53 protein-coding genes and 18 tRNA genes (1 of these 71 running past the window's edge) are annotated in these 57671 nt (G+C 34.5%); 6 read left to right on the forward strand and 65 right to left on the reverse strand.

Features of this window, described 5'->3' with window-relative positions; all coding sequences use genetic code 11:
• Window positions 1-140 precede the first annotated feature (140 nt).
• The 4 genes from DD829_RS19365 to DD829_RS19380 form a co-directional block, all read right to left on the reverse strand.
• Window positions 141-791: an NAD(P)-dependent oxidoreductase gene (locus DD829_RS19365; RefSeq protein WP_108411734.1), complete on the reverse strand. Its 651-nt coding sequence runs from the start codon at window positions 789-791 to the stop codon at window positions 141-143.
• 59 nt (window positions 792-850) lie between these two features.
• Window positions 851-1261, reverse strand: coding sequence for an Rrf2 family transcriptional regulator (locus DD829_RS19370; RefSeq protein ID WP_108411735.1), 411 nt, complete (start codon window positions 1259-1261; stop codon window positions 851-853).
• A gap of 64 nt (window positions 1262-1325) precedes the next feature.
• Window positions 1326-2276: a hypothetical protein gene (locus tag DD829_RS19375; RefSeq protein WP_108411736.1), complete on the reverse strand. Its 951-nt coding sequence runs from the start codon at window positions 2274-2276 to the stop codon at window positions 1326-1328.
• Window positions 2277-2466: 190 nt separating this feature from the next.
• Entirely contained in the window at window positions 2467-2904 is a 438-nt protein-coding gene (locus tag DD829_RS19380; RefSeq protein ID WP_087708965.1) for an FKBP-type peptidyl-prolyl cis-trans isomerase, read from the reverse strand.
• 225 nt (window positions 2905-3129) lie between these two features.
• On the opposite strand from DD829_RS19380, the gene DD829_RS19385 reads away from it, so the two are divergent.
• On the forward strand, window positions 3130-4131 hold the full coding sequence (locus DD829_RS19385) for a catalase (RefSeq protein ID WP_108411737.1): 1002 nt from the start codon (window positions 3130-3132) through the stop codon (window positions 4129-4131).
• A gap of 106 nt (window positions 4132-4237) precedes the next feature.
• Here DD829_RS19385 and DD829_RS19390 read toward each other — a convergent pair whose 3' ends face one another.
• The 8 genes from DD829_RS19390 to DD829_RS19425 form a co-directional block, all read right to left on the reverse strand.
• The gene (locus tag DD829_RS19390) at window positions 4238-4465 is read right to left on the reverse strand and encodes a hypothetical protein (protein ID WP_108411738.1); all 228 of its coding nucleotides are present in this window, start codon (window positions 4463-4465) and stop codon (window positions 4238-4240) included.
• A gap of 182 nt (window positions 4466-4647) precedes the next feature.
• Window positions 4648-5694, reverse strand: coding sequence for a TerC/Alx family metal homeostasis membrane protein (locus DD829_RS19395; RefSeq protein ID WP_076392785.1), 1047 nt, complete (start codon window positions 5692-5694; stop codon window positions 4648-4650).
• Window positions 5695-5882: 188 nt separating this feature from the next.
• On the reverse strand, window positions 5883-6494 hold the full coding sequence (locus DD829_RS19400) for a TerD family protein (RefSeq protein WP_076392787.1): 612 nt from the start codon (window positions 6492-6494) through the stop codon (window positions 5883-5885).
• 63 nt (window positions 6495-6557) lie between these two features.
• A complete protein-coding gene (locus DD829_RS19405; protein WP_123906940.1) occupies window positions 6558-7484 on the reverse strand; it encodes a hypothetical protein in 927 nt (308 codons plus the stop codon).
• A gap of 40 nt (window positions 7485-7524) precedes the next feature.
• Window positions 7525-8697, reverse strand: a complete 1173-nt coding sequence (locus DD829_RS19410; protein ID WP_108411740.1) for a toxic anion resistance protein — start codon at window positions 8695-8697, stop codon at window positions 7525-7527.
• A 6-nt stretch (window positions 8698-8703) separates the two neighbouring features.
• Entirely contained in the window at window positions 8704-9258 is a 555-nt protein-coding gene (locus DD829_RS19415) for a TerD family protein (protein ID WP_087708961.1), read from the reverse strand.
• The gene (locus DD829_RS19420) at window positions 9248-10072 is read right to left on the reverse strand and encodes a phosphoribosyltransferase family protein (protein ID WP_108411741.1); all 825 of its coding nucleotides are present in this window, start codon (window positions 10070-10072) and stop codon (window positions 9248-9250) included. The genes DD829_RS19415 and DD829_RS19420 overlap by 11 nt, the downstream gene beginning before the upstream one ends.
• Window positions 10073-10074: 2 nt before the next feature.
• On the reverse strand, window positions 10075-10749 hold the full coding sequence (locus DD829_RS19425) for an HAD family hydrolase (protein WP_116548075.1): 675 nt from the start codon (window positions 10747-10749) through the stop codon (window positions 10075-10077).
• 876 nt (window positions 10750-11625) lie between these two features.
• Here DD829_RS19425 and fusA point away from each other — a divergent pair.
• Window positions 11626-13692 (forward strand): elongation factor G, encoded by a 2067-nt coding sequence (gene fusA / locus DD829_RS19435; RefSeq protein ID WP_108410443.1) that lies wholly within the window; start codon window positions 11626-11628, stop codon window positions 13690-13692.
• Window positions 13693-14033: 341 nt separating this feature from the next.
• Here fusA and DD829_RS19440 read toward each other — a convergent pair whose 3' ends face one another.
• Window positions 14034-15572, reverse strand: coding sequence for a SulP family inorganic anion transporter (locus tag DD829_RS19440; protein ID WP_108410442.1), 1539 nt, complete (start codon window positions 15570-15572; stop codon window positions 14034-14036).
• Window positions 15573-16349: 777 nt separating this feature from the next.
• On the opposite strand from DD829_RS19440, the gene DD829_RS19445 reads away from it, so the two are divergent.
• A complete protein-coding gene (locus DD829_RS19445) occupies window positions 16350-16766 on the forward strand; it encodes a transposase (protein ID WP_076392800.1) in 417 nt (138 codons plus the stop codon).
• Between the two features lie 11 nt (window positions 16767-16777).
• Window positions 16778-17122, forward strand: coding sequence for a hypothetical protein (locus tag DD829_RS19450; protein WP_076393123.1), 345 nt, complete (start codon window positions 16778-16780; stop codon window positions 17120-17122).
• Window positions 17123-18925: 1803 nt separating this feature from the next.
• Here the strand turns inward: DD829_RS19450 and DD829_RS19455 are convergent.
• From DD829_RS19455 to DD829_RS19465, 3 genes are all read right to left on the reverse strand, one after another.
• On the reverse strand, window positions 18926-19153 hold the full coding sequence (locus DD829_RS19455; protein ID WP_108410745.1) for a phosphate ABC transporter substrate-binding protein: 228 nt from the start codon (window positions 19151-19153) through the stop codon (window positions 18926-18928).
• Between the two features lie 125 nt (window positions 19154-19278).
• Entirely contained in the window at window positions 19279-19806 is a 528-nt protein-coding gene (locus tag DD829_RS19460) for a DUF6584 family protein (RefSeq protein ID WP_108410746.1), read from the reverse strand.
• Window positions 19807-20300: 494 nt separating this feature from the next.
• The gene (locus DD829_RS19465) at window positions 20301-21818 is read right to left on the reverse strand and encodes a TROVE domain-containing protein (RefSeq protein ID WP_108410752.1); all 1518 of its coding nucleotides are present in this window, start codon (window positions 21816-21818) and stop codon (window positions 20301-20303) included.
• A gap of 305 nt (window positions 21819-22123) precedes the next feature.
• Between DD829_RS19465 and DD829_RS19470 the strand changes: the two genes are divergently transcribed.
• Window positions 22124-22570: a VOC family protein gene (locus DD829_RS19470; protein WP_108410747.1), complete on the forward strand. Its 447-nt coding sequence runs from the start codon at window positions 22124-22126 to the stop codon at window positions 22568-22570.
• Window positions 22571-22633: 63 nt separating this feature from the next.
• Here DD829_RS19470 and DD829_RS19475 read toward each other — a convergent pair whose 3' ends face one another.
• The 38 genes from DD829_RS19475 to DD829_RS19645 all read right to left on the reverse strand — a co-directional run bounded on the left by DD829_RS19475 (window position 22634) and on the right by DD829_RS19645 (window position 45795).
• On the reverse strand, window positions 22634-23185 hold the full coding sequence (locus DD829_RS19475; protein ID WP_108410748.1) for a 3'-5' exonuclease: 552 nt from the start codon (window positions 23183-23185) through the stop codon (window positions 22634-22636).
• A gap of 103 nt (window positions 23186-23288) precedes the next feature.
• Window positions 23289-23852, reverse strand: a complete 564-nt coding sequence (locus DD829_RS19480; protein WP_050379213.1) for a metallophosphoesterase — start codon at window positions 23850-23852, stop codon at window positions 23289-23291.
• Window positions 23853-24048: 196 nt separating this feature from the next.
• Window positions 24049-24918 carry a nucleoside hydrolase gene (locus tag DD829_RS19485; protein WP_108410749.1) on the reverse strand — a complete coding sequence of 290 codons (870 nt, stop codon included), beginning with the start codon at window positions 24916-24918 and terminating at the stop codon, window positions 24049-24051.
• 45 nt (window positions 24919-24963) lie between these two features.
• A complete protein-coding gene (locus DD829_RS19490) occupies window positions 24964-25908 on the reverse strand; it encodes an MBL fold metallo-hydrolase (RefSeq protein ID WP_108410750.1) in 945 nt (314 codons plus the stop codon).
• A gap of 199 nt (window positions 25909-26107) precedes the next feature.
• The gene (locus DD829_RS19495) at window positions 26108-27124 is read right to left on the reverse strand and encodes an RNA ligase, Rnl2 family (protein WP_116548077.1); all 1017 of its coding nucleotides are present in this window, start codon (window positions 27122-27124) and stop codon (window positions 26108-26110) included.
• A 137-nt stretch (window positions 27125-27261) separates the two neighbouring features.
• Window positions 27262-27825, reverse strand: a complete 564-nt coding sequence (locus tag DD829_RS19500) for a DinB family protein (protein ID WP_116548078.1) — start codon at window positions 27823-27825, stop codon at window positions 27262-27264.
• Window positions 27819-28190 (reverse strand): cyclic-phosphate processing receiver domain-containing protein, encoded by a 372-nt coding sequence (locus tag DD829_RS19505; RefSeq protein WP_116548079.1) that lies wholly within the window; start codon window positions 28188-28190, stop codon window positions 27819-27821. Before DD829_RS19505 ends, DD829_RS19500 begins: the two co-directional genes overlap by 7 nt.
• 10 nt (window positions 28191-28200) lie before the next feature.
• Window positions 28201-28977 (reverse strand): ATP-grasp domain-containing protein, encoded by a 777-nt coding sequence (locus DD829_RS19510; RefSeq protein WP_108409705.1) that lies wholly within the window; start codon window positions 28975-28977, stop codon window positions 28201-28203.
• A 23-nt stretch (window positions 28978-29000) separates the two neighbouring features.
• Window positions 29001-29813, reverse strand: coding sequence for a RimK family alpha-L-glutamate ligase (locus tag DD829_RS19515; RefSeq protein ID WP_108409707.1), 813 nt, complete (start codon window positions 29811-29813; stop codon window positions 29001-29003).
• Window positions 29814-29913: 100 nt separating this feature from the next.
• Window positions 29914-30399 (reverse strand): ribonuclease H-like YkuK family protein, encoded by a 486-nt coding sequence (locus DD829_RS19520; RefSeq protein ID WP_108409706.1) that lies wholly within the window; start codon window positions 30397-30399, stop codon window positions 29914-29916.
• Window positions 30400-30572: 173 nt separating this feature from the next.
• Window positions 30573-30645: transfer RNA gene (locus DD829_RS19525), tRNA-Gln, on the reverse strand.
• Window positions 30646-30733: 88 nt separating this feature from the next.
• Window positions 30734-30806: transfer RNA gene (locus DD829_RS19530), tRNA-Phe, on the reverse strand.
• Between the two features lie 90 nt (window positions 30807-30896).
• A tRNA-Leu gene (locus DD829_RS19535) sits at window positions 30897-30970 on the reverse strand.
• A gap of 312 nt (window positions 30971-31282) precedes the next feature.
• Window positions 31283-31355, reverse strand: a tRNA-Glu gene (locus DD829_RS19540).
• A gap of 160 nt (window positions 31356-31515) precedes the next feature.
• Window positions 31516-31602 (reverse strand) — tRNA-Tyr (locus DD829_RS19545).
• A gap of 174 nt (window positions 31603-31776) precedes the next feature.
• Window positions 31777-31858, reverse strand: a tRNA-Cys gene (locus DD829_RS23825).
• A 388-nt stretch (window positions 31859-32246) separates the two neighbouring features.
• A tRNA-Met gene (locus tag DD829_RS19550) sits at window positions 32247-32320 on the reverse strand.
• Between the two features lie 100 nt (window positions 32321-32420).
• Window positions 32421-32494: transfer RNA gene (locus DD829_RS19555), tRNA-Met, on the reverse strand.
• 99 nt (window positions 32495-32593) lie between these two features.
• Window positions 32594-32667, reverse strand: a tRNA-Met gene (locus DD829_RS19560).
• Window positions 32668-32766: 99 nt separating this feature from the next.
• Window positions 32767-32838: transfer RNA gene (locus DD829_RS19565), tRNA-Glu, on the reverse strand.
• 6 nt (window positions 32839-32844) lie between these two features.
• Window positions 32845-32916 (reverse strand) — tRNA-Pro (locus DD829_RS19570).
• Between the two features lie 68 nt (window positions 32917-32984).
• A tRNA-Asp gene (locus DD829_RS23830) sits at window positions 32985-33056 on the reverse strand.
• A gap of 5 nt (window positions 33057-33061) precedes the next feature.
• Window positions 33062-33146 (reverse strand) — tRNA-Asn (locus DD829_RS23835).
• 5 nt (window positions 33147-33151) lie between these two features.
• Window positions 33152-33225 (reverse strand) — tRNA-Arg (locus tag DD829_RS19575).
• Between the two features lie 91 nt (window positions 33226-33316).
• Window positions 33317-33390: transfer RNA gene (locus DD829_RS19580), tRNA-Ile, on the reverse strand.
• A gap of 104 nt (window positions 33391-33494) precedes the next feature.
• Window positions 33495-33568: transfer RNA gene (locus tag DD829_RS19585), tRNA-Arg, on the reverse strand.
• Window positions 33569-33676: 108 nt separating this feature from the next.
• Window positions 33677-33735 (reverse strand) — tRNA-His (locus tag DD829_RS19590).
• A gap of 109 nt (window positions 33736-33844) precedes the next feature.
• Window positions 33845-33917: transfer RNA gene (locus DD829_RS23840), tRNA-His, on the reverse strand.
• 854 nt (window positions 33918-34771) lie between these two features.
• Window positions 34772-35791: a tetratricopeptide repeat protein gene (locus DD829_RS19600; RefSeq protein WP_108411230.1), complete on the reverse strand. Its 1020-nt coding sequence runs from the start codon at window positions 35789-35791 to the stop codon at window positions 34772-34774.
• Complete coding sequence (locus DD829_RS19605; RefSeq protein ID WP_116548080.1) at window positions 35784-37481, reverse strand: APC family permease; 1698 nt, start codon at window positions 37479-37481, stop codon at window positions 35784-35786. Before DD829_RS19605 ends, DD829_RS19600 begins: the two co-directional genes overlap by 8 nt.
• Entirely contained in the window at window positions 37471-39864 is a 2394-nt protein-coding gene (locus DD829_RS19610; RefSeq protein ID WP_116548081.1) for a hypothetical protein, read from the reverse strand. Before DD829_RS19610 ends, DD829_RS19605 begins: the two co-directional genes overlap by 11 nt.
• Window positions 39855-40598, reverse strand: a complete 744-nt coding sequence (locus DD829_RS19615; RefSeq protein WP_108410676.1) for a hypothetical protein — start codon at window positions 40596-40598, stop codon at window positions 39855-39857. Before DD829_RS19615 ends, DD829_RS19610 begins: the two co-directional genes overlap by 10 nt.
• Window positions 40571-41704 carry an AAA family ATPase gene (locus DD829_RS19620; protein WP_108410677.1) on the reverse strand — a complete coding sequence of 378 codons (1134 nt, stop codon included), beginning with the start codon at window positions 41702-41704 and terminating at the stop codon, window positions 40571-40573. The genes DD829_RS19615 and DD829_RS19620 overlap by 28 nt, the downstream gene beginning before the upstream one ends.
• 447 nt (window positions 41705-42151) lie before the next feature.
• Complete coding sequence (locus DD829_RS19625) at window positions 42152-42850, reverse strand: hypothetical protein (RefSeq protein ID WP_116548082.1); 699 nt, start codon at window positions 42848-42850, stop codon at window positions 42152-42154.
• Between the two features lie 2 nt (window positions 42851-42852).
• Complete coding sequence (locus DD829_RS19630) at window positions 42853-43452, reverse strand: DUF4919 domain-containing protein (protein ID WP_116548083.1); 600 nt, start codon at window positions 43450-43452, stop codon at window positions 42853-42855.
• Between the two features lie 322 nt (window positions 43453-43774).
• Complete coding sequence (locus DD829_RS19635; protein ID WP_108411480.1) at window positions 43775-44488, reverse strand: hypothetical protein; 714 nt, start codon at window positions 44486-44488, stop codon at window positions 43775-43777.
• A 2-nt stretch (window positions 44489-44490) separates the two neighbouring features.
• On the reverse strand, window positions 44491-45075 hold the full coding sequence (locus DD829_RS19640; protein WP_116548084.1) for a DUF4919 domain-containing protein: 585 nt from the start codon (window positions 45073-45075) through the stop codon (window positions 44491-44493).
• An 81-nt stretch (window positions 45076-45156) separates the two neighbouring features.
• Window positions 45157-45795, reverse strand: coding sequence for a hypothetical protein (locus tag DD829_RS19645; RefSeq protein WP_108411325.1), 639 nt, complete (start codon window positions 45793-45795; stop codon window positions 45157-45159).
• A gap of 139 nt (window positions 45796-45934) precedes the next feature.
• Between DD829_RS19645 and deoD the strand changes: the two genes are divergently transcribed.
• On the forward strand, window positions 45935-46645 hold the full coding sequence (gene deoD / locus DD829_RS19650; RefSeq protein WP_087708910.1) for a purine-nucleoside phosphorylase: 711 nt from the start codon (window positions 45935-45937) through the stop codon (window positions 46643-46645).
• A gap of 41 nt (window positions 46646-46686) precedes the next feature.
• Here the strand turns inward: deoD and DD829_RS19655 are convergent, their stop codons facing one another.
• The 11 genes in view from DD829_RS19655 to DD829_RS19705 are tightly spaced (at most 17 nt apart) and all read right to left on the reverse strand, a layout consistent with a single transcriptional unit that may run on beyond the window.
• Entirely contained in the window at window positions 46687-48006 is a 1320-nt protein-coding gene (locus DD829_RS19655) for a condensation domain-containing protein (protein ID WP_108409785.1), read from the reverse strand.
• Window positions 48007-48018: 12 nt separating this feature from the next.
• Window positions 48019-48543 carry a hypothetical protein gene (locus DD829_RS19660; protein WP_108409786.1) on the reverse strand — a complete coding sequence of 175 codons (525 nt, stop codon included), beginning with the start codon at window positions 48541-48543 and terminating at the stop codon, window positions 48019-48021.
• Complete coding sequence (locus tag DD829_RS19665; protein WP_108409787.1) at window positions 48527-49423, reverse strand: DUF6734 family protein; 897 nt, start codon at window positions 49421-49423, stop codon at window positions 48527-48529. The genes DD829_RS19660 and DD829_RS19665 overlap by 17 nt, the downstream gene beginning before the upstream one ends.
• On the reverse strand, window positions 49389-51038 hold the full coding sequence (locus DD829_RS19670; protein WP_108409788.1) for an ABC transporter ATP-binding protein: 1650 nt from the start codon (window positions 51036-51038) through the stop codon (window positions 49389-49391). Before DD829_RS19670 ends, DD829_RS19665 begins: the two co-directional genes overlap by 35 nt.
• Entirely contained in the window at window positions 51039-52601 is a 1563-nt protein-coding gene (locus DD829_RS19675) for a hypothetical protein (protein WP_116548085.1), read from the reverse strand.
• Between the two features lie 17 nt (window positions 52602-52618).
• Window positions 52619-52987, reverse strand: a complete 369-nt coding sequence (locus DD829_RS19680) for a hypothetical protein (RefSeq protein WP_123906941.1) — start codon at window positions 52985-52987, stop codon at window positions 52619-52621.
• Window positions 52984-55341, reverse strand: a complete 2358-nt coding sequence (locus DD829_RS19685; RefSeq protein WP_116548086.1) for an outer membrane beta-barrel protein — start codon at window positions 55339-55341, stop codon at window positions 52984-52986. Before DD829_RS19685 ends, DD829_RS19680 begins: the two co-directional genes overlap by 4 nt.
• Window positions 55325-55582 carry a hypothetical protein gene (locus tag DD829_RS19690; RefSeq protein ID WP_108410325.1) on the reverse strand — a complete coding sequence of 86 codons (258 nt, stop codon included), beginning with the start codon at window positions 55580-55582 and terminating at the stop codon, window positions 55325-55327. The genes DD829_RS19685 and DD829_RS19690 overlap by 17 nt, the downstream gene beginning before the upstream one ends.
• On the reverse strand, window positions 55579-56142 hold the full coding sequence (locus DD829_RS19695; RefSeq protein ID WP_108410326.1) for a 2OG-Fe(II) oxygenase: 564 nt from the start codon (window positions 56140-56142) through the stop codon (window positions 55579-55581). The genes DD829_RS19690 and DD829_RS19695 overlap by 4 nt, the downstream gene beginning before the upstream one ends.
• Window positions 56139-56954, reverse strand: a complete 816-nt coding sequence (locus DD829_RS19700) for a JmjC domain-containing protein (RefSeq protein WP_108410327.1) — start codon at window positions 56952-56954, stop codon at window positions 56139-56141. Before DD829_RS19700 ends, DD829_RS19695 begins: the two co-directional genes overlap by 4 nt.
• 5 nt (window positions 56955-56959) lie before the next feature.
• Window positions 56960-57671 carry the end of a S8 family peptidase gene (locus DD829_RS19705; RefSeq protein ID WP_165814888.1) on the reverse strand. The gene runs 1163 nt beyond the window's last position, so 712 of the gene's 1875 nt are visible here — the last part of the coding sequence; its start codon lies off the right edge, out of view; it ends in the stop codon at window positions 56960-56962.

Genomic DNA, 57671 nt, shown 5'->3' on the forward strand with positions numbered 1-57671 from the left:
ATATGATTACAGCTGTATTAATCATTTTTGCAGGAGGAAATCCAGACAAAGTTTTCAAAACATAAAAGAGGTCGGATTTCTTCCGACCATGACTAGCACCTTCGGTGCCGCCGAAACTTTTAAAACATATCTTAAAAAAATTAGTAGGCTGCTGTAAAACGCTCTCTGATGTGGTTATTCTGTTCCAGTTCATCCACTAAAACCACCGCTACATCTTCTACGGAAAGAACACATCTTCCGTTTTCATCGAAAACAGGATTTTCCAGAGCGGTTCTGTATTTTCCGGTTCTTACGCCTGCCGTTCCCTGATGCATTTCTATTGCCGGACTGAAAAATGTCCAGTCTAAGGTTTCATTTTCTTTAATTTTGTTTAAATAATCTCTTGCCGCAGTTGCCCCAGGTTTTATTTCTGCAGGAAAATCTGATCCGTCTACCAGCTGTTTTCCATCAATGTAAAGACTTCCTGCTCCTCCAACAGTAATAAATCTTTTTACACCGGATTGTTCAACTGCTTTTTCAATATTAACGGAACCATTCAGAAAGTCATCATAAAGATTAGGATTAGTCCATCCTGCGTTGAAAGCACTGATTACGGCATCATTTCCTTTTAAAGCTTCTGATAATTCATCTACATTATTTACATCTACACTTTTAGCCGTTACTTTTTCGTTTTGCTCCACTTTTGAAGCATCTCTTACAATGGCTTCTACCTGATATCCTCTATTGGATAATTCATTTACAACCTGAGTTCCTACAAAACCTGTTGCCCCTATTACTGCTACTTTTTTCATACTGTTTATTTTTTATATTTAATTGTAATAACTTTTGTTACATTTTTAAGCAAAAAATTTTATTTAAACTGTTCGCTGAACTGTTTTAAGGATTTATTTCCTAAAAAATCCAAAACCAACTGATCGGTTTCTGAAAACAAATTTTTAAGATGATTATTAATTTCTTTTCCGACCGGGCAAACCGGATTGGGATTATTGTTTTTCTTTCCTAAAACTTCGGTGTTCTTCACAGCCAGATAGATTTCAGAAATTCGTATGGAATCTGCACTTTTTGCCAGCTGACTCCCTCCTTCTTTTCCCTGTCTGCTTGTAATTAAACCTGCTTCTCTTAACACACCAAGCTCTTTACGAACAATCACAGGATTGATATTGATGCTTCCTGCAATCCATTCTGAGGTAAGCCAGTCCTGCGGACTTTCCGTCAATAAAGTCATGATATGTATTGCCGTGGCAAATCTTGTGTTGTTCATTATAATTACTCAGCAAAGATATACAATTTTTTAATGTAACAAAAAATATTACAATTAAAATTTGTTAAAGAATCAGACGATCCAGATCCAAAAGCAGATAATTGATATTCTGATTGATGGTTCTGGTTGCCGACTGCATCTGGTTGAGCATTGCGGCACGGTTATGAAGATCATCTGAACGGTAAAATCCTCCGTCACTGAAAATAACAGATTCGTCTGCACGCTTTTTATCATCATCAAACTGATAATGAAGCCAGCGTTCTTTCATACTCGAAATAATAGACTGCTGCTCTCTATTGGAAAATTTTTTCTCGGTGTACATATACCAGATAAACGGCGGAAAGTTAGGTGACTGTAATTTGCCTTTCCATACATCTCTTAGCAGATTTCTCTGATGGATAAATTCTACTTTTTTACCTTTCGGATTTAAAGTTGCCAAACCAAATCCTGCTCCCAAAACTCCTCCTCCGATATCGATGGTATTACTCCATGAATTATCCTTTACAATTCCTCCCGCTACCGAAGCCGCGGCTCCGGTTACAATCGAAAGCAGAATAAGTTTATTGTTTCTGGAATCGTTTAAATTATCCACATAATTTCCGATCTGCGCTACTCTTTCCCCTTCACAGTCGAATTCTGCCGCAACCGCATCCAGCTCGGTTAAAGCAATGGTTATTTTGCTGTTGATTTTGGATTTTAGCTGTAAAACTTTTACCTGAGATTCCAGCGAGGTATCTTTTTTAAGCTCCATGATCTCATGAACTTCGTCCAGATTATCTAAAGCATTCAGAATCAAAATACTCTGATCCGAAAATTTATCTTTTAATTCTTTGTTGGCATTAATGATGGAATCTGAGTTATAAGAAGGCAGTTTATTACCGTAATTGTATTTGAAAGGCGCTTTACAATAGCTATCCCGAAGCGTTAGAATATTTTGTCTGATTGCCTGATTTTTCCTTGATACACAGGAAGTAAGCAACATACTGAATGCTGCAAAGTAAATTATCTTCTTCATTGATCGATGTTTTCTGTGATTCGGGATTCTTATACATCTGTAAGCTACAAACCTGCAGAAAATTTTATAAGAATTACATTATTTCAAATTCAAACCAAATATTTGTTTTAAGTTATTTGAAAGGTAAAATTACGCAAATAAAAAAATTTACCCGAATAACAGGTAAATTTTTAAGCTATTTTTAATAAAACTATTTCTTGATATCCAGCAATTCCACTTCAAAAATAAGCGTAGAATTCGGACCGATCTCTTTGCTGATCTGCTGATCTCCATAAGCCAGATGCGGAGGAAGAATTAATCTCCATTTGCTTCCTACAGGCATCAGTTGAAGTGCTTCCGTCCATCCTTTAATAACTTTATTCAGTGGAAATGAAGCCGGAGTTCCTCTTTTTACAGAACTGTCGAAAACTTTTCCGGTGATGGTAGTTCCGTGGTAATGGCATTTTACGGTAGATCTAGGACCTGGTTTTTCGCCATCGCCTTCCGTAATGATTTCATACTGCAATCCGCTCGGCAATTCTACAACGCTTTCTCTCTTGCCATATTCTGCCATATATTCCTGACCGTCTTTCAGGTTTTTTTCTGCCAATTCTTTTTTACGTTTAAATAACATATCTGCTACTCCCATAATTGATAATTTTTGCAAAGATAGTTCTTTGTGCCGGAAGATGATAGCCGGAAGATGGAAGTTTTTTAATCATAGAAAATTTTCAAAACATATAAATCATTAGTTTTCAATTTATTAAATTTTATTTTTTTGCATCTTTAACTCAGCTTAAAAAATTCAAGTATCATTAATATTCTGTTAATAGGATTTCCGAAACTTGGCGTTATAATTGGACTTAAAAACTAAATGCCCAATCCATTACCCTATAAAAAGGAATACGACAGACTGACTGATGAAGAGAAGCAGCTTCTGGAAATCAATAAAAAAAGCATTACTGATTTTGTTGAGCAGTCTCCTTCCGTGAGTGATGTTCATTACGCAACGAGAAATGCTCATGCTAAAACATACGCTGTTACGAAAGGAACTTTTCTTATTGATAAAAACATTCCCGAAGAACTGAAACCGTATTTCGATAAAGAAAAATATGATCTGATCATCCGTCTCTCCAACGCTCATTTAAAAGTAATGAAGGGGAAAAGAGATTTTCCTGCATATGGTTTTGCCGTGAAAATTAATGATGAGAAAGGAAACGTGATTGCCAATTTTCCTTTGGTGAATTTTCCGTTGTTTCCGATTAATTCGGTGAGTACATTTCTAAAATTATTTACATCCGTTAATCGTTTTTTTGTAAAAAAATGGAGTTCTTTTTCTTTACTGATGCAGATTTTAAAAGTCATTCCCTCAACTGTTACGGCATCATTCGTTAAAAATATATTCAGACTCTGGAGGAAGAGAAATGATTTTTTTCTTTCATTTGATTTTCATTCTGTCGGTGTGTACAGACTGGGAGATTATATGATGAAAATTAAAATCAAACCGCAATCTGTCAACAAACATTTTGGGAAGAAATTAAAGGTAAAAAATGCTGTGGAACGTTATCTTAAAGAAGAAAATTTCACGGCAGATGTTCTTATTCAGCTTTGCTATGACCTGAAAGATCAGCCTGTGAATAAACTTAATGTTGAATGGAAAAATTCGCCCTATATTAAAATCGGGGAAGTGAAAATTGAAAAAAACAATCTTCTGAACTCAAATTCCTGCGACAGCGAATTGCTTTCTTTTAATCCTTTTGAAAGTAAGATTTTCTTTCAGCCCGTCGGAAAAATTCAAAAGCTCCGCGATGAAGCGTATAAGGTTTCTGTACAAACGAGGCGGAAAATCAATAAGCTGTTGAAATATAACAAATAATGAAAAGTGAATGGTGAATTTTGCTTAGCAAGTGAATAGTTATTTTTTTAGTTTAGTGTTTAATGTTCAAAGTTTACTGCCAGTAGTTGTTTGACGTAGGAGAAATCTATTTAGTTTTTAACGCAATGTTCACCAGGTTTTGCTTTACATTGTAGTGGGTATTTTTTTTCGCAACGACGTCTGACTTCGTAGAATCTTTGATTTCACTCATTGAATGATAATTATGAAGACTAAAATCGTGTTTGCCACGCAATTTTTTTAATTCTGTTGAGATTTCTAAAGGATGAGAAACTTTATTGGCTAATTCAAATATTGAAAAACAGACTAATTCCATAGCCGCGATTGAAGCAATTGTTTGAGCTCATTTTTAAGCTTTTTGGCGGCGCAGCTTTGCCGCGCCGCCAAAAAGCTTAAAAATAGCGAGTGCGGAAAGCGCGAAACAGCTCCTAAAAATAAAATAATAAAAAAGGCTCTACAAATTGTGTAAAGCCTTTCTATTTTTAATAAGAACTGATCTTATTCTTCAATTTTCTCTTTGTCTTCGTCATCCTTTTTATCGGGGAAAATCAGGGATAAAATCACTGAAATTACCAAAACTCCTCCAACGATTCCTAAAGAAACCGGAGACGGAATATGAATCCACGGTGCAATCAGCATTTTTACTCCGATAAACGATAAAATAACAGCCAAACCGTAAGGCAATTTGCTGAACATATGAATGAAATTCGCCAACAGGAAATACAATGATCTTAATCCTAAGATTGCGAAAATATTCGATGTGTAAAGGATAAACGGATCATTGGAAATCGCGAAGATTGCCGGAATGGAATCTACTGCAAAAAGTACATCCGTAAACTCAATTACGGCTACAACAACCAAAAGCGGGGTTGCCATTTTTATTCCGTTCTGTACCGTAAAGAATTTGTCGCCCACGTAATTGTCTGAAACCTTCCAGAATCTCTTAATCAGTCGTGCTCCTGCGGTATTGCTGTAATCTTCTTCGTCATCATCGTCTCCGTCGCCCCACGATTTTATTCCTGCATACACAAGGAACAACCCGAATAAAGTCATTACAATATTGATTTTTACCGGATGTCCGAAAATATTCATTTCAGGAAGGTAAGTAAGGTTGATTAATCCAACACCCGCAAAAATGAAAATTGCCCTGAAAATCAATGCTCCGATAATTCCCCAGAAAAGAACTTTGTGGTGGAGGTATTTCGGAACTTTAAAGAACCCGAAAACCAGAATGAATACAAATAAGTTATCCACCGAAAGTGCTTTCTCAATCCAGTAAGCCGCCTGATACTGCGTGAATTTCTCTACTGCCAAAGCATGACTTTCGGGACTTCCGTCTGTATTGAAAACCCAATAAACCACACCGGAGAATACCATAGACAGTGAGATCCATACGATTGACCAGATTGTAGCTTCTTTGGAAGAAACTTCATGACTTTTTTTGTTGAAAACTCCTAAATCCAGAAGCAACATGATAACTACTGTTATCGCAAATCCCCAAACCAGACCGGGATGAAGATCTAAAATACCTTGATGTTTGTCCACTTTTAAATGTGCTTATTATACGATAAAAGCAATATTTGTACGGGTACAAGTATTGCTAAATTTTATTTTTATTTTAAAATTTCATTCAACAGTTAATAAGTTTTGGCTAAAGCCGGATTGGAAACTTATTTTTAATGCAAATGGGCTAAAGCTCGTTCCTATTGATGATCATTTTAAATGCTTATATTTTACAAATATTTCTGCTTTACAGTTTCTATTGTTTCCTGTAATTTTCTGTCTGCTGTAGGATCTCCGATCGCGTTGAATTTCCATTCTCCGTTTCTTTTGTAGAAAACGCCCATTACCATGGCAACATGACCTTTGAAAGATGCATCATTCGCAATATCATATTTTGCAAAAACTTCTCTTACGTTGGTTGGCGTTCCTTCATAAATTCTGATGGATGCGAAAGGAATAGTACCGAAATCCTGACCTTTATAACTGTTCAGAACCAAAGCAACGTGCTCTACATTGGAATCCAGATTGCTGAAATCCACAGTAATCACCTCATTGTCAAGACCGTCATCTCCATTTACATCTCCCGTTAAATCGTCTCCGCTGTGTCTTACCGAACCGTTTTTAGATTTTAAGTTCCCGAAATAGATTACTTCTGTCGCGTTTTTATTGGAATCGTATAAAATACAGCTTCCATCCAAATCTACTGCTTCTTTTGTAACGCCTCCGAAGAATCCTTTCTTCTCGATTGCTCCCCAGTTGATTCCCACACAAGCCTGTGTAAGCGTGGTTCCGTTTTCCTTCGTTAGGTTTATTCTCTGACCCTTTTGTAAGTTAATAGCCATTTTTTTAAGTTTTTGTTTTATTTTGTGATTGTAAATAGGCTGCTTTTTAGCCCATTTACCATTTTAATTATTATTTAAATTTAAATTCAGCATTGCACGAAGAATATTGGTTTCTTCATTGATGTCGAACATTTTACTCATAACGTCGGTATTTTCAAGATTTTTAAGATAATCTTTCAATACTGAAATCACCTGCTCCGGTAATGTTTTTTTCCTTTCGTTCATTGTCTCTTCCAATTGTTCATTTTTTCTTTTTAACTGATAAACAATTGTTCCCTGATTCGATTCATTGGGCATTGTATCTAGTTTTTCCAGTTTTTTAGGATCAATTAAATACATTTTTCTGCCTTCGATATCAAAAATGAAGTGATCATCGGACTGGAAGATTTTAAATAATTCATATTCGTTTCCCGTGATGACATATCCGCATACAAAACGAACCTTAAAGTTCTGAATATTAAGCCTTCCCAGTAATTTCCTTTCAATCTGATAATCCTGATACTGATAGGCAGGAAAAGAACCGGATTTCAGCAATTCTTCATCAACATTCGAACGGTAGAATTCTGCCGCATATTTTTTGTAGAAATACAGAACATTATCCCAGTTTGCCCGAAATTTATCTTCCGTAAGATCATTATACAGACTTTTCAGTTGATTGGAAAAGATCCCGCTGTACATTTTACGGTCTGTTTCGAAACCGTCTACACGCTTTTCCTCAAAACCGGAAATGTATTTGCTGTTAACATCAATTTCATTAAGCACAGCCAACATCTCATTTTCCTTCTGCCTTTTAATTTTGGTTAAAAGCTCAATAAGACTGTCGGTATACTGAAGATGAAAAAGTTCCAGTTTGCTGTAATCGAGTCCTTTATTTTCCTGAAAAAGATTATGGATAATATCCGTCTTAATGTAGATCGAAATTATATCAACATTTTCAAAAAAATTTGCAAGAAGTTTAAGTTTGGTTAATCTTCTTTTGCTTTGTGACAATATGTTTACAGCATCATCATTCACTTTTCATCTCTCATTCTTATCCTCTTACGTTTGCTTTTAATTCGTGTTCCAGAGTCATTAAATCCTGATCCAGCTTTCTTCTTCCTTCCGCACCCTGTTTTTGGATCTGCTTCACTTCGTTTAATGTATTGATTAGTTTTGCTGTTGTTTCTCTTAACACATCAACGGAAACAATCGTCTGTTCGTTAGCTCTTGCAACATTCACAGAGTTCTGCCCCAAACGTTCTGCATTTTTTCTTAAAATTTCTTCCGTCGTAGCCGAAACTTTCTGCTGAATTTCAATGCTTTGCTGCTGTCTGTACATCGCTACTGCCAGTGAAAGCTGATTTTTCCAGAGCGGTAAAGTCGTCGTTAAAATCGTCTGTGCTTTTTCTGCAATCGAAACGTTGTTGTTCTGAACGAGTCTGATCTGCGGAAGCGACTGCATCATGATTAATCGAACCACTTTCAGATCGGCTAATCTTCTGTCTAATCTTGCAATAAAATCTCTCTTATCAGCAATCTGATAATCCTGAAATTCCTGAGTATTGGCTTCCATGTGCGCTAATTCCGCTCCGGCTTTTTCCATTCTCAGGTTTCCGACAATCACCAGTTCTTCAATTTGTTTGATCGCGTTGACATTACTTTCGAAAATCGTCTGCAAAACCGCATTATCTTTCGTTGAAGTAATGATTCCTGCATTTACTTTATAAGCAATCTGATCGATATTGTTGATGATTTTATCGTATTTGGCAAATAAATTCTCGATCTGCGTCATGACACTTTTCATGAAAGGCAATTTGCTTAAAAAACTTTTGAATTTATTCTGATTTAATTCTTCAACATCTACATAATTCAGCTCGACTAATAAATTATTAATCAATTCACCTACTTCTCCGGAATTTGATCTTCTTACATTTCCAAGGAAACTGTCACTCTGGTTGGATAATGTTCTCTGAAGATCTGCCCCGAAATTAACGATCGATCCCGGGTTAGTTTCGTCGATAGAATCTGCAAGAGCTTCATATTTCTGGCGTTCTTCTGCCTGTAACTGCGTAAGATTTACATTTCCATCCCTGTCTACTAATGGTGCAGGAGGCGTACTTGGCGTTGCCATACTCGGCGGCGGCGCCATCGGAGTAGGTTCGAATGTCTTTAAAGGTTCGATTGATCCAAGCGGATCTATAGGTTGATTTTCCTGATTGTCCATAATAGATTATTGATAGATTGATACAAATTTTTCTAGACCTTCTCTCTGTCCGCTTCCTACCGCTTCGAATTTCCATTCGCCGTTTCTGTTGTAGATTCTTCCGAATTCCACTGCCGTTTCAATAGAGAAATCTTCGTCTAATTCATATTTTAAAATTTCTTCGTTGGTATCTGTATTGAAAATTCTGATGAAAGAATTTCTTACCTGTCCGAAGTTTTGTCTTCTTGAATCCGCATCGTGAATGGTTACCACAACAGTAATTTCTTTCACGGCAGGATCTATTTTAGTAAGATCGATTTTAATCTGCTCATCATCTCCTGCTCCGTCTCCCGTAAGATTATCACCAGAGTGAATTACTGCTTTGTCCGGAGACTCCAGATTGTTGTAAAAGATGAAGTGATTATCTGAAATTAACTTTTTATTTTCACCTAATAAAAATAAAGAAGCATCCAAATCGAAAGCGGTTCCGGTAGACGTATTATTGATGTCCCATCCAAGACCAACCGTAAATTTCGGTGCGTTTATATTTTCTCTCTGTCCTTTCTGTAAGTTAATAGCCATAATATAATTCGGTTTGTGTTAAAGTGTTTATATTGTTTTCGTATTCTTTTATTAAATGATAATTATTGCTGATTGCCAGTTCCAGCAGATTATCCATCAGTTCCTTTTTTACTTTAGACGAAAGATACTCAAAATTACCTGAATCTAAGCCTAAAATATATTTTACAATTCGTGTATTAAACTGAAAACTAGGCTTCCCCATTACGTCTGCGATATCTTGTACATTTTTTACCGCGTAATAATTAAAGTAATTTTCAATCTTAGGATCGAGATCAAAATTCATCAGTTCAGCATAATACATGAATAAAAAGTCTGCTTCTACATTGTACTGATCCAGAATTTTATTCACCGTAAATTCATGGCTTCCTGTTATTTTAATATCATCTATAAAAATACAAAGTTTTCCTCTAAGAAAATCTTTATCCAGATAATAGGTGTCGTTAGCAATAAGATTTTTACGGTCTTCAAAACTTAAATTTCCATAATCCGTCGTGTAGGTATGATTTCTGTTAATTTTCGATAAAATGCTTGATTTTTTTCCTTTCTGAAACAAATAAAAATCCAGATGCTTCTTAAAGTAAAAACATAAAAAATTAGACGCTGTAGGAATTGCCATGTAAGGACTTGGCAATACCACAATTTCTTTATCTGTATTTAAAATATCTTCATGTGAAGAAACAAATCCTTCGAACAGTTCTTTTGCAAATTTTTCAGCATACGACTTATCGCCATATTTGAAATAGCTGTATTCTTCGGGTGAAAATGTAAATTCATCCGCCGAATGAATGTGGTGTAAGCTGTACCTCTTGTTCATAATTATATTTTGGGTGTAAGTAAGTGTGCATTGAAACCAAAATCCTTTGCGCCTTTATAATCCGCGACAGGATTATCCCCGATATGTAAAACCTGTTTTACATCTAAATCCTGATTGGGAAGTAAATTTTTCACTTCCTGAAAGATTTTGGGATCGGGTTTTGAGCAGTTCATTTCATCAGAATAGATGTGGAAATCAATATACTGATCGAGGTTTTCACTGATCAGGAATTTTCTCATGGTTTTTCCTTTAATAAAACCTGTATTGCTTAGAATATTGATTGTTTTTCCCTGATTTTTAATTTCATCAAAAAACTGATGTAAATTTTCAAAAATCACAATAGGTTTATATTCCAGAAACAGATCTTCGCTTTTCTGATAAAACTGATTTAACTGATCTTTATTCAATTGTTTTACATCTACTTCCAGTGCATTTAAAATTAATAAATAAATTTCAAAAGTGTCAACATTTCCTCCAATTACCTCATTGATAGAATTGCAAAGATCATCATAATATTTTACGACTTTCGCAACTTCATCAATTGTTTTTTTTACGTCAAAAAATGAGGAGAACAGCTCAACTCTTTTTGCTTTAAATTCAGGATGAGATTTTATTAAAGTAAGCCACAAATCAAAGGAAAAATGTGAGTGATTGTGGATGTCTATATCTGTTTTCAAAATGGTTCAGTTAAAAGTTTTATTTAGCTTTTTTCTTGAAAAAGATGTTTTAAATGGTTATTATTTTCTTTCATCTGTTCGTGTTCAAAATACAATTCCTTTCAAAGATAGAATTTTTAAATTAATGTGTAAATGTAGTTGGCTGTTTTAAGAAATTTTTATGATTTTCCGTAATATTTGTTATTGGAAAATTCTTTTTTAAACGCAAAGTCCTCAAAGATTTTTTTAAAATTATTGTGGGTATTTTTCTTTCGCAAGGGCGTTTCACTCAGCCAAGACTTGATGCTATCATTTGCTGAACGAAGTGCCTTAGCGAACGAAAATGTTTTCAAAGGATTGAACAAAACCTGGAGATCATCGCGTTAAAAATAATTTAGCAAATAATGTCTTTAAATTTTCATTTTTTTTGTCGGTTTAAAAAAATGAAAAAAAAATTTTTGCTGTTAAAATATTTTTTCTAGTTTTGCAACCGGTTAACAATCAACAATGTCAACAAAAATGATAAATATAATTACTTTAAGCAATCCTATCAGAGCTGTGTACTTTGGTAGCACTAAATATTTATCTGAATAACGATCGACCTTATAAAACTAAAATATAACGAAGGCCTGTCTGTTTCAGATAGGTCTTTTTTGCTACCCTACTTTTCAGCTTTTACATTCGGAAAGGTTGTCTAATTTTTTAACGCAAAGAAAAATTTTCTTACTGAATAAGAAAGTGAGCAAAGATTTTAATCAATAAATTGATTTTAAGAAGCTAGCTTCATCAGCGACTTTGTCGCAACTCTTTGCTCTCTTAAATAAAAAACAGTTTTCAAAGAACTTTGCGTTTTAAAACATTTTACAACCTTAAAATCAACAATTTAAATTTAACAAAATGAAATACAACACACGAAATATAGGGATTATAGCACACGTTGATGCAGGAAAAACAACACTTACGGAAAGACTTCTTTATTACACGGGAATGATTCATAAAATCGGAAATGTGGACGAAGGAAATACCACAATGGATAAAGACATCCAAGAGAAAAACAGGGGAATTACGATTTCTTCGGCTGCAATTTCTACCCAGTGGAAAAAAGATGAAAATGTCTTCAATATCAACATTATCGATACTCCGGGACACATTGATTTTGCGGTGGAAGTTGAACGTTCTTTACGAGTTCTGGACAGCGTCGTAGCAGTTTTCTGTGCTTCTTCGGGAGTTCAGCCGCAAACGGAAAATGTCTGGTTTCAGGCTGAGAAACATGGAATTTCAAAGATTTGTTTCATCAATAAAATGGACAGAATCGGGGCTGATTTTTTTGCTGTTTTAAATGAAATTAAAACAAAACTGAATGCAATTCCTTTAGCTTTACAAATTCCGATGGGTTCTGAAGACCGTTTCGAAGGCGTTATCGATTTAATTAAGCAAAAAGCGCTGTACTGGATGGATGAAAACGGAGAAACTATTATTGAAAAGGAAATTTCGGAACTTTACAACGCTGAAGCTCATGAATGGAGAATGAAACTAATGGAAACTTTAGCGGAATCTGACGAACAGTTTTTTGAATATTTTCTGGATTCTGAAACAGAAATTTCTGAGGAAATGATCACTGAAGCCATAAAAAGAGCTTGTCAGTCAAGAAATTCAGTTCCTGTTTTATGTGGTTCCGCATTCAAAAACAAGGGAGTACAACCTTTGCTTGATGCGATTGTAAGTTATCTTCCTTCACCGGATCAGTTGCCTTCCGTGAAAGGAAAAGATGCCAAAACGGAAGAAACGGTTGAGCTGGAAAGAAATGAAGAGGAAACTTTTTCAGGACTGGTTTTCAAAGTGGTGATTGATAAGCATATGGGTAAACTTTCGATGTTGAGAATTTATTCGGGAAGTATACAATCCGGTGATACGGTTCAGAATGTAAGAACGGGTGAAAGTTTCAGAATTTCAAGGATTTTGCAGATGCAGTCGGACAAAACGATAACGGTTGAAGAAGGAAAAGCGGGAGATATTGTGGCTTTAACCGGAATAAAAGATGCGAAAACCGGAGATTCTTTATCTTCTGTTGAACGGGCTGTTTTGCTTGAATCCATTACGATTCCGGCTCCGGTAATCAGGGTTTCTATTGAACCGAAAACAAATGCGGATGAAAAATCTTTCGGACTGGTTTTAGCGAAAATTCAGGAAGAAGATCCATCGTTGGTTGTTGAAAGAGACCGACAAACAGGAGAAACTTTACTGAGCGGTTTGGGAGAGTTACATCTTGAAGTTACTTTAGAAAAGATCAGGTTGAATCACGGAATTGAAATCAATCAGGGAAAACCTAAAGTTTCGTACAAAGAAATTTTAACGGAAGCCAGAACGCATCGTGAAAAACTTGTGAAACAGAATGGCGGAAGCGGACAGTTTGCGGACATCACGTTTGAAATCGGGCCGAGAAATGATGATGGAATTGGTTTGGAATTCATCAATCAGATCAAAGGCGGAGTGATTCCGAATGAATTTGTTCCGTCTGTTGAAAAAGGATTCAGAGAGGCAATGGAAACTGGAGCATTACAGGGCTATCCTCTGGAAAGTATGAAAGTTACGCTTCTTGACGGATCTACTCACAGTAATGATTCTCATGCTCAGGATTTTGAAATGGCTGCGAGAGACGGTTTCCGGGAAATAGGAAAATCCTGTAAGCCTAAATTAATGGAACCGATCATGAAAGTTGAGATTCAGACGATTGAGGATTATACCGGAGCGGTGACTGCGGATATCAACAAACGAAGAGGAATCATCATTTCGATTGATGAAAAATCCGGAAGAAAAGTTTTCACGGCGGAGGTTCCTCTGGCTTCGACTTTCGGATATATTTCTGATCTGAGAACGTTAACGAGCGGAAGAGCTTCGATCAGCATGAAGTTGTCGCACTATGCTTTGGTGCCCGATTTCATCGCGAATATATTAGTAACCTAAAAGACAAGGGCTGTAAATTTATTTTTGCAGTCCTTGTTTGGGTTATTGAGGTGAATTATCAATAATGAATTGTTTTTTTCTCCCACTGATTTTGCAGATTATGCAGATTTTTATTCTCCACAGATGTTTGCATGAATTTTAAATTTCCATCATCGCGTTTCCAGTTTATCCAAAATTTTATTTTCCACAGATTACACAGATTTTTTCAGATGTTTGCGGAGTATTTCTAAACTTCCATCATCGCACTTCCATCTTCCACCTCCATCTTCCATCTTCTGTTTTCCAGCCTCAAAACCTTCTCAAACACACAAACTCTACAACCCTCCTGCTCAAAAACCCTCCTACTTCTCCGGCATCACTTTATACGTCGGATCATCCTGAATATTCACTTCAATTACAGCTTCTGCGTTTTTCAGCATTTTGCGGCAGTCTTCACTTAGGTGTCTTAAATGAAGTTTTTTATTTTGTTGCGTATATTTTTTGGAGAGTTTATCTAAAGCGTCAATTGCACTCATATCTACAATACGGCTTTCTTTAAAATCGATGACTACCTGATCCGGATCATTTACAGGATCAAACTTATCAATAAATGTTGTAACCGAGCCAAAGAATAGCGGTCCTGAAATCTGATAATATTTAACCCCATTTTCATCCGTCAATTTTCTGGCACGGATTCTTTTCGCATTGTCCCATGCAAAAACGAGAGCAGAAATGATCACCCCTACCAAAACCGCCAAAGCCAGATTGTGAAGAATAATGGTAATTAAGGCTACTGTAATTCCGACAAAAATATCGGATTTCGGCATCTTGTTAATGATGCTTATGGAAACCCACTGAAAGGTACTGATCGCAACCATCATCATGACACCAACCAAAGCTGCCATCGGAATTTTTTCAATAAACGGGGCTCCGACTAAAATAATAATTAAGATCGTGAGGGAAGCAATGATTCCGGAAAGTCTGGCTCTGGAACCGGCATTCAGATTCACTAAAGTCTGGGCAACCATTGCACAGCCTCCCATTCCTCCGAAAAAACCGTTGGTAACGTTGGCTAAACCTTGCGCTACGGCTTCTTTATTGGTGTTTCCTTTTGAATTGGTAATTTCATCCACCATGGATAAAGTCAGCAAAGATTCAATTAAACCGACTCCTGCCATAATTAAAGCATAAGGAAAAATAATCTTTAAGGTTTCTAATGAAAAAGGTATTTCCGGAATATGGAAACTGGGCAAATTTCCGCTGATGCGGGCAATATCCGAAACAGTTTTTGTATGAATTCCGAAACCAACAACCACTCCGAAAACAATTAAAATAGCAATTAAAGAAGAAGGAACTACTTTGGTGATTTTAGGGAAAAAGTAAACGATGGCGATCGTCAAAGCCGTTAAACCCAACATAATATATAAGGAACAACCCTGCAGCCAAGTCACAACACCGTTTGCATCGGTAATTTTAAACTGTTCTACCTGTGCCATGAAAATGATAACAGCAAGACCGTTCAGGAAACCGTACATTACAGGTTGCGGAATCAATCTCACAAATTTTCCGAGTCTGAAAATTCCGACCAGCATCTGAAAAACTCCGGCTAAAGCTACAGTTGCAAATAAATATTCTACGCCGTGAGTTTTGATGAGTGCAATTAAAACAACGATGGTTGCTCCAGCTCCACCGGAAACCATTCCGGGACGGCCTCCGAAAATGGCGGTTACCAATCCCATCATAAAAGCGGCATATAATCCCGTTAAAGGAGAAAGTCCGGCAAGAATGGCAAATGAAAGAGATTCGGGAATCATGGTCATCGCCACCGTAAATCCGGCAAGAAGTTCGTTTTTGAAATTGATTTTTTGTGAAAAGTCAAAAAGTTTAAGAGAATTTTCCATTGGAAAAATAAGTGTAAGGATTTAATAATAATTTTAAAAATAAAGATTTCTGTTTTCTATTCTTTGAAAACAGCTTTATAAAATCCTTAAGGCGGTGTAACTTCCGATGAAGTTTTTCTTTTTACTTTCATAATGGCAACAAAGATATTGACTAGAAATTTCTCAGACAATTTTTGCAGCAGCTTCTTTAAATATTTCACAATATGTTTCCGTTTAAATTATGGTCTCTTCAAATATTACGGAATATATTATTTCACTACACCTACCACATATTTAATTAAATTTTAACTAAAAACAGTATTTCATAAAATTTTATCCCTCATTTTTTTGGACTAAATCCAAATTTTTCTATATTTGATTTCAGAGAAGTTAGTATTTTTTCTAAATATTTAATTCAATTATTGATGATTAATTAAATACAGAAAGAAAATTATCTTAAAATTATTAAAAAAGAGTATTTACATGACGATATTGTAATGGAAATGGTATTGGTGCTTACAGAAAAGTCCGGAATATTGAAGCTTACTGACTGAAGTAATGGGGATCTGAAATACATGATGGTGCTGCAACATAAAAAAGCATGAATTCTTTATTTACATTTCTATATCTGCTATTTACAGTAAATTCGATCTAAAGTCTTTTAGTGTAAATAAATATTCCGCCAATTATAAAAACAGGCATAACATAATAAATCGTGCTAAAGTTTTTATATTTTTTCATTATTTTATAATTTCGGACTGCAAATTGCTTATTAATCACTAAGGCTTAAAAACACCTATGCTATACAAAGACATACATATAGGACAATTTATTAAAGAAAGAGCTAACGAACTGGAAGTTAGCAAAGAAAGAATGTGCAGTTTTCTTAAAAAAGACGAGGAAGCTATTGATAAAATTTTCGAAAGTGCATCAGTAGAAACAGATCTTTTATTAAGATGCTCTAAACTTCTGGAATATGATTTTTTCAGAATTTACAGTTCACACCTTATTTTATACGCTCCTCCTTCTGCTGTTGATAAGGTGAAGAATCCGAAATCGGATAAGATTCCTTATTTCCGAAAAAACATTTATACTCAAGAGATCAAAGAATTTATAATCGGAAAGATACAATCCGGAGAGATGACTCACAACGAAATCATCCAGGAGTATTCTATTCCTAAAAGTACGCTTCACAGATGGCTGCAAAAAATTTAAAAAAACATCCTATGCGTCCAAATTACACGAAGATCTATCAGGATATGCTTAAAGAAAAAGATCCTGATAAACTGAACGACCCCAAAGTTCAGCGTCTGATAAAAAATTTAAAAACCACTGAAGATGTTTTGAATTTTAACGAACTGGTTTTCAAGCAATCAAAAGAAAGTCTTGAGAAAAATCAGAAACTGAAGACTTATGATAAAAAAACGATGCTGAAACTTTTGCAATATCAAAACAAGCATAATTTTTCTACAAATTATATGTCGAAAAAGTATAAAATCAGCAGAACTACCATTGCGAAATGGAAAAAAACGTTTGAAGAGGAGTACGAAAAAATTACTTCAAAAAACTGATTTAAAAATAAAAAATCCGAAAAGCATACTGTTTTTCGGATTTTTAATATAAAGATTACCAACGGGAAAAGAAAAGCGGGGCATCGTTCTGCCGGAGTCGAACCGGATAATCTTGCCGGAACAGCCGACTTCATTATTCCTCCCCTTCGATTGGTGACGAAGTATCTTTTCTCTACGACACTTTATATTTTAAAACAAGGCAACAACCAGAAAGTGCAATGTCGTGCTCTAACCAACTGAGCTACTTTTCCTATTTTAATTTTGTGTTTTTTTAAACTGTGGAAAAGGCGGGACTCGAACCCGCGACCCCGTCGTAATGAGCGAAGTAACACTATTCTACGGCACTTGTATATTATAAAAACAGATAAGGTAAAAGGCGAAAAAGGTATTTTTGCTCTTATGAGCGCCGCTCTTACCCGATTTGGGCAGGGAGCCGGCAATTCTACATCTGCGAGAGACTTGCGCTTTCTTTCGAAAACTTTTGCCCAGTTGGTTTTCAACCCAACCTCACCAGTTCGGTCGCCCGAATTACGCTACCTTAGGACCGTTATAGTTACGAAGTAACCTTTCTCTACGACACTTATCTGTAAGTTTTTAAAATTAAAAAAGAGGCAAAAGACGAGAAAACTCTTTATTATAAATCATTTTCAGATTTATTCTGGAGTCGAACCAACATCATTAAGATTAACCGAAGTAAGTTTTCTCTAACGGCACTCTTTATTTTATCAAGGTAAATTTCGTACAGATATTTCTCCGGCGTCCTTACTCAAATTAGACGACAGTTTTTTATTTACTGACAGGCATCGAACCTGTATTTCCGGTTTGGAACGAAGTATTTCTGTACTACGACACCCGATATTTTTAAATTTTCAATAAAAAAGGCAAAAGGCGAAAAGACAGACATGCACCTGATCCCTACTGTTATTCAGGAAATTGCACTTTGCTTAGATTTTGAAGTCTAAATTCTAACTCGAAGTAAGCCTTTTCTACGGCACTCTTTTGTTTTTTAAATCAAGGTAATAATGTGAGAATCTTTCAGTGCTTTTGCTCTACCGTCTGAGCTACATCTCGTTTACAACAGAGAAGGCAGGAATCGAACCTGCGACCCAAAGATTAAATATCGAAGTATGATTCTGAAACGACACTTGATTTTTTATGTTTTTAAATAGTTTTCTTAAAAATTACAAGGCAAACAGTGATAAAAGCTGTCTTAAAAACCGTCTAGCCACTCGACCACACCTTTCGGCGAAAGGATTGACTCCGTCGAATCTTCGATTTCGAACCTCTGTACAAATCGAAGTAACTTTTATCTACGGCACTTGTAAGTAATTTTAAAATCGAGCAAAATTTTGAAAGAGACTTTTTCAGTTTGGATTCGAAGGAACTCTTTCTTACGGCATCGATTATTTTTTAAGTTTTTATGGTTATTGTTTTTGTTACTGCAAAATTACTCAATTGGTACGCAATATTTTTACGCAGTTAAAATTATTTTAAAAAAAAACCAAGTAACAGGGTATAAGAGTTTTTGATATCAATTCAAATTTTAAGTAAGACGATGGAACTCTTATGATGACGACATTGGTTGTTTAAAACCGGGCAATGTAACGAAAAGACTCTTGTTCAAGTGAAAATCGAAGGATTTCTTTTCTTACGGCACCGGTAATTTTTTTTAAGTAAGGTGAAAAATCAAACAGAATTTTTTATTGTTGCGTGTTTCTTTTTACACCATTCCGAATTACGGAAACAGGATTTTTACCTGCAATACAACTCTGCTCAGTACGAAGTAATTCTGTTTTACGACACTTACTTTTTAGTTTTCCATTGGGTTTTTCTGTATTTTTTCCAATTTCTCTGAAACTTAATTTCTTTTGAATTAATGGTTTCATAACCATGTGGAAAACAATAAGAACACCCCATTTCATTTCCATATAAAATTCTGGAAATCTGCACATTTGAAATTTTCTTCGGAAAATCAATTAATTCACATTCGTTGATTCCGAAAGATTTTTTAAATGTTTTAAATTTTTTCATAAGTATTGAGTATTTAACCTCAATACAGTGTTCCTTTAAGCCATTTTTTATAGTAATTCATGGTTATCTGTTTTTGTTGATGCAAAGTTATTGTCTTAGTACGCATTCTTTTTACGCAGTTAAATTTATTTTGAAAATATTGACCCGATAATCTCTCCCAGCTTAACAAGTCCTAAAAATGGAAGTAAAATAATTCCTCCAATGAGCAAATAAAATCCTACATTACTAAAAAAGCTATCTTTAGATTCCGTATAATTTCCTTTTTCTCTTTGCTTTCTTTTAAAATCAGGAATATGCTTTGTTTTCTTAAAACTGTCAGTTTCCAGTTCCTTCAGAATATTTTTTGCGTATTCCGAAAGCTGAGTTTTATCTCCCCGAAAAACGATATCTTTTAAAATAGCATTTCCGGAATTGCTTAATGAATTCCTGTACATTTCAACTGCTTCTTTCATTTCGAAATTCTGAGGTTCAGATAAGATCCAAAACTTTCCGGCTTCATCTTTAAACCCTGAATCATAATAAATCTGAGCCAGTTTCTCTCTCAAAGAAAGATCATCGGGAAATTCATTGATCAGATTTCGAAGTCTGTCGCAGGCTTTTTTCTTTCTTCCCGCCTTAAGATCCTGTTCAATTCTGTAAAAAATAGTTCCCATTATTTATAATTATTCATTTGTTCGTTTTGCCTTGAAGCAAAAGAACCAAAAGGTTCAAGACTTGGAAATTCCGGCTAAAAATAATCTATACGCTCTAAAAATTCTAAAACTTGCGCGAATTTATTATTTGTTCTTCGGTTCTGAATTTGTGTCGCGCTTCAAACAGTAGAATTTTCTTAACGTTCGTATAGCTTATTTTCTTTACGCCTCCATTTCCTAAGTCGGTTTTTTACTATTACTCTTTTTTGTCATTGCGAGGAGCGTAGCGACGAAGCAATCTCTAAAAATATTGATTGAGATTCTTCACTTCACTACTGAATTACATTTGTATACCTGAATAAAAAACTGACTGCTAATTAAAGCATTATATTTTCCTAGCCCCGATTGCAACGACATCCTTTTGTGTAGCAAAGCGGAACAAAAGATATAGTGAAAAGCGGGATTAAGCTCCTGAAAACAATAATTATTAGTCTTATTTTTAAAAGCAGTGCCTTTTACAGCACTACTTTTTTAATCATTTCCACGGCAGATTTTTTGTCTTCCAAAGCATTCAGTACGTCGAAAATTTTGTCGGACCAACCTGCGATAAGGTATACATCGTTTTGTCTGATATCCAAAGGCTGTCTTCCGTAACCCGCCAAGTCAAAAATATACAATTTTGCAGTTGGGTGAAAACTTTTGTATTGATTCCATGAATCTTCGAAAGAATTTCGGGTTCCGTTGCTGTTCCACAATTGGGTATCGGTGAAAATCATTACTTTATCCACTTTTTCGCGTCTGTTCAGCAAATCTTCGATGACAAGATAACCGTTGGTAGAGTAACCTACTTCGCCTTCTCTTTTGTAGAATGCATCCACGTTTCTCAGAATACCGTTTTTAGGCATCGGAACTCTTTTCCAGGTGTCACCGAACATACCTGAAATTACATTTTTGCACTGTGACTGCAACATCATCGACATCAGCAAACCAATATCGTACAACAAAACTTTAGATTTCGGAGAAACCGGCTGTTGCATCGAACCTGAAACGTCTGCCGCGATCACCACCGAGGTATCAAAACCAAAACCTTTGATATTTTTGGCACTCACCAAAACCGCATCTTCCAATGCTTCGAGAATTGATGACAGATAAGGTGATTTCATACTTTTCAGTTCTCTGTACGCCGACAAGAATCTGAAAGGCAATTGTTTTGAATTTCTCACGGCTTTTTCATCCGAAAGATAGCTGCAAACTTTCTGCATCGCATCCGGAGAAACGTTGGCTTCCAGAATATTTCTGAGGTTTCGCAAAGTTGCCATATAGCCCAGTTTGTTGCTGAAAATCAGTTCTTCCCATTTGTTTTTGAAGGCGGCTTTTTTTTCGGCATCATCAGCAAATTTTGTCTGTCCCAAAACGGAAAGTTCTACTTCCCAAGTGTAAGGCGTTTCCAACGAATCGTTGACGATTTTGTTGAAAATTACCTGTTGGTTTTCATCTTTTGCTTTCGGGTGAACCAGGAACAAGGCATCTTTCAGGGTAACTTCCGCTTTTCTGTTGTATTTTGCGAACTGGTATTCATCAAATTTATTGAATGATTTTACCAGACCTTTTTGAATTTGCTTTGACAGTTTGTTGAGTTTTTTAAGATCTGTTCTTTCGTTTGCCAATTGGTAATATGCCAAAAGTTCAGTAATTTCATCCGCTCTCTGGATCACGCCGTCGATGGTTCTGCTTACCAGGTCTGTACCTGAAGTCTGCTTTGCCAATTCGGTCGTCAAAACCAACGGAATAGAACGCAGATACATATCTTTTCTTGCGTAAACCGCCAGTTTTGCCACGAATTCCGGATCATTTTTCTGAATCAGGGACTGAATTCTTGTGAGTCTTTCATTTCCTTTTTCATAGGTTGTATTGGATAATCCTGTTGTAACAACAGCACTGTACAATTCTTCTGCAGGTGTCATCGTGTAAGCTTTTGCACCTTCGTAGTTCGTTACTACTTTATTCTCTTTTCTTAAAAAATTAAATTTCATGGTTACTGTTTTTTTGTTAAACATTTCAGAGGATTATCACTTTCTCCCTGATTTCTGATGCAAAGTAAGGATGCTACTGCGCAGTGTTTTTGCGTAGTATAATTTTTTTGAAAAAAAATTTTATTTAAACACTAATTACACGGATTCTTGCACTAATAACAACAATCTTCCTTGTGAAATTTGTGAAAAAATTTGTGGTATTTGTGTTTAGAAAAAATCTATCATTAATTTTATATAAAGGAATTAATAATGGAGAGTTTTTGGAAATACGTTTTCTAGCTTTGTTTCATTAAAATTTTAAACTTATGATTAAAGGATTGTACGAGACTCATGTTCAGGTGAGTGATCTGGAAAATGCAATAAAATTCTATACTGAAGTTTTGGGATTGGAATTTGCCCATAAAGAAGAAAACCGAAGAATTGCATTTTTGTGGATCGGAAAAAACAAGGAATCCATGTTGGGATTATGGGAGCAGAAGGAAAATCTTCAAACAAGGCATTTTGCTTTTACCGCCAACAAAGAAGATATTCTGAATTATTCTGTAGAATTTCTGAAAAATAAAAACCTGAAACCTTATAATTTTCTGAAAGACGGCATTGAAAAGCCAATGGTTTTTGCATGGATGCCTGCTTTAGCCATTTATTTTAATGATCCGGATGGAAATCATCTGGAATTTATCTCGGTTTTGGAGGGTGACGGAAAACCTGAATTGGGTGTGCTTTCTTATGAGGAGTGGATGGAAAGGAAATAAAAAAACTCCCTTTTTGAAAGGAAGTCATCATTACATTTTTAAATTGCTGAATTAATTGATACATTAGTATTGCTGCAAACACCAATGCAAAATTTTCGCAATATTTTTAGCATCATCTATACCTCTGTGATGCGTTCCTTCAAGTGTAAGATTCAGTTCGCCTAAAGCTCTTGCCATTCCGACGCTTTTACGAATCGTGGGATGCAGTTCTCCGAATAAGGTTTTCACATTGATGTGGTCATCGCTCAAAGGATAATCTACATTGAATCTTCTTGCCTGATTTTGCAGCATATTCAGATCATAGTTTCCGTAACTTGCCCAGGTCAGATCTTCGGAATCGTATTCTGCTCTAAGAATATCTAATGCGTCTTCCAGCAAAATGCCATCGTCATCAAGCATCTGCTTTGTAATGGAAGTAAGTTCCGTACAGAACGGACTTACTTTCGAATATTGAGGTTTTACTAAAATCCCCTCATTTTTGGAAATTTTTCCGGTTTTTGCATCCATGATGCACACTCCGATTTCTATGATTTCACTTTCCTGTCCTCTCGGCGGTCGGTCTTCCCAACACGTGGCTTCGAGGTCTATAATTAATATGTTTTCTGTTGTTTTCATTGTTGTAATATTTAATTGTTAAAGGTTGGAAGATGGATGCGGGAAGATGGAAGTTTCACACTATGAAAATACTTCCAGACTCCAGCTTCAGACTCCCAACTTTCTAATTTCTCGGTGCAAACGGCGGTGTCCATTTTTTCCTTTTCATGATTTCCTTTACTTCTTCGTAAGAAACCGGATAAAAATTATGACAATCCACTCCTACATCGAAGCTCAGAGCCATTTCATCGTCGGGTAATGTTCCGTGCGAATGTCCGTAGAGCTGCCAAACGCCGCGGTGCGAACCGTTCCATGTTCTCATGGCGTAATGAAAGAGGATGATCTTCTGTTTGCCGTTGCTGTTTTCAGGCTCATCAATTTTCAGTTCGTGATAATCTCTGATGGAAGCAAATCGTTTTGGATACGTCAATGCGGCACCTTCATGATTTCCTTTTATCAAATGAATGTTTCCGTTTAACCGATCCAGAATTTCTTTCGTGAAATCCGGTTTGCCTAAACTGACATCTCCTAAATGATAAACGGTGTCATCTTTACCTATTTTCTCATTCCATCTTTTGATGAGTTCTTCGTTCATCTGTTCCAAAGACTCAAAAGGTCTTTCAGAGAATTTTATAATGTTTTCATGACCAAAATGATGGTCTGCTGTAAAAAATATGTTTGGTTTCATTTTTTTAATTGTTTGTTTTTTAACTACAATATTTCACTATTTCCTCTGTCATTCTGAACGGAACGAAGTGGAGTGAAGAATCTCTAAAATCTTTATGTGAGATTCTCTGAACTTCGTTCGCATCCCTTCAGGCTGTGTCAGAATGACAACTTAATGCATAAATTTTGTAATTTTAGTTCAATAAATATTTAATTCGTTAAGGTTTCATCACCATCCACAGATCTTTGAAATCCGGAATATGAGTTGTAATCAATGATGAGTTGTGTCCGGAGCTTTCTTTTACTTCGCGCGAACCCCACTCACCACGCTGTCTGTAAGGAATTACTTCTGCCCAGACTGCTTTTGTCGGATCTATCGCCAATAAAGCTGCCACAGTATCATGAAGTGCCTTTTCTTTGAGTTCCACTGCTTTAAGAAACAGCTTCAATCCTTTATTTTCATTTCGAAACGGGATCAGCATTTCGGCATCTTTCTTTGTAAAAACAGCAGCATGACAAACATTTTTACTGATCATCCGTCTCTCAGTCATTGGGATTGAAAGCAGCTTTTCTGCAGCTAATGGATTTCCGTTCAGATTGAATGTCGCACAGGTAAGTTTTCCATCAAATTTTTCCAGTCGATGTTCTTTTGGGACAATATTATCGCCTGCAAAACCGCCCTGACAAAACCAGCGATCAAAGAAAACTCCGGTTTCCCACAATGAATGCGGATTTGTATGTGCTGCTCCCGTCAATAAAGTACAATCTGGAAATTGATGAAGTGTTTCATTCATAACGTTTGCTGCGGTATCATCCGCTTCTGATTCCTCAAATTTTCCGATCCAGTCTCGGTAAAAATCCGAAACACGACTCGCCGAAGATTTTGGAGTTCCTGCGCCGACGCGGACATCTTCCCTATCCAGAATTTGCAGAACACGTTTTACAAATCCTATCTGATCTTTTCCTCCCGGATGTATGGATACGCTTGCGAGATGAACCTTGGGATGCGTTGCCAAAACAGCCAACGTCATCGAATCATCAGGATCAGCCGTTTCCATATCGAAATGAAAAGGTAATTTATTTTGCATGATTATTTTTAGTTTTTTAAATTTTAATTGAATAAATAGTTTTAATTAATTTCCCTGAAATGCTTTATAAAAAGCGGTTTCAATTTCCAGTTGATCGCTTTCGACATATCTTCTTGAAAAGTGAATCGGAATGGCTTCTTTCACTTCACATTCTTTCATGATTTTACCGGATGCAGAAGCAAAACTGTGATAGTTGATCTTCGCAAATTCCTGATCTTCATCTTTGTAGAATGTTTCGATGTACACCATATCCGCTTCTCTGAAAACTGTTTTTATCTTTTCATAATTGTCTTCGCAGACCGCGTGATCCATGATTACGCCTAATTTATATCCTTTGTTTCGAGTCAGAAAGTGAAATAAATCGGATGCTTTATAAACCGTTCCTTCAATTTCAATTTCTTTTTCGGAATCGTTGTTTTCAAAGGCTTTCTTCAATTCGCTGATCCATTTTCCTTTTTTGAATTCTAAACCGTTTTCATTAAAAGTAACCGAATCTTTTTCTCTGAATAAATAGGCGATGGAATCTGTTTTGTGATCCAAAATTGCAAAATCAACATTTACATATTCGTCTTCAAAAAGGAAATGCTGAGTTTCTATCAATTCCAGATTCCAATGTGGAGGACGAATTTTGTAGAAATTAATTTCTTCTTTTGAAACGATTTCTCTAATCTCATATTCAATCGCATTTTCATCAATTAAATTCCAAGTGTAAGATTTTAATCTTGCTTCAATTTGCTGATGAATATTTTTCGGTCCGCAAATCACGATTTTTTCTCCGCTTCCAATCTGATGTCTGAAAATGCCGTCAAAATTGGAAAAATGGTCAATGTGAGTATGACTGATGAATATCGCTGAAACCGACTGTACTTCTTTTACCGTCAGTAAACTCGCTTCACCACAATCACACAGATAATGTTTTGCTGAATTCGGGACTTTTATTAATATACTGATGTCTTCTTTTAATAGACTTTTTATTTCTGCCTGTACCATTTTTTTAAATTTTATCAACTATAAAGCTTTACACTCAGTTTGTCATTCCGTAGGAATCTAAGTGTATAATTTTTTATTATTTCTACAAACTTTGCTTAGATTCCTACGGAATGACAAGGAGTGCGTTTAATAATAAAATATTTTAACTTTTATAGCTCAATTTAACACGTAAAAAGTTCCGGTAAATATATTACCGAAACTACACTTTTAGAGTCATTAACTCTTCTTTTATCACATCAATGACCAAAGAATTCAGTTTTTTATTGATTCTTTTCTGTTCTTCTTTTTCTATGGTGGTAAAAACTTCCGGAAAATCTTTTTCAAAATCTTCTAAAATATCCTGAGCAAAAAGACCGATCACTTTCCCAATCATTTTGGGTTCAAATTCACCAATTTTGCTGACAACGTTGTTTAGCCTGTTTACAGTTGCATATTTTTGGATTTCTTCCCAGATATTCTGAGCTTTTTCACTAAAGCTGATTTGCTTTTGAGCGGTTTTTTCCTGTTTTCTTACCACTTTAGATTTTTCAATCCATTTTTCATTTTTATTTTTCAGGATGACTCTTGAGCCGTTTCCAAAATATCTGGTTTTTAAAGTTTTCACAATGGTTCCTTCACACCTATTGTTCTCGATTTCAGGAAGTCCAAGCCAGCCCGGAATTTTAGAATCGAAAACATTCGGAAACTTCAAAGCATCTTCCAAAGTTCCCTGAAAAAGAATTTTTGCATAGAAAAATCCGGTTTCTTCGAAAATTTCATTCACCATATCAGTATCAAGATAAGTAGTTCCGTTCAGCTTAATGTCGAATGCGTAAAATTCGTTGTGCGGAGCATATTCAATACCTTTCTGCACTTTTACCGCATCTTTTACAGGCTCCACTTCTTTGTGTTTGTAACCACCGCCGAACAATTCACCGTAGATCACAACCGTTTCAACATCCGGGTGAATATTTTTCACTTTTTCGAATACTTCGATGACGTTTTTTCTGTAGCGTTCTAAAATCTGATGTGCGTTGAAGAATTTTTCATCCTTTTCGATGAAAGCAGTTCTTTTGCCGATTTTAATTTCCTTTCCGTCGGTAAAGAAAGAGAAATTAGCTCCGTGAACCTTCTCCTGTACAATGAAAACCTCATCCCAAAAACCCTGAATCCGGATCTGATCGATCACGCGGTTTTGGTAAGCATTTTCTATAGAGTTATATGTTTTGAAAATCATTTTTTTAAGTTTTTAATTTATTTTAACCACAAAAGAGACAAAAGATTTAACACTTTAGGACACTTAAGTTTTTAAAGCTTAACACTTTGAAAATATTAAGTACACATAAGAGAAAATCCTAGATTTTCATTTGTAGTTTAACTTATTTCTAATTCGTTATTCCTCATCTGGGTAACGTGTCTTTGGGCGTGAAGCGACAGGAAATAAATGTATTCATATACATTGATTTTCCCGAGTTCGTTCACCGTCATTGTTGTTTTGCAGAGGAGACCTTCACCGTTTTTCATCAAGTCTAAATAACTTAAACATTGATGATATTGCTGAGTAATTAAATTTCTTATTTCAGTTAAATTTAATTCTCCTTTCGGCTCCATATGCTCTGGTCTTATCCATTCAAAAGCGCCATACGATCCTATTTTTTCAAACTTTTCTTTATCGAAATTGTAATTTTTTATTTCAAGATTCAAATCAAGATTCAGATAATTCCGCATTGCTTTTTTCGATCCTTTTTCAATGAGTATCAACAGATAAAAGTTCGTGAGATAAATGTGTTCCAAAATCTGCTGAACTGTCCAACCTCCATTTGATGGCTGAAAATTCAACGTTTTATTGTCTTTATCAAACCACTTGTCAACCTCATCAAAACTGAATTTCAAATGTGTTTTTATGTCTTCTATCAATCTAAAAATATCCGTTACCATTTTTTAAAGTTTTTTAAAAGGCTTTCAATATTTTGCTTTCCAACAGGATTCATGGAGTGGCAATAGAATTTTGGTAAATCCAAATAGTTATCCATACAATATTCTACCAGCCATTTTGCACAGTCGTAGCCTGTTTTTTCCACAAATTCCTGAGAATCGGGTTTCAAATAATGTTCATCGGCAAGATCGTGGTCAAAAGAGATCATTTCCGGAAGTCCTTTTTCCAAAATCCTGTTGACAAACTGTTCGTAATTCCGAACGATATACCAGTCTTTTCTGAGGAAAATATCCTGTTTGGTATAATGATACGCTTCAACAGGATATCGTATATCATCAAGAAACAGTAATCTTTTTGTTAGTTCCATTGCTTATTTTTTAATTTGAAAAGTAAATATTCAAAGCTTTGATAATACTTTTCACGTTTGTATTCGGATAAAATCCTGAACTGTTGATGCAGTTGATTTCAACAATCTTCCAGCCTTCATCGGTTAAACAAATATCCATTACAAAAGCTTTTTCCAGATTGAAAAGCCGGATCATTTTATTGGCGAAATTCAATCCGTCTTCTGAAACTTTTTCCTCAAAAGGAGCATTATCATTGAATTTATAATATCCGGCATCAATAATTTGTCCGCCAACAATCCAAAGTCTTGCTTCTTTTATTGTTCGTTTTGCTTTGGAAATCTGAACCAAAGAATCTTCTGTAATTCTGTTGTTTTGATTTTGCAATGCTTCAAAAGCAAAATCTTTCCATTCCGTTTCGTTAAAAACTTTTCCAGTAAAAATTTTCGCTTCATTGTAAGGTTTGATGAATTTGAGTTCATCTTTTTTCCAAATCAATTCTTCTGAAATTTTATGAACGGAAACTTTGTGGTTGAGAAGGTTTTCACCATAATATTTGGAATACACTTCATACAAATGATTGCCTCCATAAAAAGAACCGGGAAACCAATCTGTATTTTGCTTTGCCAATCTTGCAATCGTCACCGAACCGTATACGAAAACATCTTTTCTGTCTGTTTCGAAGTCAATTTTTTGTGCGGTTGGAGGAATATTAATTACGCTGTAATCAATATTTAATTCTTCCAAAGCATCAAAAATTCTGTAATGATCGGGATCTAAATATACATTAGCCTGAACTAAAAAATACATAGTTATTTGTTTTTAGGGTTCTTTTATTTGCTTTTTACAATACCCGCCAATTCCAGTTTTGCATCTTCAGGAAATCCTGAAAGTCCGGGAATATCGTTGTATTCTACAATTATTTTTCCTCCGTTTTCTGTTTCCAGAACATCAATCGCCACAATATCTGCTTTGATGTTTTCCTGTAACAGTTTTACTTTTTCTATCCATTCTTTTTCGGGCTCGATGAGTTGATATTGCTGAGTTAAAGAATTGGCTTTCCAATATTTGCCTTTTCTTTTCATTGCCCAGACTTTATCATTGACAGCCAGATAACGGATGTCATATTGATAATCAATAAATTTCTCTGTCGTCACATAATCCTGATGAATAAAGAGTAAATCTTTCAGTTCTTCCCATTGTTCTTCGGTTGAAACCAGACTTTTTCCATATCCATCATGATGATTTCCAACTTTAACCACGAAAGGAAACTGCATTTCCAGATTTTTCAATTGAGTTGTATTGGTTGCGACATTAAAATCAATCACAGGTAATCCAAGCTTTTTCAATCTGTTTAACATGGATAATCTTTCGTAACCTACTAATAATGTTGAAGCGGAATTCACGCATGGAACTCCGGAATATTCAATCAATTCCAAAATATTTCTGTGTTTTGCTTCAGGATTGATCGCTCCCAATCTCCAAAAAATAACATCCGGTTTGCAGACTCCATTCTCATCAATGGCATACAGTTCAGCATTTTTTACGATAAATTCTGAGGTCTGAACTTTCTTCTGAACCACATCAAATCCTGCAAAGTAATCCTTCCAGTATTTTTCACCGTTGATGATTAAAATTGTTTTCATTGTTTTATTTTTTTTTGGATGGAGGCTAGAAGCTGGATGAGGGAGGTAATCGAAGCGTTTTAAACTTCCGTATCCCATCATCCCACTTCCAGCTATTTTATCACACCATCATATCAGCACAATTGGAACTTGCGAAGGCGTAAGGTTTTGCTTTAAACACATATCCCATTCCAAGAATATATCCCATTGCGTCTCTTAAGGCAACATTGGATTTGAAATCCGGATCGGTGTTAATGTCTGCGTGTACCTCCATTTCTACTCCATAAGCATCCAGAACAGCGCAAATAGCATAAGCAATTTCTACGGATTTGTTCACCTCGTTCAGCATACGTTCTTTGATACTGATAGTCTGTATTTCTCTTTCTTTTCTGATAAAGGTAAACGCTCCTTTTCCCTCACGAATAAATACTACTGCCGTAGCATAATTAATGGCATCCCCATATACATGGGAATCTGAACCTACACAAACCTTCAGTCGGTGTCCGTTTGCGTGTTCGCGGATGATGGCTTCTTCTACCAGTTGGGTGATAGAGTTTTGGAAAATTTTTCCTGTCATGTTCTGCCATACTTGTTGTTGCGTTTCCATTTTTTCTACATGTTTTTTGTTTTGTCTTTGTTTAAATATTTGTTTTAACGCAAAGTGCGCTAAGTTTTTTTACCTACTATTTGTTTTTAAGTTCGCAAAGGCGTTTCACTCAGCTAAGAACACAAAGCCTTTTTTAAATTCACTCAAAATTCACAATTGACTATTCATTTTTGTTGATTCATCAGGACTCGAACCTGAACAACAAGAGTCAAAGTCTTGTGTGCTGACCAATTACACTATGAATCAGTTTTATAAGTAATGAGTAATAGATAATTAGTAATTTTTTTGCGCATAATTCATTACTTATTGCACATTACTTATTACTTGTATCTCGCGGAACAGACAGGAATCGAACCTGTACCTTTAGTTTTTCAGACTAACGTGCAGACCTGCTACACCACTCTTCCAATTTTATAGGTAATGAGTAATTGGTAATCAATAATATTTTTTGCCTGCAATTTATTACCCATTGCTTATTACCGATTACTCATATTCTGTACGGGAAGAGGGATTCGAACCCCCAAAACCTTGAGCCTAAATCAAGTGTGTCTGCCAATTCCACCATTCCCGCGGATTTCATTAGTAATCAGTAATTGGTAATCAGTAATAAAAATTATCTTCTATAAATTTATAATTCGTATTAACCTTAAATAATTATTCATTGCTCATTACTTATTACTTATATTTTTAGGTCCGAGAAAAGCCTGTCTATATTTATAAACTATGCCTGTAATGTTTTTTAAAGATCTTCTGCGCTCGACAGACCTTTCTCTTTCCATTTAACCTATTTCTTTGTGAATTGTCAATTGTCAATTTACTTCGTAGTCAATTCTTAAAATTCACTTGCGGAGCAAAACTCACCATTCACCTTTTCACTTTTCTGTACTCTATAAGGGAACCGAACCCTTGTTTTCTGCTCGAAAGGCAGGCGTCCTGAACCGTTAGACGAATAGAGCATTTTTGTTGTGAATTGTTAATAGTCAATTTCTTTGCAGTCATTTTTTAAATTGACAATTGACTATTTACCATTCACTTTTCTTTGACCATCTGACCAGGAGTCGAACCTGAACAACAAGAGTACATTTCCTGCATGCTGCCATTACATTATCAGCGGTGTGGTGGAAGTAGTAGGATTCGAACCTACTCAGCAATGAAGCAACAGATTTACAGTCTGCCCCGACTCTCCAGCTTCGGCGTACTTCCCTTTTTTCATGAGTAATAAGTAATTGGTAATGAGTAATATTTTCCAACTAACTTTTTTAATCTTTAATTTTTGAAGAAAAACAAAGCCTGTCTTAATTTTTAGTTTGATGTAAGAACTTCTGCGCTCGACAAACTTTTTTCTTTCTTCGGAACTAATCTCATTTTAGTTATTTGAGATGGTTATGGGATTCAAACCCACTCAGCTTACGCAACGGTTTTGCAGACCGCCCCGACTCTTCCACTTCGGCGAACCATCGTTTTTATGAGTAATCAGTAATGGGTAATGAGTAATTTCCCAATATTCTGATTATTTTTTTTATTTAAATTTTCATTAAAAAATAAAGTCTGTCTTAATTTTTGTTTGATATAAGAACTTCTGCGCTTTGACAAACTTTATTTTCTCTAAAAATTTATATTATGTCACAACTTTTTTCATCTATTTTCAGTTGAGTTAAGAAAAAGCCTGTCTATATAATATCGTGTTTTTGGCTAAAGATCTTCTGCTCTCGACAAGCTTTTTCTTTTTCTCTTTGAAACAATTAACTTAGTGTGAATTGTGAATAGCCAATTGTCAATTTGCTTTACTTATCAATTTTTAAACTCACTTACGAAGTAAAATTCACTATTTACCATTCACTTTTCTGTAATTTCGGAAGGACTCGAACCTTCAACCTTCGGCTTATGAAACCGATACTCTAATCCATTGAGCTACGAAATCGTTTTTAATTTGGTGAATAGTCAATTGGCAATTTGCTTTGCTTGTCAATTTTTAAATTCACTTACGAAGTAAAATTCACCATTGACCATTCACTTTTCTGTAATTTCGGAAGGACTCGAACCTTCAACCTTCGGCTTATGAAACCGATACTCTAACCTATTGAGCTACGAAATCGTTTTTAATTTGGTGAATAGTCAATTGTCAATCTGATTTGTTCATCAATTTAAAATTCACTTACGAAGTAAAATTCACCATTGACCATTCACTTTTCTGTAATTTCGGAAGGACTCGAACCTTCAACCTTCGGCTTATGAAACCGATACTCTAACCTATTGAGCTACGAAATCGTTTTTTAGTTTGTGAAAAGTCAACTTTCAATTTGCTTTGCTTGTCAATTTTTAAATTCACTTACGAAGTAAAATTCACCATTGACTATTCACTTTTTGCACTCCATAAGGGAATCGAACCCTTGTCGTTCGGTAGAAAGCCGAATGCACTAACCTCTATGCTAATGGAGCAAACTGTCTGGAAAGCAGGGTTCGAACCTGCGACCTCCCGCGTCCAAGGCGGGTAAACAACCACCGTTATCTTTCCAGTTTTGCAGATTCACTTCCATTTTCTTTTCCAGGAGACAGCCGAAGCAGAAGTTTTCCGTGAATCTTTGCGGTCTATGCGAGAATCGAACTCGCAGTACCCGAGAGACAGTCGGGAAGGTTAACCATTACCTCAATAGACCTTTTGCGGAGAGCAAAGGAATCGAACCTTCACTACTGTCGTAGAACTCATTAACAGTAAGCCGCAACAAACCAGTATTTGCCTACTCTCCTTTTGTGATTCCGACAGGATTCGAACCTGTAACCCTGGGTTTAGAAAACCCATGCTCTATCCAATTGAGCTACGGAACCTTAGTATTGTGAATGATCAATCTCCAATGGTCAATTGTCAATTCGCTTTGCTTGTCAATTTTAAATTCACTATTGACTATTCACTTTTTTGTAATCCCAGAAGGATTCGAACCTTCAACCTTCGACGTATCAGGTCGATGCTCCAACCAATTGAGCTATGAGATTGTTTTTTTATGTTGTGAATGGTCAATGATCAATTGGCAATTTGCTTTGCTTGTCAATTTTAAATTCACTTGAAACAAAATTCACATTTGACTATTCACTTTTTGTAATCCCAGAAGGACTCGAACCTTCAACCTTTGGTTTCGTAGACCAACGCTCTATCCAATTGAGCCATGAGATTGTTTTTTTATTTTGTGAATGGTCAATCGTCAATTCGTCTTGCTCGTCAATTTTTAAATTCACTTACGAAGTAAAATTCACCATTGACCATTCACTTTTCTGTAATTTCGGAAGGACTCGAACCTTCAGCCTTTGATTTCATAGACCAACGCTCTATCCAATTGAGCCATGAGATTGTTTTTATATTTTGTGAATGGTCAATCGTCAATTCGTCTTGCTCATCAATTTTTAAATTCACTTACGAAGTAAAATTCACTATTAACTATTCACATTTTTAGGGTATCTCCGGGGATCGAACCCTGTTCTTCGGTGCCACAAACCGACGCTTTACCAAATAAGCTAGAGAAACCATATACCATAAAAAAAGCGCCTCTTTTCGGGAGGCGCTTTATATTTCTGGACGTGTCAGTTCATTAGCTGACCCATTTATATAAGCACCTTTTTCCCACAAATTCACTATCAAGAAGAATAACACAAGCATATCTTTGCCCCATCGGTTCTGTACCGCGTTGTCCTGAATATAAATTAGATATGTTATGTAATTGTTTCATTTTATTCTTGTTGTTTTAAAAATGTTTTTTTGAAAGGCTTGAAAACCTGTTGCTTTCAATTTTCGGTTGCAAAGTAAATATGATTTTTTTTAACTCGCAAATTTATTTTTCATTTAAATATTTGAAAATCAATCAATTATTCGATAATTTTAGAATAGAGAATTTCCGTCCGCAATACTTTGCAGATGTCTTAAATACCTAAATGACTGTCTCTCATCGGGTTACTGATCACGCTCTATTTTCTTATTAATTGTTCATTTGTTATTAAATAATTTTCATTTTTATGGTTATTTTTTTTCATTCTAAATAATTTCTGCTCTAAAAACACAAAAAACGCCTCGGTAATCGAGGCGTTTTTGCAGTATTTTGATAAAATTTTTACGGTTTTACAGTAAATAATTTTCAAAGCAAGCACATTTCGCCTCATAAGATATCATCCATTCATACCCAAACGATCCCTTTAGTACAGGGCGATCGCATAGATTTAAACTGATATGTGCTCTTTGTATTGTCATTATTTTATGGTTGCAAAGATAAATCTTTTTCTTAAAAGTTTTTTATTTTGTCATTGCGAACTGAAAGTGAAGCAATCTATATGATATCATTTTACTTTGAGATTGCTTCGTCGCCTTGCTCCTCGCAATGACGAATCATCAATTCCTGAATATCCTGTTCCTTCCCGTCTTATATCTGGAAATATCTTTCAAAATCACTTCATCATCCGGATTGAAATACTTCAGTTCATTGACGATTTCTGAGCGGGTTGCTACTTTTTCGGCGATGATTTCATAGGCAATATTTCTTGTGGTCGATTGAAGTTTCGGATCTTTTTTAAATTCATGCTTCATGGCTTCAAGATAAGTAATCTTCTTCTCCGAAGGTGTTTTCTGATAAAGTTCCTGAATCTGCTGATCGAGTTTTTTCACATCAAAAATATTGGCAAAATAATTATTGAGACAATTGAACGCATCACGGTCTTCTTCCCAGCCTTTCAGCAGAATTTTCTGTGCTTCATCGGGCAATTCCATTTTTTTACGGTAAATTAAAGAACCTTTTACCATCTGACTGTTGTTTACATAATCGTCCACAACCATCTGATAATAAATGTTGGCATTTTTGGCATCATTTATTTTCCTGTACAGATCGCCTACTTTTTCTTTCTGTTCGAGTTCTTTGTACAAATCGATTGCTTTTTTATACTGCTTTGCTTTTTCGTAGCAGTTTGCGGCTTCCGATTTATTCTTCAGTTTTTTAAGATAAATTACTGCCGCTTCATTGTATAAACCTCCTTCTTCCAGCGTTTTTGCTCCTCGATAGTAATCTTTCATCAAGTTCATGTATACTTTTGCCGCTCTTTTATAATCTTTTTCGCTGATGTATTTCTGAGCCAGTTCTTCGTATTTATTCCTGATCTTATCGAAAAGTGATGCTTCCAGATAAAAATTTCCCCCTCCGTTTCTGGCTTTTCCCGAAGAGTTGTTTTCTTTTTCCTTTTTTTCCAACTGCATGAGTACCACAAAAATGATGAACGCGACAATGGCAAAAATCACCAAAGTTCCTACCACACTCCAAAAACTCTGATGGAAAAGCTGCGCCAGAATTCCGATTATTTTGATGATGGCGAGAATGAAAAATGCCGCCATAAATTTGTCTGTAAATTTCTGTCTATTCATCCTTATCAGATTTTAAAATGGTTTCATCTTCGCTGAAAAGACGGTAAAGAAGCAATACAATGCCGATAATAAGAATCCATACAAACCAGTTGTACCCGAACATTTCGATCAGTGGATAGAAAATATACGCCAACATCGCCATCAGAATAATCATTAGGAAAATCTTAGTTACCGCAGGAATATTGTCTCCGCCTACATTCAGCGATTTTCTTTTAACGAAGAAAGAATACAGTCCTACCGCTCCTGTCATCGCAACAATCAGCCAGAAAATTTCTGTAAAAGAGGTGCTTTTTTCTTCCGGATTACTTTTTTCAGCGTTCAATGTCGAAATAGCAGGCGGAGTCTGTGGAAGTTCTTTCGTTCCGTACAGCCTTCCCAATGAATCTTCCACCAAAATGGCTTTCTTTTTCATAATGGTTTTTACAACTCCTTCATCGGCAGGTTTCCCTGAACCTGATTTTTGAATGGAATCTTTAATTTTCTCTCTTATTTTTCCTTCATTCTGAGCCAGATATTTTACAATTTTCTTTCGGTACACTCTTTTTAATGAATCTGTTGCCGCATCTGTTTTGTCATTCAGCTTAAAAATATCATCCTGAATTTTATCAAGCGGTCTTCCACCGTTTTTGAGATATTCCTGATAACTTTTTTCACCCGGTTTGCTCATGCTTAGAGAGGCACTCATATGTTCTTTCATCAGTTCTCTCCGCTTTTTTCCGTACATAGAGTCGATCTTCATATCAATATTGGTAACTCCTGATTTGTATGCCACTACGGGAGCCATCATTGTTTTATCCGGAGTCTGTACTTTACCTGAAGAAATGGATTGAGATTCTTTATCTCCATCTTTATTAAGGTTCATAAAAACCCGTGCTAATCCCATCATTAAAAGAACCGCCCAGAATACCCAACGGTAATTTCTACCGGAAGATTTTCCATCCAAATTGTCTTCCTCTTTTTTACCAAACAGTTTTTCGAGCCATGAATTTTTAAATTTGAAAATTCCGAAACCATCTCCTCTCGAAGTTCCCATAATATCCAACGGAACGCCAAGTTCTACTGCTCTGTCCGGATATTTTTCGATATATTTTAAATATTTTTCTATTTCCTTTTTATTTCCCGCCATTACCTTTTTCATGTCAAACGGAAGATTTTTCATCCACTCTTCTTCGGTTTGCGGTTTTTCGAGAGATTCCAAAACTTTTTCATCGTCCATTTCAACGGTAAAGCTTTCGATTTTCTGAGGAATCTGTACTCCTTTCGAGGATTTTCTTCCTTTATCTTCCGAGATTTCCGGATTTTGAATGATGGAAATCCAGTCGATTTCTTCATTTAATTTAACCAGACCAAATTCGGGATGCATGATGAGATATTCCGCATCGATATTCTGCCACTCTTCAGGATTCACTTTTGGATAAAAGACCGTGTTTTCCGGAATAAAAAATCTATTGTCGACGCATTGAAAGTAAGAATTTCTGCCAATTTCGTTCGGAGCCAGATTTTTAAACACCAAAAAACATCCGTACAAAACATTCGGTTCTGTGGAAGGAATCGGGAACGACTGAACTTCATGTAAATCTATTCCTAATATTTCCATCTCATAAAGCCATACGAGCGGTGAAGAACCTTTGATTAAAAGTCCTTTTTTTGGGTAGCTGTTTTTCGGAAAAGGTTTAATTCTAAGTTCCATATTCCCAAATTTGATCTATAAACCGTTCCATATATTCAACATACATTTCTTCCATTGTTCTTACTTTCAACAGTGTATTCTGTGGCAGATAATATTCTGAGCCTCCGAATTCCGTGTTGGTTGCCAACGCCAGATTTCCATATTCTGTGGAAGGAATATAAAATTCGGGGATATTTTTGTTGCTGCTTTTAAAAGTCAGTATTCCGCGATTGTCCGTGATAATTTCGCTTCCGTCTGAAAAGGTAAATTTGTTTTTATTCTGCTCCGCACAGATTTCCAGTGGATAATGATTTTTATAAAATGTGATGGAATCTTCGTTATATAATTTGTTTAATTCGTTATTTGAAATGACGAGTCTTTTTTCTGTATTGATTCCGATATTGTGGAAATTATTCAGGACTTTTAATCCGCTATCATATAACTTTTGAATTTCTGACTGAACTTTTCCCTGATTCCTATAAATTAATTTACTGTTCAAAACATACTCTAATGAAATATTCCCCTCCATTGTAATAAGAGGAATCATATCACTATTCTCATCATATAAATAAAAATGTCGGGCAAAATATATTAACTGATGGGTATTGGGAATATTTTTCCCTGTAACATTAAGCTCGGAATATTCTTTAGTATTTAAATTCAATTTGGAAATCAGCTTTTTATCGGGTTGATACTGGCATAAAATAAAGTCTCCCTGCTTATTTTTTGCTAACGCAAACTGACCTTTTGGCTTTACAGAAATATCATCAATTAAAACTTCGCAGCCATGATGGGTTTTATATCTGTCATAATGATTCCGGTTGTAATAATTGTCTGAAAGATAAGTTCTCAGCAACTGTTTTTTATTGCTTAAAATAAAAAATTCACCTTCATACAGAAAGGTTGCGATTTTATTGATCGGCGCAGGAAACAAAATCGGATAATTGAACGGAACATTTGCTTTTTTGCCGTTCCCTGAAAATTTATTTTCCCTTCTATGTCTTCGTTCCGGCGGATTTGCCCACAGTTCCTGTAGCGGAAGCATAATTTTCTGGATGTGCTTTCTTGTTCCTTTATGATATTTGTAAAAGTTCAGTTCACCGTTTGCAGAAGTTGTCACCAAAAATTTCAGGCGGTCTCTGTTTTCGTGAATGATTTTCTGAAGATTTTGATGGCTTAAATTTTCCTGATTTGTGATGAAAAAAACTTCCAGATCTTTTTCTTTATGTTCTTCATTAAAAAACTTTTCAAGTGCGCCTGAAACTTCCAGAACCGGACTTACATGATTGAGATTTTCCACCACTTCATCCACTTTATCCAGAGACATCGGAATGATATTCTGTCCCAATGCAAAAACTTTGCATTCTGAATGTGCTTTCGGATGTTTGATGACTGCAATTGCCGATGCAAATGCCAAAACTTTCGGGGTTCCCCAGTTTTTCAGGGAAGTATCGATTAAAATAATTCTTTCAAAAATATTTTCTTCGGGCGGAATTTCTCTTTGGATAAACAACGCTTCATTGTTTGCAACACGGTTCATAAAAATATCATCTTCATTGGCAAATTCGGACAAAAGCATTCTGTGAAGTTCGCCTTTATTCGTCATATCCGAGATTCCTCCAATCGGTTGTTCTCCGGGCGAAAGATGACGCATCGGGATTTTCAGACCGCTCCAGATTCTTTTAATCAAACTTCCGACCTGAAATGTTTTCGGTTCTTCAATGAGTTCCTGAATAAAATCTTTATCAGTTTCTACTGTGGTTTCTTCTTCCACAACTTCATCTTCCAGTTCCGGAATTTCGACAGAGCCTCTCATTGCGCTAACAATAGATTGTGTAGTCGGGAATTTCCGCTGGAGCAATGCTAAAGTTTTAATATCTCTGTTAACGGCAATGGAAGTAAGAGTTCTTTTAACAGCCGCTTCTCCGATGATGTGGGGTTTAGTTTCAAATATTTTTAAGATTAATCCTGAATTTACAGAGGAAACCCGATTGTGACTGTCTCTGAAAATGGTCTGTAAAAGAATGATTTTATTCTGTCCCCGCTTCAAAGAACTTCCGATACTGCTCAGATTTTCCAAAAATTTAATGGCAAGATCTACATCGGATTCATTTTCTGCGAGATTATCTTTCTGCCTGTTCAGATAATAAAAAACGCCGTCTAAGTTTAAGTAGCCATCATGAAGCGCATACAAAACAAGCAATAAAGAACCGAAAGGCGGAAGACCCTGTTCTTTCAGTTCCTTAAGAATTTCCATTACGTAAGGTCTGTACGCAATTGCGCCTACATTCGGGATCGAAATAAGGTTGTTTTCATTATATCGGGTGTCGTCCGGAACATCTTTATCCGTTGTCCACTCCCAGAAATAATTGATATATGATTGGAAATAAGCAATTATATCCATTCCTGTGATTTTTCAGTCAGTCGGAACGAGCTTACGGATAATTTGCGGAAATCTTCTTTATTTAGGTACAGAACATTTCCGTTTTCGTTCCATAAAAGCCACTGATCGCGACCTGCGTTATATTTTCTCTGTAATAAAGAGCTTATGTTTTTAAATTCAAAATCGTAACCTGTCGGTAAAAGATGTCCGTCTTTTGACCAAAATGTTTTTCCCGGAAAACTTAATAAAGGGGTTCCTATAAATAAGGCATTGTCATTAATCACCATCCAGTCGATTTTTTCCAGTTTAAATTTCGGCAGTGCAATTATCGCTTCCCTGATTTCTTTAATTGAGCATAACAAAGCTGTTGCGGAATGCTCTTCTTCGCTTGGTTTCAGTTTAATTTCAATTTTTCCGTCAATTCCGAAAAAATTATTATTGAATGAAGGAAAAGTTAAGCGCAAAGCTTTATCAATGGGAGTCCAAAGCAAAGCCGTTCTCATTTTTTTGCTGGGAACCAAAGCGTCTTTCCGGAATAAAAGTCCGTCTCTTAATTCGTACAGCAGGAAATTCGGCAACTGTTGAATTTCAGAGGAAACCGCCTGTTCATCGGTAAAACCTTTCAGCCAGACCACATCTTCCTCCAAAGCGATCTGAACATTTTTCCAGTCGCGGATGGAGCCCAGAACATCTTCCTCTGCACGCGGAATTTCTGCCCAGAATTCTTTTAGACCGTTTGAAGAATCTTTTGCCATAGATTTTCAATTTCCTGTTGAATGTACTGTTTCTGCTCAGGGTTTCTGATCCACTCGCATCGCGTCTGAAGATATCTTAGTTTATCTTTAATGACATTCTGCTCTTCAAAACTCAAAGATCCCTGATTCCATTTTTCGACTAAGATTTTTACGTCTTTCATCACTTCTTCCGGATTCGGAGTTTTGTTTTGCAACGCCTGCGGATGAGATTTCGGATGGTCATCTTTTTCAATCGTTCTGTTGATTATACCTTCAAGAATTTCAATCTGTTCTTCGGTATCCCAAATATGTTTCAGCACCCATAAATCTGATAAAATCGCTTCGTTTCTGCCACAAATTAAAGCACTTGCCGCGATAAGGTTCTGTAATTTTACGGCTCGACGGTCGGAAATGGCAATTCCTGTATTTCGGAGACTGATGATCGTGTTTAAATAGACTTCGTAAATGGGTCTTAAATCGACTGTTTTACAAAGATTCTGAAGTTCTTTTATTTCGTGGGAAAGAATTTCGGGAGTTTCTGTTTCGATATTATTTTCCAGTTTTCTTCCGGCTAAAAGTACCTGGTGAAGAAGATCGGGATGTACATAATCTACATTAATTCTGATGAGAAAACGGTCGAACAAGGCGTTCAATGCTTCGTCTTCGGGAAGAACGTTACTCGCTCCCACGAACATGAGTGCAGGAAGGTGTTTGGTTTCTTTTCCTCTCTTAAAAATCTTTTCATTTAAAGCCATCAACAGGGAATTCAGAATGGCTGAATTGGCATTGAAAATCTCATCCAGAAAAACCATGGATGCTTCGGGCATCATTCCTTCGGTGTTGGTTAATAATTCTCCTTCTTTTAATTTTCGAATATCAAAAGGACCGAAAATTTCGTTCGGTTCTGTGAAACGGGTTAATAAATATTCGAAGTTTTTTCCATCTTTCACTGTTTTTGCCAATGTTCTTACAATGGCAGATTTTGCGGTTCCGGGAGGTCCGTACAAAAAAGCGTTTTCTCTTGCCAGAAGACAGATTCCCAATAAATCGACGACATCATTTTTTCCAACAAAGGTTTCTTTAACGTGGTTAAGAACGGTGTTTAATTTTTCTATATTTTGAGTCATTTGTTTTTATGTTATTTTTCTTTCTTGACGAAAATTATTGTTCTTTTGAACTATTTTTTTAACGCAAAGTCCACAAAGTTTATTTTAACTAATAACTGCTTTTAATTTCGCAAAGGTACTTCGACAAGCTCAGTATAAACTATTCACTTAGCAAGGAAACAAAGTTTTTATTTACTTTCTATATATTTTAACCATTAAGATTTATTAAGCTTGCCTTTAATTTGCTTGCAAATTCTTAATTCGTCTTAACTTCTTACCTATTCTTAATTGTTTAATTTTTGCGTGATTTTAGGTTTTGAACGCAAAGACCACAAAGTTTTTTTTAATTACTCACTGTTTTTAAGTTCGCAAAGGTACTTCGACAAGCTCAGCATAAACTATTAACTTAAAAAAGCGAGCAAAGGTTTAAATTTATTGTTATTTTTCTTCAAAGTAAAAGATTTAGTTTTATTTAATAAAAAATCTTAACAGGAAAAAGTAGATAAACTGGCTTATGGTCATTGCAAGTAAAATATCAATATAAAATGATAGCGAAAACATAAAAAAAGTCAGATCGTATACAAAATAAAGCACAATCAGAATACCCATAGTTATAAATCCCAAATATTTCCAAAGTGATGATGTTAAATTTAGCAGGAAAGAAATAATCATCAGCAATAAAACAACAAAACATAGAAAGAATACTCTTCCATACATCTGAAAATTTTTTGAAATGATGGGAATCAGTTGATTATAATCTATCTTTTTCGTAATCAACTCGTAAGCAATTACTAAAATCTCTCTGCAAATTTTAACAGGATTATGCCCAAAAATTAAAGCCACCGAAAAAAGTACAAAAACAAGTATGCCATGATAGATCACATTGATGATGTTTGATCTTCTCTGAGCATATTTTATCTGTTCTTTATCATCCAGACCCTCTTCATCTTTAAATTCTATTGAACTTCCGGGAAGGTATCCGAAATTAATTTTGATTCCATTCTTTAAAGTGTAACTGTATAAAGGTTTACCAAAATGGATCAGCATAGAGATCCCTTTTATGTCTTCCTTCAATAAAAATTTATTGATATAGTAAGGAATAACACAGAATAAAAACATATAGGAAGCAATAATTATTCCTATTACAATTGCCGAATTTATTTCCATAATTAGTTTTTACTTAAAAAATTCCACCAGCTTTTCTTTTTCGGCCTTTCAGTTTTTTCTTCTTCTTTTTCTGCCTCTGCATTTCTTTTGTTGAATGAAAAAGCAATTCTGCGGTAAGGAACAGAAATATCGAAGTAAACTTCGGAACCGTCGTTCAGCGTGAGAACATCCATTATTTTATCTTCTCCTTTAACGAGCTTCTGCATTGTATCTTCTTTATTGAAGTGATACCTTATCAGATCTCTTTCATCAGAAATTCTTGTGATAATGTAAGGTGAATCTTCTGTGCCGTCACCGGTTTTTTCGATACATTCAAAAATGATCTGTGCAATCGTCATTTCAATGTTCATTGCTTTTTCGTCGCCCAATTGTTTATAGGCAAAATATTTAAAGATATGAACACTCGGACTGAGCAAAATATTCACGTTTACATATTTTACGACCTCCTGAAATTTTCCTTCATTTAATAATTTCTGAACATTTCCTGTATCTTCGGAATAAGGATCATATTCCGGATCGTTAATAACGAGTTCTCTACACTTCAGAAAAGTTTCTCTGGTAGGATCGCTTAAAAATTCAAATACTTTTTCGTAGGTTCCCATTTATTGGTTATTGTTTTTTTGTCTTTTTCTGAAAAAACATTGTTTTTAACACAAAGTCCACAAAGTTTTTTTATCAACTAACTGTTTTTAAGCTCACAAAGGTACTTCGACAAGCTCAGCATAAACTATTCACTAGCAAAGAACTCAAAGGTTGTTTAATTATGGCAAATTACGCATAATCAGTTTTTTTTTGTCTTTTTTGAAAAGCTGCTTTTATCATTTGTTTTTAACGCAAATTTCTCAAAGTTTTTTTATAACTAAATGTTTTTAAATCACAAAAGCGTTTCCACTTAACAAAATATACAAAGTTTTATGATTATTTTTATTTAATGAAAAATCTTAATGATAAAAAATATAAAAACCCGCTTACGGTAAGTGATATCAGTAAATCTATATAAAAGCTAATCGGCAATTCAAAATATTTGAGACCCAATACAAAATAAGATCCTAAAAGCAAAAACATGACAAGTATATTGGTAAAGACCGAAAATGGTGCTAATGCCAAAAGAAATGATACAAAAACAAAATACGTCATTACCGCAAAAAACAGATAAAAAAACTTTCCATACATTACATATTGGCTGTTAACCATTGCTTTAAATTCTGAGAAACTCTGCTTTCCTGATATAAGATCATAAAAACTTTCTACCAAATTTCTGAAAACAGTAACAGGATTGTATCCCAATGCAAGACTTACAATGCTTGTAACAGCGATAATTAAGACCATTGTAATCATCTGCAATAAAAAAATATTTTTAGCCAGATTTCTGAAATATCTTTTTTCTTCAGAAGAGTCTATTGCAAAATCTTCCAGATGGAATTTAAGACCATAATTAAGAGGAATATAACCAAAGTTTATTTTTACTCCGCTTTTTAAGCTGTAGGAATAGAGAAATTTACCGAATGCTGAAAAAACGTTTACTTCTTCTATTTTCAGCTTTAAAAATCTGCTGCTCAAATAATAAGCAAAAATGCAGAACAGAAAACCGTAAGTCGAAAAAATGATACCGAGAGTGAAAGCTGTATTTATTTCCATATTTAGTTTTTACTTAAAAAATTCCACCAGCTTTTCTTTTTTGGCTTTTCTGCTTTTTTTCCTTCCGATTTTTCTTTATTCAAAAGAAATTTAGACCTCTTGTAAGCATCGGTAATATCAAAATACAATTCAGAACCGTCTTCAAGAGTTAACACATCTAAATATTTATCTTCATGCTGAATTAATCTTTTCTGAAGATATTTTTTGCTTAAACGAAGTTCCAGAAGATCATCTTCATCAGAAACCCTGATAACAATATAAGGATTTTCTATAGTTCCGTCTCCTGTTTTTTCTATACAATTCAGAATATTATGACAGATAAATACTATACTTTCTGCAGCTTTTGTATTTCCTATCTCATTTAAAGAAATAAATTTTAAAAAATGTGCTCTTGGACTTAATAAAACATTAATGGTAACGTAATAATTCAATTTATCATATTCCTTATTTTCATATAGTTTTTTCATGATTTCCAAATCATCAGAATCAGGATCGTAATCAGGATTAGTGATAATCAATTCTCTGTGTTTTAAAAAATTTTCCTTTGTAGGATCTGCCACAAAATCAAATACAGTCTTTTCTCTCATTCTCTTAGGTTATTGTTTTTTAGTTTTTTCTAAAGAACTTCTGGTTTATAGTTTATTTTTAAAAGCAGAATCCTTAAAATTTTAATGATCTATTGTTTTTAGCTCTTTCCAAAATACATCTTTGTGCAAGCCAAATTCGGCAGTCAACAGATTATTGAGGTAAGGAATTTCAGCAAGCTGATAGGATTTTTTTTCTACAATTCTTTCCAGATATAATTTTCGGTAGGTTTTGTCTTTTAATTCTTCTTCCCAGTTGATGTCTTCGAGATCGAGATCAAATCCTACTGCTGAATAGTGAAATTGTTTCAGAACATTTTCCAGCATTTTCACCAAAGGATCTTCCGGATCTGAAACCTGTAAAGCAGAAACAATCTGTGGTAAAAACCGGAGTGATAAATCTGCGGACAGAATGCCTGAAACATCTCTTTTCCCTTTGAAAGACGGAATTAATTTGTTTAAATCTTTAGCCGTATTTTCTCTTATTAAATGAAGCTGCGCACTGTGATAGACAACTTTTGCAGCCCAGACTGCTGTTTCTGTATCGCAGACAAGTGTATCGGATAAAAATTCAAGCCTTTCTTTTTCAAACTCAGCCTGAAAATAATCTGCGGCATCCTGCTCTTCTTTTTTGGAAATTTCATGAATATCTGAAAAAATGGTGATGCATTCTTCTTTTCGGAGCAGAAATAAAGTGTCTAAAAAAGTTGATTTTTTTTCCATCATTTAACAAAAATAAAAAATATTCTTTTCGAATTGAAAATTTTGAAGGTAAGTTGATTATAAATCTTTAATTAAAAAATCATTGTTCAAGGATTAAGAAATCACAATTTTATATCTTTGCCCTTTCAAATAAAAAATTATGAGTATCCACATCAGTGCAAAAAAAGGAGAAATTGCTAAAGTTGTTTTACAACCCGGAGATCCGCTGCGTGCCAAATACATTGCGGAAAACTTTTTGGAAGATGCTAAACTGGTAAGCCAGACCAGAGGAATTTTATATTACACAGGGTTATATAAAGGGAAGGAAATCTCTGTGGGAGCAAGCGGAATGGGCTTTCCAAGCATCGGAATTTACTCTTTTGAGCTTTTTACAGAGTATGATGTAGATACGATCATCAGAATCGGAACCTGCGGTGCGTATACCACAGACCTGAAAGTGTATGATCTTCTGAATGTGGAAAATGCAGCCAGTGAAAGCACCTACGCAAAATTCGCATGGGGAATTGAAGAGGAAAGCATTTCTCATCAGGGAAATATCTTCAATACCATCAACGAAACGGCAAAAGAAATGTCTTTAACGGCAAAAGCGACGAATATCCACAGCAGCGATATTTTTTACAGAAAAGATCCTGCAATTCCAGCAATTGCTACAAAATACAACTGTCCGGCGGTAGAAATGGAAGCTTTCGGATTGTTTGCCAATGCTAAACATTTAGGAAAAAATGCGGCAACGATTCTTACGGTTTCCGATATCATTCCTACGCACGAAAATATTTCGGCTGACCAGAGAGAAAAGGCTTTGAAACCAATGATCGAGCTTGCTTTGGAAGCGGGGATTAAGAGTTTGTAAAAAAGTTGCACAGATCTGTGCAACTTTTTTCTTTTTTAAGATCATACTTGTTGATCGATCATTATATTTTCTTCACAGATCGTTTTTGAGCATTCATTGAAAGTATTTGAAAAGTCATCAGCAATTTGTTTCATCTGCTCCGTACTAGTTACAGAAGTATTAAACCTCCAGTTAACATATACTGATCCATCTGACTTTGACAAAAAGAAAAGCGGCTCAAGCTCAAGAAAAATCAGATCAATATTTTCAAAAGTATTTATTTTCTCTTCTTCATAGACATTAAAATCGATAACAGAAAGATTGATGAAAGATTTACATATTTTTCTGAAAAATTTTTCTTCATCCCATTTGAGCAAGGCGTAATTATACACAAGATGTTTTGATAAAGTCATGAAATTCTTTGCTGTTTTAATGATTTCATCAGTACTTAAAGGATAATCTGCTGCTGGATAAAAGCATTCTCCGGAATATTCTCCAATACTGTTAATCGAAAAAATATCATTTTTTCCTGAAACTAAAAGACCTATGAGAGATTTTCCCTGATAAGGATAAATCGTTTTAGCAAAAACATGCATGAATATACTCACCCAACTGATTCCTTTTTTCTTAATGATATTCTGAATTTCAGCAAAGTTTTGAATTGTAAAAGCGTGGAAATATGATTGCCCTTTTTTTGAATAGTCATCCACAGGTGTATAATACTTATCTTTAACTAAACTTTTTATTTTATCATCATAATTTAAATCATTAAAACACTTGTAATCAATCTCTTTAATTATTGTACCATCGTATTCCTTAAGAATATTTATCCAATATTTTTGATCCGATTCCAACGTCTTAAATAATTTACTATTTCTTTTCACAGCATACTGACCAAAATCAAAAACTTCTGTAACTTCTGCCCCTCCGTAATAATCAATCAGATCATTTTTAATTTTCTGCAGACCATTGGCATCACAGATCATATGGTGTGCAAATATTTTGAAAATAAGCATTTCTTTATGCCTGAAAATATGAAAATACATTAAAGGAGCATCGTAAATGCTTAATGATTGATTTTCGATGCGTATCGGATGAAAATATTCATTGGGATTTTCTGTTTCAGATTCCTCCGGTAATGTTCTAAAATAATCGATATTATTTTGCGGCAATTCTTTCAAATAGATTATATCATTTTCCAGTATAAATCTGCAATTCAGAAGTGTATATTTTTGATGCAGTTTCCTTATTGCGCTATTAATTTTATTTAAATCTATTCTTCTAAAATTGATATCAACTTCCAGAAAAATATTTCCCTGAGCTCGATACCTGTAAAAATCCTTAATCTGTCGGATAAAAGGATAATGATATTTAATTTCCATGGTTTTATAAAATTAAGCGGGTGTAACCAAAAAAACTGATAAAAACCGTTTTAGCATATATTCATAGAAATCTTCCCAGTATGACTGCTGATCTCTTCCGTTTTTCAAAGAGCTTTTCTCAACCAATTCAACGCCTGAAAATACTTTGGGTAAAGAAAGGAACTGTGTAAAAAACCGTCTTTCGTACATAAGGTATAACGGAAGTATTCTAGGCTCTGCAAATGCTATATACTTAGGAATTAAAGCAATTGTTTTTTCTTTACTGTGAGAGGTATAAGTATATTGACTGTTAAACACGGAAACAAAGGGATTACACTGAAGTTTTACATCCAGAAAATTATTTTTCGATAAACTGAGAATTCTGTTGGTTTCCAACAAGTGATTTTCTTCAAATTCCAGCAATTGCTCTTTACTTATCATGTAAATATCATTTATTTGGATATGATTCTCTATTTTTCTGATCTCTTCTTGTATTTCCACATGAGACAGATTATTATTTATCCATGCAGTCGTAAGTTCGTTAGAAAGTAACTTCATGAGTATTGTATTTTTTGATTATTCTGTTGTAATATTCCGGGAATTCCTGCCAAAGGGTTTCTGCAACAATACACATATTGTGGGCCTCTTTTTTATGATCTCCGATAAGGTGTATAAACAATGTATTTTGTCTGTCATGAAAATCCAGTAAACTATTAAAATTATCCAAGGGTGTTTTAGGCATCGGCAACAATGTCTTTATTTCTCGTTTTTGATGGTGTGCAAAACACGAAAATAAATACTGCTCAAAAATACACGGGAAACATATATTCTCACCCTGAAGATCATTCAGGATATGTAAATTTTTATCTACAAACTGAAATGATTCTCTGCAAAAATTCTTAAAAAAATCCAGATCGTTTCCTCCTATAATTCCTGCATTATACTGGGATCCGTCTTTTAACATTTCTGAATCTGTATTTAAAAATTCAGGAAAAAATGCAAGCTGTCTTTTTAATTTTCGCAGGTTGTATTTGTGATGTCCGTTATCCATTTCAAAAGACTGGGCAACTAAAGGCGCATTATGGAAATCCTTAAGTGGTTTGCAAATAAAAGCATCATTATCAACATGAAAAAAAGGCTCATCTTGTAATGAATAAGTATAAATTTTTCCTAGTGCCCAGATATGATTGTATTCTCCGTACCTTTCGGTAAGATCATCAAGACAGACGTGAACTTTGGTATAAGGAAGTTCCAATAGATCTATAAGAAGGTTTTTTCCAACTTTGTCAGTATATAATTCTACATTTTCGTAAAACTTTTTTGCTCTTAAAACACTTAGAGCAAAAGTCATGTACTTATTAAGGTTTAGTTTAATAAATTCTCTCTGATTTCTTGTGGATAAGTCAGGATGTGACCAATAACTTTGTATTATTTTCATAGGCTAGTTTTTCAAAATCGATTATTTCGTCGCAAAATTCATGGAGATTATTTCTATGGGAAATGATCAGAATGATCGCATTGGGTAATTTTTCTCTGATATTTTTAAGAATAATCCTTTCCAAACCTACATCCAGCGATGCTGTAGCTTCATCGAAGATGATGATTTCGGGCTGTTTGTAAAATACTCTCGCAATGGCTATTCTCTGCTTTTCTCCGTCGGATAGAGTACTTCCGCTAAAAGTGATGGTCGTATTTTCATGATCTTCCAGACGATCAATAACATCGGAAAGACAGATAATCCTGATAATTTCACGAAATTCCATGATGTTTTCTTTTTCTGCTCCGTATTTAATATTATTAATTACCGTATCATGAAAAAGCTGGTTTTCCTTTTCAATCAGACCAATAAGAGAGGTGAGATTTTTAACCTTATCAATAGAAATATTATTGATATTGATATGACCCGAATCCGGATTGATAAAATTCATAATGAGATTGACCATAGTGCTTTTCCCAATTCCGCTTTTGCCTTTTATTCCATATGTTTTCCCACTGTTAAAAGTGTATGAAAAGTCTTTCAATATATATTTTTCATGATATTTAACCGTTATATTTTTTAATGTAATCGTTGAAACTTCAAGCACTTTTTCTTTTAAATCATCCGTATTTTCTTCTTCGGTAATGTTATCGTAGATTCTTTTCATTGAAACTTTTGACTGAAAAAATTCGTTGGCTCCCGCTGCAAGCCCGATAATAGGTGCGTAAATCCTGTTTAGGTATTGTATAAAAGCGATAAGGGTACCTATCGTCATTAAATCGGAGTATACAAGCTTTCCTCCGTACAAAAGAATGATAAGCGGACCAATGGCAATTAAGAAGGTTGTAATATTTGAGCTTATCCCATTCCAGTATGTATTTTCAACTGCATTTTCGCGCCATGTATTGTGATAATTATTGAGAGTTTGTATTTCTTCGGAGAGAACATTGTTACTTTTAAGAACCCGTATGTTTCTTATTCTTTCTAAGAAATAATTATAGATATTTCCTTCGATGTCTACTAATTTCAGATACGTTTTTTTAATTTTCCCTTTCAAGGCAAATGTATTGATGATCAAAAAAGGTAAAACCACTAAACTTACCAAAGTAAGACTTACGTTAAAATAAAACATAACTCCCAGAACTCCGATCACAACCATACTGTTGTTGATATAATTAAGCAATGTCGAAGAAAAAAAGTTCTGTACTTTATCCACATCATTGGTTAAAAGATATATCAGTTCGCCTGTTTTACTTTCTTTAAAAAATGACGTATCTTTTTTTAGCAAATTTTTATATAAAACTCTTCGGATATCTGCAATGATCTTTCTGCTTACATTTACATACAAGATCCCGGAGTAAAATGAAAAACCTATTCTTATAATATAACATCCCAAAAGCAGCAGAACGATTTTTACAAGATCTTCATAGGTTCCCTGAGGAATGGTTTTGTCTATGATAATTTTCAGAGCATAAGGAGTTACCAGTGACAAAGCATTGGTAATAACAAACAATACAATAAGCAAAATATAGTGCCTGATATATTTTTTAATGATATGAAAATAAAATCTGAACATTTAGTTTTCTAGTATTTCTTCTATTTTATCGCACAAAATTTTATGAGGAATTTTATTAGGAAAAAGTGATACCTCATCAAAATTTCTGATTGTAAGAATGTCTTTTTTTTCGGCAAGAAATGCCTCTCCATTTTTGGTAATGTAAGAAAGACAGTTTACGTATTTAAAATTCCACCACGATAAGGGATGATAATCATCAACATAGGTTTGTTTTCCTGTATAGACTATACATTTTTTTCTTTCTTTTTCGAGGATGTTGTGCAGATAATAATTAATGCCGTTGAATAAATGTGCAAGACCTGTACAAGGCGACAACATTCCGTCTACATAATCTGATGCCATTAAAGACATTTCTTTTCTTATCCCCAGTTTTCCCGGAAAAATAATTTTATTGAAAATATCAGGCTTTAAATCTTTTTTCAAAATATTCTTCAGGTCGTTACTTTGGCTGAACAATAGTATTTTATATTTTTTCTCTTTTACAAGCCATTGTATGATTTGCAGAAAGACTTTTTGATCTATTATTTTCTCAGCTTGGGATGCCTCATTAATTAAAGCAAATATTTTATCTTCTTTTTCTATTCCCTGGGATTCGAGCCAAAGATCTGCATCATTTATTTCTTCTTTTTTTATTTCAATTTTATTATAGTGCTTTTTGTTGTACAAAAGCTGTCTTTTGAGATCATCAAGCATAAAATATTTTCCGAAAGCAACAGAATGAAACCTCTTATTTTTCTCATAATCTACCGGAAATGTGTAGGTTAAAACTGGTTGAGAGTTATTTTCAATTTTGTTTTTAACATTATAATATAACAGAAATTCTGCAATAACCAGATCATATTTCTTAAAATCTATACTATTAACAGAAGAATTAAGCAGTCTTACATTTTCGGGAAAAGATGACGAATAGATCCTTTTAATATGATGATAATTCCTGACACCGGTAACATAAACATCAATCTTTTTAGAAGGCTGCTTTTCGTTAAGAACAAACAGCTTATAGTTAAGATCATAATACCAAAAGCAACTGTCTCCGATGAAGAAATTCTGATTGAAATTGCATACAATACAGATCTTTTCAGACTTTGTTATATTTATTTCATATTGCTCACTTTCAGCCGGAAGAATATTAAGTGTCAAAAAAATCTCAAGTTTTTCATTAATTGATTTGATATCAAACTGTAATTTTTGTTGTTTGATATATTCTGCAATACCTGGAAAACTTAAATTAGGATTGCTTTTATTGTTAAAGAAATAAACATTTTCAAAAGATCTGCCTTCCTTCTGACTGTTAAAAAAGTCGGCTTCTGAATGATAATGAGCGATCACGACATCATATTCATCTGTTTCATTTTTATTAAAATCATTTTTAAATGATACATTCTTCATCAATTCTTCCGGCAAAAACAAATTCTTTACTTTTTGATCCCGGTCTGCAAAAATTATTTCTTCATAATGAAAAATCGTAAGCACAGCGATGAGCTGACGGATAACATCAGGATCCCATTCATCTTCTTTAAAAAGACAATGGTGATCCAGAAGTATTAATATTTGCTTTTTCATGATTCAAGAAGTTTGTTTTAATTAGGTCTTATCAAAACAGATCCTGAGCTTCCAACGGAGCTTATCTGTACCGTAAAAGACTTTTCATACCCAGCTAGTGAAATCTCTTTTTTAGATTCTCCGGAGAGCTCAATACTTTTTATCAGTTCTTTATTTTTTTTGAAAAATTCCAACTTCACGGACTGATCTTTTAAATGATGTTCTATCACGAAGTTTTTGCTTTGAGACTGGCACGGAATATCAAATTTCACTTTTTTATGCAGCTTTACGAATTTCATTCTGATTCCGCATTCCGAGATTTCATTTTCCCATTCTTTCTGATAAAAAAATGATGTTGTTGTAAGACAGAACATCATTAGTACTGTAAAAATTGTTAATTTTTTCATTTGTTTAATCTATTTTGTTGTTCGGCATTGCTGTTATCAAATGATTCTCTTTGAGTATTTTTTTTACCTGCATTGAAGTTGTAAGTAAGTCCCAAAGAATAAAATCTTGTAGGAAGTCTGTTAACAATACTCCTTGTGAAATCATTTTCATCAATATTTATTTTAATCTTTCTCAGCCGGAAAGGATCTACTGCATCAAAGCTTAGTGACAAGGCGTCTTTAAAGAAAGATTTTCTTAGCGTAAAGTTCAGACTTTGCTGACTGTCCAGAAAATATTTGTTCCATAACGATTTGCCTTTATAATCGTAATTGATATCCAAATAATATTTGTGCGGAAGTGTCAATTTTGCAGATAATGAATAATAGGGACAAAACACACTTACCTTTTCGCTATCAAAAGTTACCTGTTTATAGCTATTGCTTGTAAAAATATTCAGCTTAAACCATTTTGTAATATCGACCGGAATAAAAACATTCCAATACATTTCGTTTTCCTTATTCAAGTTTGCATAGGTTTTGTAAGTAATATTTTCAAGATTATCCAAATAATATACTTCGCTGATCATACCTTTTGTTGTATTGAATCCTGCTTCGAAAGAGTATTTATCTTTCAGCAAATAAGACATCTTAAAATTGTTCTGGAAAAATGGCATTAATGAAGGGTTTCCTACATTAATGAATCTTGTATCTTCTATATCTTTAAAAGGATTCAGCAACTGGAAAGATGGTCTTGTTATTTTTCTGTTGTAAGAAAAGTTGATATTCCCTTTTCCCAGATCTTTCTGTAAAAATACTGACGGAAAAAAATTCCACCTGTCTGCATCAATCTGATATTGCGAGAAAGAATCTTCTCCATGATATGCAGTACGCTCAACCCTGCCTCCAATATTAAATGAAACGGAACCTATTTTGCTCTGATAACTGCTGTAAAAAGATAATATATCTTCTTTGTATCTGTAATCCGAACTTTGATAAGTCTGCGAGTAATCTATTTCATTTTTACTTAAAGAAGAGATAAACTTTGTTCCCAGTCTCAATTTATTATTTTGATTAAAGACATAATAAAGATCTGCATAACCAATGTGCATATCAACAGAAAGAGGATTTTGTATTTGGAGAAAATCCGGAGCTCTTCTTTGTGAATCATCATTCAGATAAAAAAACGAATCTACATTGGAAGCATAATTATTAAAATAGCCAATATAATTATATCCTGTCTCCAGTTTACTTCCTAAAGAATCGATCTTGTATTTGTAGCTTATATTTAATAAATGGTTTTCTAATCTAATTTTTTTTGAATTATTAATAAAGTCTAAAGAGTCTCTCGTATTTCTGAAATATTCCAGATTGGTTTTTCCTGTAGATTTTATATTATTTACAGAAAAAGTATAATCGGCAGTCAGAATATGTCTGGATGTGATCTCGTAATCAATTCCTGCTTTTAATTCGTTATATCTAGGAGACTCTACATATTTTTCTTTCTGAATGGTCGAAAAGTTCGACTGAGTATATTTCTGAATTTCATCGTTATCAGAATAGCTTTTACCTGTATAATTATTGTATCCTAAGAAATAATTTACTTTATTCGTTTTGTAATTGAGTCCAAATCCGGAAGAAAAGCTCGTATATCTGTGTTGCTGAATATTTTCATAGATATATCCACTCAGTCCGTAGTTATAATTTTTCTTTAAGATAATATTAATGACTGCATTTTTTTCGTCCCCTTCATATTCTGATCCCGTTTCTGAAGTAAATTCTATTTTTTCAATGGATACAGAAGAAATAGACTTCAGATAATTCTGAAGCTGTGCTCCAGACATTCTTATTTTTTTTCCATTAACATAAACCGAAACTCCTTGCTGACCACGATACTGTATTCCATTGGCAATATTTGCATTAACTCCGGGAACAATATTCATCAATGTATATCCATTATCTCCGGATTTGTATATAGATCTGGAGATATTAATTGTGGTTTTATTAAGTTCTCTTGTGATTAATTTTGGAGCCGCGGTTATCACAATACCTTCAATTACACTTTCTTTTTCGGAGTTTAGTGTGAAATCCTGTTTAATATTTTTATCTACGAAAATATTTCTAAATTTTTCCTTATTTGGATATAATAGCTGAAGAATATATCCTCCTTTCGGAACATTTCTGAAGAGATATTTCCCATCCTTTTCGGTAGAAGAATTGGCAACTATAGCTGAGTCTTTTTCGGCACGAAGCAACACCTGTATATCTCTTACAGGTAAAGAATTACCAGATACCGTTCCTTCTACAGAATATTGCGCATGAAGAAATATCCCTAAAAAAAGAAAATAAAAATTATATGTATTAAACAGTTTTTTCATTTGTATGTTTCATTACTGCTGCGGTAATTTTTCCGATAGATTCAAAAAAGGAAATATCAAGCTCATCATCTTCAAATTCAATATCAAACTCTTCTTCCAGATAGGTAATAAACTGTAATGTAAGCATTGATTCTGAAGGTAATGTCTGTATTTTTTCCTCGGTAGTCATTTCACTAAAAATGCTGTTTTGGGAGGTAATCGTATCCAAAATAGCAACAATTCTTTGTTCTGTACTTATCATAGTTCTAAGTTTTTATAACAATATTTTACCGCTAAGGTATATCTGGGTGTTTTACAGATTCTGGAAGGTAATCCTCCTTTGTGTTCTATATCTCCGTTAAAAACCACAAATCTTCCGGGTTTTGGAAGTACACAGAATTGTGAATCTCCTTCTGCATAGAAAATGGTTTCTCCTTCATAGTTTTTCTCCCAATACTCATTGATGTAGTAAAGTATGGTAATATCTCCTCTGTCTTTCGGGCAATCTCTGTGAGGAAATTCTACGTCTCCGTAAAGAGACAGATTGATGTAGGCTCTGAAAAGTTTGTAATCCTCTGAATCCTTGACAAACTGATTAAGAAGTTCTTTGGATTTTTTTCCTAAAAATGTATTATTTTCAAATTTTTCTGTATCAAAATTAACTACATACTTGGGGAACTGATCTGCATGATTACTTTTTTCCGTTCTGGCATAGCTCAGCGAACTTGCAAACTTGTAAAATGATTCTACTTCTGTCTGTGTAAGAACATCATCCACAATGTAGACATTTTTATCTTCTATGGTTTCCTGTCTCAGTTTCATAAGTTTCTTATTTTAAAGTTGGTCATTCCGGTCGCGATAATATTATTGATGAACTTCTTATTGTTTTTATTGTCAGATTTTGCAAAAAACTGTTTTACGTTCTCATAATTGGTTTCATTCATGAAATTTCCTGTGTATGCGAGTGAGGTTTCAAGATTGATCACAAAATGAAAAGTATCACTTGGTACATACATCATTTCCCCGGGATTCTGAACTACCATTAATGGTTTTATATTACTATTCAGTAAATTTTGAATATTTTCAATACCGAATTTTTCTTTTTCTTTTTTAATGATAGAATTATATGCTTTGGGATAAATAAACCATAGTTTCTTACCTTTCAATAGAAGAAGCCAAGAATTAAACTTCCAGACATCGGTATGAATATTTGTGAATGTATTTTTATTTCCGTAATAAAGCCATGTAAGTTCTTTTTTTTCTTTTTCAGTAGGATAAGATTTGTACCAACACTCAAAAATCTGTGGAGCATGTATTTGAAAATCGATGCTTTTCATATTTAATCTCAGGTAATATGCAGTGCTGCCACTCTCGGAATAGCTTTTAAAGCTCATTTTACAGGCTTCTTTCTCTTCAGTAGATTCAAATACCCAGTCTTTTGAATGGAAAGTTTTGTCCAGTTCTTCAAAATCAATACTTTCATACAGGTTTTTAAATCTTGATTTCAAAAGTACCGGAACTTCCGGATAACCATATTTTGCTTTGAAATCTTTTGCCGTAAGATCAGAAAAATCATTAATCTCTATCGAAGGAAGTTTGTCTTTTATCTGATCAAAAACTTTATTATAATCCATGGTGTTTATTTTTTAAAATAATTTTGAATTTGTTTTATTATTACCGTTTCATTTTTATCATTCTTTATATCAATCACCGGCTTATCAAGATTTTCGGAGTAGAAAGACAGTTTTTCATCATATTCCTTGTCTGTAAGTCTGGTTTTTAAAGTAATTCCCTTTTCATGTTTTATAATCCACGGAGTAAGGCAGTAGAACAGTACATCGCAATAATTAAAAGATTTTACGGCTTCAACCGTTCTCTTTATAAAATCTATTGTATCATCGGGATTGATTGTACATATAATTGCATCAGGATAAAAAGCATTTGTATAAATAAGTTTTTCCGGTAATTTATTAACATATACAGGATGTTTGGGCAAAATTCCGCTTTGAATTCCCGTAATAATTATATCCGGATTTTTCTTTTGCTTTGAATAATTTTTTAATCCGTTAATGATATGATACCATTCTTCAGCTTCAACTTTTACAGAACTTTTGTGCCCGAAAGGGAAAACAGAATCTGCACCCAAAACACAGCCTTGCGGTTCTGTTGAGATAAAGGAAACTTTATAATTGCTTTTTTCCAGAACTTTTTTAATTTTTAGCTGGGTCGTAAATTTTCCCTGTTTGCTGTTGGTTCCTATAACACAAATTGAAGGGATCGTTGTTTCGAATGAAGAAGAAATGTTCATGTAAATATCTTTCTTCATTGAGCGGTCAATATGTGTTAAAAAA

Origin of the sequence: Chryseobacterium sp. HMWF035, from assembly GCF_003094695.1 — a bacterium.
Lineage (GTDB): Bacteria > Bacteroidota > Bacteroidia > Flavobacteriales > Weeksellaceae > Chryseobacterium > Chryseobacterium gambrini.

Bases quoted from the DNA above. Each gene is read 5' to 3' on its own strand.
- DD829_RS19515 (WP_108409707.1), bottom strand. From the start codon at position 29,813: ATGAAAACAATTTTAATCATCAACGGTGAAAAATACTGGAAGGATTAC.
- DD829_RS19640 (WP_116548084.1), bottom strand. From the start codon at position 45,075: ATGAGAGAAAAGACTGTATTTGATTTTGTGGCAGATCCTACAAAGGAA.
- DD829_RS19630 (WP_116548083.1), bottom strand. From the start codon at position 43,452: ATGGGAACCTACGAAAAAGTATTTGAATTTTTAAGCGATCCTACCAGA.
- DD829_RS19685 (WP_116548086.1), bottom strand. From the start codon at position 55,341: ATGAAAAAACTGTTTAATACATATAATTTTTATTTTCTTTTTTTAGGG.
- DD829_RS19370 (WP_108411735.1), bottom strand. From the start codon at position 1,261: ATGAACAACACAAGATTTGCCACGGCAATACATATCATGACTTTATTG.
- DD829_RS19375 (WP_108411736.1), bottom strand. From the start codon at position 2,276: ATGAAGAAGATAATTTACTTTGCAGCATTCAGTATGTTGCTTACTTCC.
- DD829_RS19495 (WP_116548077.1), bottom strand. From the start codon at position 27,124: ATGATTTTCAAAACATATAACTCTATAGAAAATGCTTACCAAAACCGC.
- DD829_RS19385 (WP_108411737.1), top strand. From the start codon at position 3,130: ATGCCCAATCCATTACCCTATAAAAAGGAATACGACAGACTGACTGAT.
- DD829_RS19465 (WP_108410752.1), bottom strand. From the start codon at position 21,818: ATGAAATTTAATTTTTTAAGAAAAGAGAATAAAGTAGTAACGAACTAC.
- DD829_RS19620 (WP_108410677.1), bottom strand. From the start codon at position 41,704: ATGACTCAAAATATAGAAAAATTAAACACCGTTCTTAACCACGTTAAA.
- DD829_RS19440 (WP_108410442.1), bottom strand. From the start codon at position 15,572: ATGGAAAATTCTCTTAAACTTTTTGACTTTTCACAAAAAATCAATTTC.
- DD829_RS19655 (WP_108409785.1), bottom strand. From the start codon at position 48,006: ATGGAAATTAAATATCATTATCCTTTTATCCGACAGATTAAGGATTTT.
- DD829_RS19615 (WP_108410676.1), bottom strand. From the start codon at position 40,598: ATGGCAAAAGATTCTTCAAACGGTCTAAAAGAATTCTGGGCAGAAATT.
- DD829_RS19505 (WP_116548079.1), bottom strand. From the start codon at position 28,190: ATGGAACTAACAAAAAGATTACTGTTTCTTGATGATATACGATATCCT.
- DD829_RS19445 (WP_076392800.1), top strand. From the start codon at position 16,350: ATGCTATACAAAGACATACATATAGGACAATTTATTAAAGAAAGAGCT.
- DD829_RS19500 (WP_116548078.1), bottom strand. From the start codon at position 27,825: ATGGTAACGGATATTTTTAGATTGATAGAAGACATAAAAACACATTTG.
- DD829_RS19520 (WP_108409706.1), bottom strand. From the start codon at position 30,399: ATGGAAACGCAACAACAAGTATGGCAGAACATGACAGGAAAAATTTTC.
- DD829_RS19390 (WP_108411738.1), bottom strand. From the start codon at position 4,465: ATGGAATTAGTCTGTTTTTCAATATTTGAATTAGCCAATAAAGTTTCT.
- DD829_RS19610 (WP_116548081.1), bottom strand. From the start codon at position 39,864: ATGGATATAATTGCTTATTTCCAATCATATATCAATTATTTCTGGGAG.
- DD829_RS19460 (WP_108410746.1), bottom strand. From the start codon at position 19,806: ATGGGAACTATTTTTTACAGAATTGAACAGGATCTTAAGGCGGGAAGA.
- fusA (WP_108410443.1), top strand. From the start codon at position 11,626: ATGAAATACAACACACGAAATATAGGGATTATAGCACACGTTGATGCA.
- DD829_RS19600 (WP_108411230.1), bottom strand. From the start codon at position 35,791: ATGAATAGACAGAAATTTACAGACAAATTTATGGCGGCATTTTTCATT.
- DD829_RS19470 (WP_108410747.1), top strand. From the start codon at position 22,124: ATGATTAAAGGATTGTACGAGACTCATGTTCAGGTGAGTGATCTGGAA.
- DD829_RS19670 (WP_108409788.1), bottom strand. From the start codon at position 51,038: ATGTTCAGATTTTATTTTCATATCATTAAAAAATATATCAGGCACTAT.
- DD829_RS19480 (WP_050379213.1), bottom strand. From the start codon at position 23,852: ATGAAACCAAACATATTTTTTACAGCAGACCATCATTTTGGTCATGAA.
- DD829_RS19415 (WP_087708961.1), bottom strand. From the start codon at position 9,258: ATGGCTATTAACTTACAGAAAGGACAGAGAGAAAATATAAACGCACCG.
- DD829_RS19410 (WP_108411740.1), bottom strand. From the start codon at position 8,697: ATGGACAATCAGGAAAATCAACCTATAGATCCGCTTGGATCAATCGAA.
- DD829_RS19380 (WP_087708965.1), bottom strand. From the start codon at position 2,904: ATGGGAGTAGCAGATATGTTATTTAAACGTAAAAAAGAATTGGCAGAA.
- DD829_RS19365 (WP_108411734.1), bottom strand. From the start codon at position 791: ATGAAAAAAGTAGCAGTAATAGGGGCAACAGGTTTTGTAGGAACTCAG.
- DD829_RS19635 (WP_108411480.1), bottom strand. From the start codon at position 44,488: ATGGAAATAAATACAGCTTTCACTCTCGGTATCATTTTTTCGACTTAC.
- DD829_RS19605 (WP_116548080.1), bottom strand. From the start codon at position 37,481: ATGGAACTTAGAATTAAACCTTTTCCGAAAAACAGCTACCCAAAAAAA.
- DD829_RS19665 (WP_108409787.1), bottom strand. From the start codon at position 49,423: ATGAAAATAATACAAAGTTATTGGTCACATCCTGACTTATCCACAAGA.
- DD829_RS19420 (WP_108411741.1), bottom strand. From the start codon at position 10,072: ATGAACAAGAGGTACAGCTTACACCACATTCATTCGGCGGATGAATTT.
- DD829_RS19400 (WP_076392787.1), bottom strand. From the start codon at position 6,494: ATGGCTATTAACTTACAAAAGGGTCAGAGAATAAACCTAACGAAGGAA.
- DD829_RS19490 (WP_108410750.1), bottom strand. From the start codon at position 25,908: ATGGTACAGGCAGAAATAAAAAGTCTATTAAAAGAAGACATCAGTATA.
- DD829_RS19645 (WP_108411325.1), bottom strand. From the start codon at position 45,795: ATGGAAAAAAAATCAACTTTTTTAGACACTTTATTTCTGCTCCGAAAA.
- DD829_RS19485 (WP_108410749.1), bottom strand. From the start codon at position 24,918: ATGCAAAATAAATTACCTTTTCATTTCGATATGGAAACGGCTGATCCT.
- DD829_RS19455 (WP_108410745.1), bottom strand. From the start codon at position 19,153: ATGAAAAAATTTAAAACATTTAAAAAATCTTTCGGAATCAACGAATGT.
- deoD (WP_087708910.1), top strand. From the start codon at position 45,935: ATGAGTATCCACATCAGTGCAAAAAAAGGAGAAATTGCTAAAGTTGTT.
- DD829_RS19510 (WP_108409705.1), bottom strand. From the start codon at position 28,977: ATGTATTTTTTAGTTCAGGCTAATGTATATTTAGATCCCGATCATTAC.
- DD829_RS19675 (WP_116548085.1), bottom strand. From the start codon at position 52,601: ATGAAAAAGCAAATATTAATACTTCTGGATCACCATTGTCTTTTTAAA.
- DD829_RS19450 (WP_076393123.1), top strand. From the start codon at position 16,778: ATGCGTCCAAATTACACGAAGATCTATCAGGATATGCTTAAAGAAAAA.
- DD829_RS19680 (WP_123906941.1), bottom strand. From the start codon at position 52,987: ATGAAAAAATTAACAATTTTTACAGTACTAATGATGTTCTGTCTTACA.
- DD829_RS19475 (WP_108410748.1), bottom strand. From the start codon at position 23,185: ATGAAAACAACAGAAAACATATTAATTATAGACCTCGAAGCCACGTGT.
- DD829_RS19690 (WP_108410325.1), bottom strand. From the start codon at position 55,582: ATGATAAGTACAGAACAAAGAATTGTTGCTATTTTGGATACGATTACC.
- DD829_RS19660 (WP_108409786.1), bottom strand. From the start codon at position 48,543: ATGAAGTTACTTTCTAACGAACTTACGACTGCATGGATAAATAATAAT.
- DD829_RS19700 (WP_108410327.1), bottom strand. From the start codon at position 56,954: ATGGATTATAATAAAGTTTTTGATCAGATAAAAGACAAACTTCCTTCG.
- DD829_RS19695 (WP_108410326.1), bottom strand. From the start codon at position 56,142: ATGAAACTGAGACAGGAAACCATAGAAGATAAAAATGTCTACATTGTG.
- DD829_RS19625 (WP_116548082.1), bottom strand. From the start codon at position 42,850: ATGGAAATAAATTCGGCAATTGTAATAGGAATAATTATTGCTTCCTAT.